This is a genomic window from Polaromonas sp. LjRoot131 (assembly GCF_964252805.1).
Taxonomy (GTDB): Bacteria; Pseudomonadota; Gammaproteobacteria; order Burkholderiales; family Burkholderiaceae_C; genus Polaromonas.
Genome location: NZ_CAXUPF020000003.1, coordinates 508,989 through 562,254, shown reverse-complemented (window position 1 = coordinate 562,254; position 53,266 = coordinate 508,989). Strand labels below are relative to the sequence as shown.

55 protein-coding genes and 13 tRNA genes (2 of these 68 only partly in view) are annotated in these 53,266 nt (G+C 64.5%); 40 read left to right on the top strand and 28 right to left on the bottom strand.

Annotated features, from left to right (window positions below):
* From ACSQ27_RS17380 to ACSQ27_RS17360, 5 genes are all read left to right on the top strand, one after another.
* A protein-coding gene (locus tag ACSQ27_RS17380; protein WP_436156729.1) for an SDR family oxidoreductase crosses the window boundary here: on the top strand, nt 1–429 show its end. The gene continues 441 nt to the left of window position 1, outside the view; the window shows 429 of its 870 coding nt (coding positions 442–870); its start codon lies off the left edge, out of view; its stop codon occupies nt 427–429.
* Between the two features lie 44 nt (nt 430–473).
* Nucleotides 474–968 (top strand): AtaL-like protein, encoded by a 495-nt coding sequence (locus ACSQ27_RS17375; protein WP_436156728.1) that lies wholly within the window; start codon nt 474–476, stop codon nt 966–968.
* Nucleotides 965–1,633: an NAD(P)-dependent oxidoreductase gene (locus tag ACSQ27_RS17370; protein ID WP_436156727.1), complete on the top strand. Its 669-nt coding sequence runs from the start codon at nt 965–967 to the stop codon at nt 1,631–1,633. The genes ACSQ27_RS17375 and ACSQ27_RS17370 overlap by 4 nt, the downstream gene beginning before the upstream one ends.
* 28 nt (nt 1,634–1,661) lie before the next feature.
* A complete protein-coding gene (locus ACSQ27_RS17365) occupies nt 1,662–2,138 on the top strand; it encodes an SRPBCC family protein (RefSeq protein ID WP_436156726.1) in 477 nt (158 codons plus the stop codon).
* 243 nt (nt 2,139–2,381) lie between these two features.
* Entirely contained in the window at nt 2,382–2,864 is a 483-nt protein-coding gene (locus tag ACSQ27_RS17360; protein ID WP_436156725.1) for a GreA/GreB family elongation factor, read from the top strand.
* A gap of 198 nt (nt 2,865–3,062) precedes the next feature.
* Here the strand turns inward: ACSQ27_RS17360 and ACSQ27_RS17355 are convergent, their stop codons facing one another.
* Nucleotides 3,063–4,055 carry a tripartite tricarboxylate transporter substrate-binding protein gene (locus ACSQ27_RS17355; RefSeq protein WP_436156724.1) on the bottom strand — a complete coding sequence of 331 codons (993 nt, stop codon included), beginning with the start codon at nt 4,053–4,055 and terminating at the stop codon, nt 3,063–3,065.
* Nucleotides 4,056–4,092: 37 nt separating this feature from the next.
* Nucleotides 4,093–5,256 carry a mandelate racemase/muconate lactonizing enzyme family protein gene (locus ACSQ27_RS17350; RefSeq protein WP_436156723.1) on the bottom strand — a complete coding sequence of 388 codons (1,164 nt, stop codon included), beginning with the start codon at nt 5,254–5,256 and terminating at the stop codon, nt 4,093–4,095.
* Nucleotides 5,257–5,361: 105 nt separating this feature from the next.
* Between ACSQ27_RS17350 and ACSQ27_RS17345 the strand changes: the two genes are divergently transcribed.
* Nucleotides 5,362–6,270, top strand: a complete 909-nt coding sequence (locus tag ACSQ27_RS17345; protein WP_436156722.1) for a LysR family transcriptional regulator — start codon at nt 5,362–5,364, stop codon at nt 6,268–6,270.
* 37 nt (nt 6,271–6,307) lie between these two features.
* Here ACSQ27_RS17345 and ACSQ27_RS17340 read toward each other — a convergent pair whose 3' ends face one another.
* The 3 genes from ACSQ27_RS17340 to ACSQ27_RS17330 all read right to left on the bottom strand — a co-directional run bounded on the left by ACSQ27_RS17340 (nt 6,308) and on the right by ACSQ27_RS17330 (nt 7,987).
* Nucleotides 6,308–6,655, bottom strand: coding sequence for a DUF6678 family protein (locus ACSQ27_RS17340; RefSeq protein ID WP_436156721.1), 348 nt, complete (start codon nt 6,653–6,655; stop codon nt 6,308–6,310).
* Between the two features lie 135 nt (nt 6,656–6,790).
* Nucleotides 6,791–7,087 (bottom strand): hypothetical protein, encoded by a 297-nt coding sequence (locus ACSQ27_RS17335; RefSeq protein WP_436156720.1) that lies wholly within the window; start codon nt 7,085–7,087, stop codon nt 6,791–6,793.
* Nucleotides 7,088–7,171: 84 nt separating this feature from the next.
* Nucleotides 7,172–7,987 carry an ATP-grasp domain-containing protein gene (locus ACSQ27_RS17330; protein ID WP_436156719.1) on the bottom strand — a complete coding sequence of 272 codons (816 nt, stop codon included), beginning with the start codon at nt 7,985–7,987 and terminating at the stop codon, nt 7,172–7,174.
* 91 nt (nt 7,988–8,078) lie between these two features.
* On the opposite strand from ACSQ27_RS17330, the gene ACSQ27_RS17325 reads away from it, so the two are divergent.
* The 3 genes from ACSQ27_RS17325 to ACSQ27_RS17315 all read left to right on the top strand — a co-directional run bounded on the left by ACSQ27_RS17325 (nt 8,079) and on the right by ACSQ27_RS17315 (nt 11,040).
* Complete coding sequence (locus tag ACSQ27_RS17325; protein ID WP_436156718.1) at nt 8,079–8,339, top strand: hypothetical protein; 261 nt, start codon at nt 8,079–8,081, stop codon at nt 8,337–8,339.
* Nucleotides 8,340–8,486: 147 nt separating this feature from the next.
* Complete coding sequence (locus tag ACSQ27_RS17320) at nt 8,487–9,824, top strand: sensor histidine kinase (protein WP_436156717.1); 1,338 nt, start codon at nt 8,487–8,489, stop codon at nt 9,822–9,824.
* Between the two features lie 616 nt (nt 9,825–10,440).
* The gene (locus ACSQ27_RS17315) at nt 10,441–11,040 is read left to right on the top strand and encodes a hypothetical protein (protein WP_436156716.1); all 600 of its coding nucleotides are present in this window, start codon (nt 10,441–10,443) and stop codon (nt 11,038–11,040) included.
* A gap of 443 nt (nt 11,041–11,483) precedes the next feature.
* Here the strand turns inward: ACSQ27_RS17315 and ACSQ27_RS17310 are convergent, their stop codons facing one another.
* Together ACSQ27_RS17310 and ACSQ27_RS17305 are read right to left on the bottom strand one after the other, a co-directional pair.
* The gene (locus tag ACSQ27_RS17310; protein ID WP_436156715.1) at nt 11,484–12,200 is read right to left on the bottom strand and encodes a glutathione binding-like protein; all 717 of its coding nucleotides are present in this window, start codon (nt 12,198–12,200) and stop codon (nt 11,484–11,486) included.
* Between the two features lie 217 nt (nt 12,201–12,417).
* A complete protein-coding gene (locus tag ACSQ27_RS17305) occupies nt 12,418–15,165 on the bottom strand; it encodes a hypothetical protein (RefSeq protein ID WP_436156714.1) in 2,748 nt (915 codons plus the stop codon).
* Between the two features lie 87 nt (nt 15,166–15,252).
* Between ACSQ27_RS17305 and ACSQ27_RS17300 the strand changes: the two genes are divergently transcribed.
* On the top strand, nt 15,253–15,501 hold the full coding sequence (locus ACSQ27_RS17300) for a SlyX family protein (protein ID WP_436156713.1): 249 nt from the start codon (nt 15,253–15,255) through the stop codon (nt 15,499–15,501).
* 160 nt (nt 15,502–15,661) lie between these two features.
* On the opposite strand, the gene ACSQ27_RS17295 is transcribed toward ACSQ27_RS17300, so the two are convergent.
* The 6 genes from ACSQ27_RS17295 to ACSQ27_RS17270 form a co-directional block, all read right to left on the bottom strand.
* Nucleotides 15,662–16,039, bottom strand: a complete 378-nt coding sequence (locus tag ACSQ27_RS17295; RefSeq protein WP_436156712.1) for a GFA family protein — start codon at nt 16,037–16,039, stop codon at nt 15,662–15,664.
* 40 nt (nt 16,040–16,079) lie between these two features.
* Nucleotides 16,080–16,547: a hemerythrin domain-containing protein gene (locus ACSQ27_RS17290; RefSeq protein ID WP_436156711.1), complete on the bottom strand. Its 468-nt coding sequence runs from the start codon at nt 16,545–16,547 to the stop codon at nt 16,080–16,082.
* A 136-nt stretch (nt 16,548–16,683) separates the two neighbouring features.
* The gene (locus ACSQ27_RS17285; RefSeq protein WP_436156710.1) at nt 16,684–17,247 is read right to left on the bottom strand and encodes a cysteine hydrolase family protein; all 564 of its coding nucleotides are present in this window, start codon (nt 17,245–17,247) and stop codon (nt 16,684–16,686) included.
* Nucleotides 17,234–17,731: a DUF421 domain-containing protein gene (locus ACSQ27_RS17280; protein WP_436156709.1), complete on the bottom strand. Its 498-nt coding sequence runs from the start codon at nt 17,729–17,731 to the stop codon at nt 17,234–17,236. Before ACSQ27_RS17280 ends, ACSQ27_RS17285 begins: the two co-directional genes overlap by 14 nt.
* A gap of 21 nt (nt 17,732–17,752) precedes the next feature.
* Nucleotides 17,753–17,929: a DUF3606 domain-containing protein gene (locus tag ACSQ27_RS17275; protein ID WP_436156708.1), complete on the bottom strand. Its 177-nt coding sequence runs from the start codon at nt 17,927–17,929 to the stop codon at nt 17,753–17,755.
* Between the two features lie 112 nt (nt 17,930–18,041).
* Complete coding sequence (locus ACSQ27_RS17270; RefSeq protein WP_436156707.1) at nt 18,042–19,487, bottom strand: DHA2 family efflux MFS transporter permease subunit; 1,446 nt, start codon at nt 19,485–19,487, stop codon at nt 18,042–18,044.
* 308 nt (nt 19,488–19,795) lie between these two features.
* On the opposite strand from ACSQ27_RS17270, the gene ACSQ27_RS17265 reads away from it, so the two are divergent.
* The gene (locus ACSQ27_RS17265) at nt 19,796–20,611 is read left to right on the top strand and encodes a hypothetical protein (protein ID WP_436156706.1); all 816 of its coding nucleotides are present in this window, start codon (nt 19,796–19,798) and stop codon (nt 20,609–20,611) included.
* A 34-nt stretch (nt 20,612–20,645) separates the two neighbouring features.
* On the opposite strand, the gene ACSQ27_RS17260 is transcribed toward ACSQ27_RS17265, so the two are convergent.
* Genes ACSQ27_RS17260 through ACSQ27_RS17240 form a run of 5 tightly spaced genes read right to left on the bottom strand, consistent with a single transcriptional unit; the run spans nt 20,646 to nt 24,210 of the window.
* Nucleotides 20,646–22,178: an MFS transporter gene (locus tag ACSQ27_RS17260; protein WP_436156705.1), complete on the bottom strand. Its 1,533-nt coding sequence runs from the start codon at nt 22,176–22,178 to the stop codon at nt 20,646–20,648.
* Nucleotides 22,175–22,945 carry a DUF899 domain-containing protein gene (locus ACSQ27_RS17255; RefSeq protein ID WP_436156704.1) on the bottom strand — a complete coding sequence of 257 codons (771 nt, stop codon included), beginning with the start codon at nt 22,943–22,945 and terminating at the stop codon, nt 22,175–22,177. Before ACSQ27_RS17255 ends, ACSQ27_RS17260 begins: the two co-directional genes overlap by 4 nt.
* Before the next feature lie 32 nt (nt 22,946–22,977).
* Entirely contained in the window at nt 22,978–23,355 is a 378-nt protein-coding gene (locus tag ACSQ27_RS17250; protein WP_436156703.1) for a VOC family protein, read from the bottom strand.
* Between the two features lie 40 nt (nt 23,356–23,395).
* Nucleotides 23,396–23,860 (bottom strand): SRPBCC family protein, encoded by a 465-nt coding sequence (locus ACSQ27_RS17245; RefSeq protein WP_436156702.1) that lies wholly within the window; start codon nt 23,858–23,860, stop codon nt 23,396–23,398.
* The gene (locus ACSQ27_RS17240) at nt 23,755–24,210 is read right to left on the bottom strand and encodes an ArsR/SmtB family transcription factor (protein WP_436156701.1); all 456 of its coding nucleotides are present in this window, start codon (nt 24,208–24,210) and stop codon (nt 23,755–23,757) included. Before ACSQ27_RS17240 ends, ACSQ27_RS17245 begins: the two co-directional genes overlap by 106 nt.
* 456 nt (nt 24,211–24,666) lie before the next feature.
* On the opposite strand from ACSQ27_RS17240, the gene ACSQ27_RS17235 reads away from it, so the two are divergent.
* The gene (locus ACSQ27_RS17235; RefSeq protein WP_436156700.1) at nt 24,667–24,996 is read left to right on the top strand and encodes a hypothetical protein; all 330 of its coding nucleotides are present in this window, start codon (nt 24,667–24,669) and stop codon (nt 24,994–24,996) included.
* Nucleotides 24,997–25,183: 187 nt separating this feature from the next.
* Here the strand turns inward: ACSQ27_RS17235 and ACSQ27_RS17230 are convergent, their stop codons facing one another.
* Nucleotides 25,184–26,737, bottom strand: coding sequence for an ABC transporter substrate-binding protein (locus ACSQ27_RS17230; protein WP_436156699.1), 1,554 nt, complete (start codon nt 26,735–26,737; stop codon nt 25,184–25,186).
* 233 nt (nt 26,738–26,970) lie between these two features.
* Here ACSQ27_RS17230 and ACSQ27_RS17225 point away from each other — a divergent pair, with 233 nt between their 5' ends.
* Together ACSQ27_RS17225 and ACSQ27_RS17220 are read left to right on the top strand one after the other, a co-directional pair.
* Nucleotides 26,971–27,849 carry a helix-turn-helix domain-containing protein gene (locus tag ACSQ27_RS17225; protein ID WP_436156698.1) on the top strand — a complete coding sequence of 293 codons (879 nt, stop codon included), beginning with the start codon at nt 26,971–26,973 and terminating at the stop codon, nt 27,847–27,849.
* Between the two features lie 31 nt (nt 27,850–27,880).
* Nucleotides 27,881–28,330, top strand: coding sequence for a VOC family protein (locus ACSQ27_RS17220; protein WP_436156697.1), 450 nt, complete (start codon nt 27,881–27,883; stop codon nt 28,328–28,330).
* Between the two features lie 23 nt (nt 28,331–28,353).
* Here the strand turns inward: ACSQ27_RS17220 and ACSQ27_RS17215 are convergent, their stop codons facing one another.
* Together ACSQ27_RS17215 and ACSQ27_RS17210 are read right to left on the bottom strand one after the other, a co-directional pair.
* Nucleotides 28,354–33,528, bottom strand: coding sequence for a PAS domain S-box protein (locus ACSQ27_RS17215; RefSeq protein WP_436156696.1), 5,175 nt, complete (start codon nt 33,526–33,528; stop codon nt 28,354–28,356).
* A 336-nt stretch (nt 33,529–33,864) separates the two neighbouring features.
* Complete coding sequence (locus ACSQ27_RS17210) at nt 33,865–34,803, bottom strand: DedA family protein/thiosulfate sulfurtransferase GlpE (protein WP_436156769.1); 939 nt, start codon at nt 34,801–34,803, stop codon at nt 33,865–33,867.
* 169 nt (nt 34,804–34,972) lie between these two features.
* Here ACSQ27_RS17210 and ACSQ27_RS17205 point away from each other — a divergent pair, with 169 nt between their 5' ends.
* The 9 genes from ACSQ27_RS17205 to ACSQ27_RS17165 all read left to right on the top strand — a co-directional run bounded on the left by ACSQ27_RS17205 (nt 34,973) and on the right by ACSQ27_RS17165 (nt 45,171).
* On the top strand, nt 34,973–37,309 hold the full coding sequence (locus ACSQ27_RS17205) for an ATP-dependent DNA helicase (RefSeq protein ID WP_436156695.1): 2,337 nt from the start codon (nt 34,973–34,975) through the stop codon (nt 37,307–37,309).
* Nucleotides 37,310–37,845: 536 nt separating this feature from the next.
* Nucleotides 37,846–38,670, top strand: coding sequence for a VOC family protein (locus ACSQ27_RS17200; protein ID WP_436156694.1), 825 nt, complete (start codon nt 37,846–37,848; stop codon nt 38,668–38,670).
* Nucleotides 38,671–38,699: 29 nt separating this feature from the next.
* The gene (locus tag ACSQ27_RS17195; protein ID WP_436156693.1) at nt 38,700–39,482 is read left to right on the top strand and encodes an IclR family transcriptional regulator; all 783 of its coding nucleotides are present in this window, start codon (nt 38,700–38,702) and stop codon (nt 39,480–39,482) included.
* Nucleotides 39,479–41,146 carry a bifunctional 3-(3-hydroxy-phenyl)propionate/3-hydroxycinnamic acid hydroxylase gene (locus tag ACSQ27_RS17190; protein WP_436156692.1) on the top strand — a complete coding sequence of 556 codons (1,668 nt, stop codon included), beginning with the start codon at nt 39,479–39,481 and terminating at the stop codon, nt 41,144–41,146. The genes ACSQ27_RS17195 and ACSQ27_RS17190 overlap by 4 nt, the downstream gene beginning before the upstream one ends.
* A 31-nt stretch (nt 41,147–41,177) precedes the next feature.
* On the top strand, nt 41,178–42,182 hold the full coding sequence (locus tag ACSQ27_RS17185) for a Bug family tripartite tricarboxylate transporter substrate binding protein (RefSeq protein ID WP_436156691.1): 1,005 nt from the start codon (nt 41,178–41,180) through the stop codon (nt 42,180–42,182).
* 35 nt (nt 42,183–42,217) lie between these two features.
* Entirely contained in the window at nt 42,218–43,066 is an 849-nt protein-coding gene (locus ACSQ27_RS17180) for a fumarylacetoacetate hydrolase family protein (protein WP_436156690.1), read from the top strand.
* Between the two features lie 2 nt (nt 43,067–43,068).
* Nucleotides 43,069–43,455 (top strand): nuclear transport factor 2 family protein, encoded by a 387-nt coding sequence (locus ACSQ27_RS17175; protein ID WP_436156689.1) that lies wholly within the window; start codon nt 43,069–43,071, stop codon nt 43,453–43,455.
* Nucleotides 43,452–44,162: a class II aldolase/adducin family protein gene (locus ACSQ27_RS17170; protein WP_436156688.1), complete on the top strand. Its 711-nt coding sequence runs from the start codon at nt 43,452–43,454 to the stop codon at nt 44,160–44,162. The genes ACSQ27_RS17175 and ACSQ27_RS17170 overlap by 4 nt, the downstream gene beginning before the upstream one ends.
* A 31-nt stretch (nt 44,163–44,193) precedes the next feature.
* Nucleotides 44,194–45,171, top strand: a complete 978-nt coding sequence (locus tag ACSQ27_RS17165; RefSeq protein WP_436156687.1) for a Bug family tripartite tricarboxylate transporter substrate binding protein — start codon at nt 44,194–44,196, stop codon at nt 45,169–45,171.
* Between the two features lie 4 nt (nt 45,172–45,175).
* On the opposite strand, the gene ACSQ27_RS17160 is transcribed toward ACSQ27_RS17165, so the two are convergent.
* Both ACSQ27_RS17160 and ACSQ27_RS17155 read right to left on the bottom strand, forming a co-directional pair.
* Nucleotides 45,176–45,886, bottom strand: coding sequence for a hypothetical protein (locus tag ACSQ27_RS17160; RefSeq protein WP_436156686.1), 711 nt, complete (start codon nt 45,884–45,886; stop codon nt 45,176–45,178).
* 352 nt (nt 45,887–46,238) lie between these two features.
* Complete coding sequence (locus tag ACSQ27_RS17155) at nt 46,239–46,670, bottom strand: hypothetical protein (protein WP_436156685.1); 432 nt, start codon at nt 46,668–46,670, stop codon at nt 46,239–46,241.
* Between the two features lie 479 nt (nt 46,671–47,149).
* On the opposite strand from ACSQ27_RS17155, the gene ACSQ27_RS17150 reads away from it, so the two are divergent.
* From ACSQ27_RS17150 to ACSQ27_RS17080, 15 genes are all read left to right on the top strand, one after another.
* Nucleotides 47,150–47,225 (top strand) — tRNA-Gly (locus tag ACSQ27_RS17150).
* Between the two features lie 185 nt (nt 47,226–47,410).
* Nucleotides 47,411–47,488, top strand: a tRNA-Glu gene (locus tag ACSQ27_RS17145).
* Nucleotides 47,489–47,621: 133 nt separating this feature from the next.
* Nucleotides 47,622–47,713 (top strand) — tRNA-Ser (locus ACSQ27_RS17140).
* Between the two features lie 59 nt (nt 47,714–47,772).
* A tRNA-Arg gene (locus ACSQ27_RS17135) sits at nt 47,773–47,852 on the top strand.
* Between the two features lie 14 nt (nt 47,853–47,866).
* Nucleotides 47,867–47,952 (top strand) — tRNA-Tyr (locus tag ACSQ27_RS17130).
* A gap of 8 nt (nt 47,953–47,960) precedes the next feature.
* Nucleotides 47,961–48,036: transfer RNA gene (locus ACSQ27_RS17125), tRNA-Pro, on the top strand.
* Between the two features lie 28 nt (nt 48,037–48,064).
* Nucleotides 48,065–48,140, top strand: a tRNA-Asp gene (locus ACSQ27_RS17120).
* 37 nt (nt 48,141–48,177) lie between these two features.
* Nucleotides 48,178–48,254: transfer RNA gene (locus tag ACSQ27_RS17115), tRNA-Trp, on the top strand.
* Between the two features lie 9 nt (nt 48,255–48,263).
* Nucleotides 48,264–48,349 (top strand) — tRNA-Cys (locus ACSQ27_RS17110).
* 22 nt (nt 48,350–48,371) lie between these two features.
* Nucleotides 48,372–48,450: transfer RNA gene (locus tag ACSQ27_RS17105), tRNA-Arg, on the top strand.
* A 35-nt stretch (nt 48,451–48,485) separates the two neighbouring features.
* A complete protein-coding gene (locus ACSQ27_RS17100) occupies nt 48,486–48,671 on the top strand; it encodes a short-chain dehydrogenase (protein WP_436156684.1) in 186 nt (61 codons plus the stop codon).
* 15 nt (nt 48,672–48,686) lie between these two features.
* Nucleotides 48,687–48,762 (top strand) — tRNA-Asn (locus tag ACSQ27_RS17095).
* A 17-nt stretch (nt 48,763–48,779) separates the two neighbouring features.
* Nucleotides 48,780–48,855, top strand: a tRNA-His gene (locus ACSQ27_RS17090).
* 9 nt (nt 48,856–48,864) lie between these two features.
* Nucleotides 48,865–48,939, top strand: a tRNA-Lys gene (locus ACSQ27_RS17085).
* Nucleotides 48,940–48,967: 28 nt separating this feature from the next.
* A complete protein-coding gene (locus ACSQ27_RS17080) occupies nt 48,968–49,528 on the top strand; it encodes an HNH endonuclease (protein ID WP_436156683.1) in 561 nt (186 codons plus the stop codon).
* 79 nt (nt 49,529–49,607) lie between these two features.
* Here ACSQ27_RS17080 and ACSQ27_RS17075 read toward each other — a convergent pair whose 3' ends face one another.
* The 5 genes from ACSQ27_RS17075 to ACSQ27_RS17055 all read right to left on the bottom strand — a co-directional run bounded on the left by ACSQ27_RS17075 (nt 49,608) and on the right by ACSQ27_RS17055 (nt 51,674).
* Entirely contained in the window at nt 49,608–50,411 is an 804-nt protein-coding gene (locus ACSQ27_RS17075) for a hypothetical protein (RefSeq protein ID WP_436156682.1), read from the bottom strand.
* Nucleotides 50,412–50,502: 91 nt separating this feature from the next.
* Nucleotides 50,503–50,721, bottom strand: a complete 219-nt coding sequence (locus ACSQ27_RS17070; protein WP_436156681.1) for a hypothetical protein — start codon at nt 50,719–50,721, stop codon at nt 50,503–50,505.
* 208 nt (nt 50,722–50,929) lie between these two features.
* Complete coding sequence (locus ACSQ27_RS17065; protein WP_436156680.1) at nt 50,930–51,103, bottom strand: hypothetical protein; 174 nt, start codon at nt 51,101–51,103, stop codon at nt 50,930–50,932.
* Complete coding sequence (locus ACSQ27_RS17060) at nt 51,100–51,462, bottom strand: hypothetical protein (protein WP_436156679.1); 363 nt, start codon at nt 51,460–51,462, stop codon at nt 51,100–51,102. Before ACSQ27_RS17060 ends, ACSQ27_RS17065 begins: the two co-directional genes overlap by 4 nt.
* Nucleotides 51,459–51,674: a hypothetical protein gene (locus ACSQ27_RS17055; protein ID WP_436156678.1), complete on the bottom strand. Its 216-nt coding sequence runs from the start codon at nt 51,672–51,674 to the stop codon at nt 51,459–51,461. Before ACSQ27_RS17055 ends, ACSQ27_RS17060 begins: the two co-directional genes overlap by 4 nt.
* 180 nt (nt 51,675–51,854) lie before the next feature.
* Here ACSQ27_RS17055 and ACSQ27_RS17050 point away from each other — a divergent pair, with 180 nt between their 5' ends.
* Together ACSQ27_RS17050 and ACSQ27_RS17045 are read left to right on the top strand one after the other, a co-directional pair.
* Nucleotides 51,855–52,472: a DUF502 domain-containing protein gene (locus ACSQ27_RS17050; RefSeq protein ID WP_436156677.1), complete on the top strand. Its 618-nt coding sequence runs from the start codon at nt 51,855–51,857 to the stop codon at nt 52,470–52,472.
* Between the two features lie 130 nt (nt 52,473–52,602).
* Nucleotides 52,603–53,266, top strand: the 5' end (the start) of a protein-coding gene (locus ACSQ27_RS17045) for a dicarboxylate/amino acid:cation symporter (protein WP_436156676.1). Its footprint extends 692 nt past the window's final position; only the first 664 of its 1,356 coding nucleotides appear in the window; the start codon lies at nt 52,603–52,605; its stop codon lies beyond the right edge, outside the window.

Here is a 53,266-nt window from a genome sequence, read left to right as displayed (position 1 = left end):
GTGACGGGCTACGGCGTGTACCCCATGCCTATCGGAAGCAAGGGCCTGGCCATGATCGATGCGCGCGACATTGGCGAGATCGCCGCCATCGAACTGCTGCGCCGCGAACGCGCGTCCGGGCCGCTGCCCCTGGAGCGGATCAACCTGGTCGGCCCGGATACGCTGACCGGAGATACCGTCGCCGCGATCTGGTCCGGCGTTTTGAATCGCCCCATCAGCTATGGCGGCGACGACACGGCCGGCTTCGAGAAGAACCTGCGCAACTTCATGCCCGCCTGGATGGCATATGACATGCGCCTGATGAGCGAGCGCTTCCTGACGGAGGGCATGGTTCCCGAAGCCGGCGACGTTGAGCGCCTGACCAAGCTGCTGGGCCGCCCGCTGCGCTCCTACCGCGACTTCGCCGCCGAAATTTCGGCACCGGCCTGAGCGTTGGCCTTCAAAACTTCAACACTTCAATCAAGGAAACCATCATGATCTATTCGACCGCCACTGTTCCGGTTAACCCACAAGGCGAAGTGCCGCTCACGCGTTCCCAGGTGTGGGCCGGCCTGGTCCTCAAGGCGCGCGACGCGCGGCTTTTCCTGCCGCCCGGCCTCTGCACTGACTGCGAAGTCGTGGAAGAGAGCAAAACCCACATCGTGCGCGAAGCCACCATCGCCGGCACGGACCTGCGTGAAATCATCGCCTTTGAACCCGAGAGCAAGGTGACCTTCTTCCAGGCCAGCGGCCCGCGCGAAGGTGCGATCGTCAACGAACTCTTTGAAGATGATGCGGGGCAACTTCAGCTTCGTTTCTATTGCTACATCGGCCTGCGCGGCAAAGAGCCCGGCGGCCCCGAAGAGCAAGCCGAGCAGGCCTGGATGGACGGCGACAAAGGCTACAAAACCGCCCTGGCGTCGACGCTGAAACGCACGCGCGAACTGCTGGCTGAAGGCAAGCTGTCACTGTCAGGAGGTGCGCAATGAACTCCGTCAATACGGTGCAATCCGATCTTGCACGCCAGAAAATCCTGGTGATCGGCGCCACAGGCGGCACGGGCCGGTTGATCGTGAAGCAAGCCCTCGCACGGGGGTTTGCGGTTCGGGTACTCGTGCGCTCGCCCGCAAAGGCAGTCGGCCTGGAGGGCGCCGAGGTCTTCATTGGTGACGCCCGCGATGAAGCGGCCTTGCGCAAGGCGCTGGAAGGCCGCGATGCCGTCGTGAGTGCGTTGGGCACGCCGGTCAGCCCGTTGAAAGAGGTGACGCTTTTGTCGTCGGCAACGAAGGCGCTTGTGAACGCCATGAAGGCCGCCGGGGTCTCGCGCCTCGTGTGCATCACCGGCATGGGCGCGGGCGACAGCGCCGGCCACGGAGGGTTTGTTTTTGACCGCTTGATTCTGCCGGCCCTGTTGCGCAAGGTGTATGCCGACAAGAATCGGCAAGAGGCGATCATCAGGGACAGCGGCCTGGACTGGGTGCTGGTGCGTCCTTCGGTGCTGAATGACAAACCCGCCAGGCGCGAGATGCGAGCCATCACGGATCTCTCTAATTTTCATGGCGGGACGATTGCCAGGGCCGACGTAGCCAGCTTCGTCCTGGACCAGGTGCACAGCAACACCTGGCTGGGCCGCTCACCGCTCATCAGCTGGTGAATCACTAACGCTAAACAAGGAAGCAAACATGACATCCGCCGCAGCCACCGTCATCACGACGGTCGAAGCATCCAGGGAAAAGACGTTTTTGCACATCGTCCCCATAGCCCTCCCATCGATCTTTACCGGGTATGGCCCGCTGCCCTCGGTAACGCAGACGCTGAACCAGACCGGCCCGTGGGATGCCGCGGGCCGGACCCGAACCGTGGTCTTCTCCGACGGGAGTTCCGCCCGGGAGACACTGACAAGCTATGAATACCCGGGCCGGTTCGCTTATCGCATCACGGAATTCACAGGGGTGCTGCGCTTGCTTGCCAGCGAAGCACGCGGTGAGTGGTGGTTCGAAGACGTGCCGGGCCGCGCCGCCACGTCGGTTCGCTGGCGCTACGAGTTCATCAGCCGATCGGCCATCCTGAAGCCTCTGGTCACCTTTTTTACGCGGAGCTTGTGGCGTGGGTATATGGCTAAAGCGCTGCGTCTGTCCAAGGCACAGGTGGAAGGCTAGCAAGGCGGACTGTGTGTGCATGCGCACGGGAATAGCAGGGGCAGCCGCCGGTAAGATGACCGTTTTCGGCCAGAAGCAGACATCAGAACCCGCAGGGCGCAGTTATAGTGCTTCGGCGCAGTACGGTAGGCGGCAAGAATGAACGCTGACGGCGCACTGCCGAAAGTGCAATCGGGTCGACGGCTGGAGGAGCCTTCATAATTAAGGCCTTCCCCCGCTTGTTTGAGATGCCTACCTTCCGTCATGAATAAATTCTCGCTGCAACAGCAGGTGCTGAAACGGCTCGCCGAAGACCTGCTGCAAGCCGAAGACGCAGTGCGGGTGGCACACGAAACGGCGACCCACGCAGAAAATATCGCCGAAAACAAATACGACACATTGGGACTCGAAGCCGCCTACCTGGCCACCGGCCAAGTTCGGCGTGCCGAAGCCATCCGCCAGGCGATGGCCAAGTGGCGCCAATTCCGCCCGAATCCCTACGACGCCAGCAAAGGGATACAGCTCGGCGCGCTGGTCTGCCTGGTCGATTCCGACGACAAGCAGCAACAGCTCTTTCTCGGCCCGGATGGGGGCAGCATGCAGTTGGGCAGCGGCACTCAGCTGGTTCAGGTCATCAGCATGGAAGCCCCTTTGGGCAGGGCCATGCTGGGCAAATGCGAGGGTGATGATGTGTCGATACAGGTCGCTGCAATCCGACAGCAGTTTGAGGTGCTGCGGGTTCATTGAGCCGTAAACGACTCCTCTGGGCCCAAAGCGGTCTTTGCACATCCTTCCATGCAAACCTTCATTTCAGGCGGCAGGCTGGAGAGCTCGGGCCTGCTGGAGCAATATCCGACGCTGTCGGCCTATATCGCGCGCGGCCGTGGCGCGGTCGGCTTATCGGCGGGCTTTTGAGGCGCAACATTGCGTGTGCGCCTTGGAAACTTACTCAGCCGTCTCCCCCGAATCCTTGATCACCTTTCCCCAGCGCGCCATTTCGGCCTGGACATAGGCCTTGTGGCCGGACGCGCTGAGCCTGGCGTCGGTCACCAGGCGCAAGCCCAGCGCTTCCTGGCGCTTGATCAGGTCGGGGTCCTTGAGGGCTTCGCGCAGCGCGGCATTCAGTTTGGCGAGAACCTCCGGCGGCGTGCCGCGCGGCGCGTACACGCCATGCCAGACGGTGACGTTGAAGTCCGCGAGGCCGGCCTCGGCCAATGTCGGCGTTTGCGCAAGTGAGGGCAGGTTCAGGCGCTCTTTGCTGCTGACGCCGTACACCTTCACTTTTTTGCCCTCGATTTGCGGCACGGCGTTGGTCGCCTGTTCGCACATCAGGTCTACCTGCCCACCGATCAAATCTGTCATGGCCGGGGCCGTTCCCTTGTAGGGGACCGCGACCATTTTGGACTTGAGCGCACCTTGCAGCATCAGGCCGCAAAGGTGCGAAGCCGACCCGACACCCGCGTTGGCGAGATTCACGCGGCCCTCGGAATCAGCGATCCACTTGCGCAGTTCGGCAAGGTTGTTGGCGGCGAGTGTCGTCCGGCCTATCAGCACGGAGGGCGCTTCGTTGATCAGGCCCAGGTACTCGAAGTCCTTGAGGGTGTCATAGGGCAATTTTTTATACAGGGCCGGCGCGGTTGCCAGGCCGATGTGATGCACCAGCAGCGTGTAGCCGTCGGCCTTGGCGCGCGCAACGCGCGCTGCGCCAATGGTCCCGCCGGCGCCGGCCGTGTTGTCGACGATGACGGTCTGGCCCAGCGGCTTGCGCAGCGCTTCGGCCAGGTCGCGGGCGATTTTGTCGCTGGGCCCGCCGGCGGCGAAGGGCACCACCAGCGTCACCGGCTTGTCGGGGTACTGCGCCCAGGCCGCCGGCAGTGCCGACAGGCTGAGCAACACCGAAACCAGAATCCCTTTGAACATCCGCTTATGGTTTTTCATGCTTTGTCTCCTTTGTCGTTGCCAACAGAATCCAGAATCAGGCAGAGAGGGCTTGCATCTGGGCGTAAAGGTCGGCCTTGCCTTCAAACCCAATGCCCGGCAGTTCAGGCAAGCTTACATGGCCGTCGATCACCTTCACGCCATCAGGGAAACCGCCGTAGGGCTGGAACAGGTCGGGATAACTTTCATTTCCACCCAGGCCGAGGCCGGCTGCGATGTTGAGGGACATCTGGTGCCCGCCGTGGGGAATGCAGCGCGAAGGCGACCATCCGAACTGCTTGAGCACCTCCAGCGTGCGCAGGTATTCCACCAGGCCATAGGACAACGCGCAGTCGAACTGCAGCCAGTCGCGGTCGGGGCGCATGCCGCCATAGCGCAGGAGGTTGCGGGCGTCCTGGTGCGAGAACAGGTTCTCGCCGGTGGCCATGGGGCCGGGATAGAACTCCGAAATCGCCGCCTGCAAGGCGTAGTCGAGCGGGTCGCCGATCTCTTCGTACCAGAACAGCGGAAATTCGCGCAGCATCTTGGCGTACGCGATGCCGGTTTCCAGGTCGAAACGGCCGTTCGCATCGACCGCAAGCTGGGCCTCCGAACCAATCTCTTTCAACACCGCCTCGATGCGCGTCCGGTCTTCATCGAGGGAAGCGCCGCCTATCTTCATCTTGACCACGTTGTAGCCGCGATCCAGGTAGCTGCGCATCTCGGCGCAGAGCGCCTCGTTGCCTTTGCCCGGGTAGTAATAACCACCGGCAGCGTAGACAAAGACGCGCGGATTGGCCTCGCGACCATGGCGTTCGGCCAGCATGCGGAACAGGGGTTTACCCTCGATCTTGGCGACCGCATCCCATACGGCCATGTCAATGGTGCCCACGGCAACAGAACGTTCGCCATGGCCACCGGGTTTTTCGTTGCCCATGGCCGCCGCCCAGACCTTGGCGGGGTCGATGTTCGTGCCCTTGGCGTCGATCAGGCTTTCAGGCGCAGCGTCCAGAATACGGTCGAGGAAGCGCTCGCGGATCAGCCCGCCCTGACCGTAACGGCCGTTGGAGTTGAACCCGTAGCCCACGACGGGCTTGCCGTCCCGGACCACGTCGGTGATGACGGCCACCAGGCTCAAGGTCATCTTGCTGAAGTCGATGTAGGCGTTGCGGATGGGTGAACTGATGGGGAGGGTCTTCTCCCTGATTTCAACGATTTTCATGCTTGTCTCTGTGACAGGTTGTGATGATGATCGTTATGATCGCCAAGGCTGCCGCATTTGACCAATGCTGTTTTTCTTCTCTTCAATGCTTTCAAAGCACTGGGCATGAATTTCTCCTGGCTCGAAGACTTTTCCGCGCTGGCGACAACGGGCAACTTCTCCCGCGCGGCCGAAGAGCGCCACATGACGCAGCCGGCCTTCGGGCGCCGGGTGCGCGCCCTGGAGGAATGGATAGGCACGGAGCTTTTTGACAGAAGCTCACAGCCGGTCCGGCTGACCGAAGCCGGCCAGTGGTTCCAGGGCATTGCCCATGATCTGCAGGCCCAAGTGGCCCGCATACCGGGCGAGGCCAGGATCATTGCCGAAGCAAGCTCGCATTCCCTGCGGTTTGCCGCCACACACGCGCTGTCGTTTACCTTCATGCCGGCTTGGCTACGGAGTTTTGAAGCGCACACCATGGCCGGAACCATGCACCTGGAGTCCGACGTGCTGGCGCGCTGCGAGGCGCTGATGGAGCAAAGCAAGGTGCAGTTTGTTGTCTGCCATGCCCACCCTGGCGCGCCGGGGCGTCTGGACTCCGACGGTTTTCTCTCGATTCAAATTGGCGCCGACAGCCTGGTGCCGGTGACGGCGCTTGACGCTTCAGGCCTGCCCCTGCACACACTGCAAGCGGGCAAGACGCCGGTATCCCTTCTCGGCTACAGCGCCGAATCCGGGCTGGGCCGCATCCTGCGCGAAACAAGGTTTGAGGCCATGGAGCTTGTCGCCACACAAACGGTGTTCACGGCACACCTGGCCTCGGTTCTGAGAACCATGGTCCTTGAAGGCCGCGGCGTGGCATGGCTGCCGCAAACCCTGATTCATGAAGACCTGGCAAGCGGCCGGGTGGTCGAAGCGGGTGTGCCTGCCTTGCGCGTTCCACTGGAGATCAGGCTCTTCCGGTCCCGTAATTCCATGGGGCGGGCTGCGGAGGCGCTTTGGGATGCCGTGACGAGGGCGGGCGGCGTTGCTTGATGGTTTTTTCGATTGACCAAGCTCCGCTTCTGACCCATTACTGCCATTCTGGTTGAGGCCCTGGCCGGGTGTAGCCCCATACCCTGATCACTCCACCCTCAAGCGAATACGGGATGCTGTGGCGATTGAGTGCCTCGCGAAGCCAATTATTCGATAAAGCCTGTAGCTCCATCCATTCCAGGTCAGCAACCGGGTGGATGTGATAGTAGAACTCGCCGTCCCAATCAGTGCAAAACCCGGGCGGCGCAAAGACACTGCGTGCTCTGAACTTGGGGCATTGGTCCGGCGGAGCTGAAAGCATTTCAGCTCGAAGTTCAGCCCATTTAGTGTGATTCAACACCGGATGCAGTTCGCCACGCTTGATCATTGCAGACAAACGCTTCATGTCCGCCTCCTCCGGCCGCGGCATCGTCTTAGATTCCCGTCCGAATTCTGTTTTACTGGTCACGGTTTCTCCAGGCCCAACGTCCGCTTCTGCCTATAGCAACCATCGCTTAGTAGAGACGATAAGCCACGAGTGTTACGAATAGATCAATGTAAGAGCCACGAAAAAAGTAATCAAAAGAATGAATGCACCACGCTTAAAACGTTTCTCCGCAAGTTCGGGATTAGCTTTGAGCCAATGCATCAATGACTCCACTTCCTGGCGCAGTCGATTTCCTGACGGTAGCATTTTGACGAGCATCGTCACAGAAACGACCGCCAGGATGGCCAGCGCCAGCAGGGCTAACATCAAGAACGGGCCAGGATAAGAAGATATGAATTGCATGCGCGCAGCAGATATAACTGGTTTGTTGAAAATCGGTAAAGCGGTCACGGCAGTAGCAGCCACTCAGGGAGCCGAAGCGGGCATCTGCTGTAACGCGATGTTTTCACCCGCAATGGATGCGCCCCGGGCCAACTAAGCATCCATCTTTTCGAGAACATTCCGCCACAGGGTATGAGGTGGGATGGCAACGTACCCGGATTCCTGGGCATCGTTGCACTCGATCACGATCCAGCGCCCATCAGCCGTCCTGGCAAAGTCGACGACGAGAAAGGGCACCGCCACTCGGCGTGCGGCCTCCTGCGCGACCTCCAGTCCACTTGCGGCATCCTCCGGGTCATAGATGGGAACCTGGTACCAGTATCGACCCCAGCCAACGCACTCGCCATGCCACCAGAACGAACGGTATTCCATGGAGGGAACGACCTTGCCCGGCACATGGCCTGGCACAGGGGCCAGCGGGACGAACTCCCGAACGACCGGTTTCTGCCAATGCAGAATCGGGTCGCCCTTGTATCGCTGCATGACCTGCTCATACTGGCCGCGGTCTCGAACGATCGACAGCTCAGGGTTGTGTTTGCTGGTCTGCCGGGATCCCTTGATGAAGACCGGCCAAGCGAAATTCGCCTCGATGGCGTGAACCTCCGGCAGCTCGTCGAACATCAAGGTTCGGGGCGTCAGGTCGTCTATCAGGGGATACCAATGCTCCAGCTCACTGGCCAGCTTGTGTTCGGCCGGCGAGTTGACGAGGCGAAGCCCCAAGGCGGCCTTGTCGTTGAATTCGGTCTCGTAGTCTGCAATAGCGCCGATTCGGAGCACACAAGGAGCCTCTCTTTCTATCTGATAAGGATGTGAGCAGGGAAAGTGCAGCTCGAAGTTGAAGTCATACACCGAAACGCCGACAGCTTCGCTGACAACGAATAGCTTGTGATCAACTAGCGCAATGTTCATGAATGTCCGCTTGTGGTCGAGACGACATCTTATCCAGGACGTCCAGGCCCCATACATCCAAAGTTCCAAACTACTCATTCCAGCGTATCGAATGAAAGAACTTCCCCGCATTTCCTGGATGGCCATGAATAAAAAGTATGCGTTTCAGCTCCGTCATCCCGAGCCACCAACAAGCCAAGACAGCTCGTTCAACCGGGCAAACAACACTTTTGCACCCCGGCTGCCGTTAAGCCAAAGGAACACCGCGCGGGCAAGGGCCGCGCGCCACAAGCCCGAAACCCCGCAAAAAATGTCTCCAGGAAGACTTTCCCGCGCGAAGGCCGGGGCGGATGTCCGTAAGCTGGATAAGTAGAACCCCCACCCCCGCCCTCTTCTGATCATCGGGCGCACAAGGGAAAATCGTTGACAGTGTTTGTTGTTGCCCACGGCCCTACCCTTCTCCGGAAAAAATTCTCTCCATGACGCCCATCCCGCCAGCCGCTTCCGGAAGCGCCCTTCGATGAGCCCACGCGAGACCTGGGTCAACGTGCAGCTGGCCCACACCTTCATGCGCCATGCGCGGCCCACGCTGCACGCGGCCGTTCTGGTGATCGTGGTGGTGGTGGCGACGCTGTACCGGCACGTGGAGCCCTGGGACCTCTGGGTGTGGACGCTGGCCGCGGGCTCGGTGACGATGCTGCGCTACATCATCCTGCATGCCTACCGCAAGCGGCTGGCGGAGGCCGACGGTGTGGCGCTGCGGGAGTTCATGTCGCTGCACGGATGGGCCTGGCCGCTGAGCGCGGTGGTCTGGGGATCGCTGATGTTTGTGGTCTACCGCCGCGCGCCTGTCGAGGAGCAGTTCGTCTGCATGTTGATCCTCTCGGCCATCGCGGCGACCGCAGTGTCTTCGTCGCCGCCGTGTTTGCGGACTTTTTCAGCGTATTGCAACGGCCTGGGCGCTTCGGTGCTGGCGGCCCTGCTCTGGCGCATGGACCTGCAGGGCGGCGTGCCTTCGGTGCTCGACACCGGCGCCGAGATGATGGTGGTGCTGGTGTTCCTGTGGGTGGCGCACGTGACGGGCCGGCGCATGTATCGGGCCCTGCGCGTCAGCCTGGAGCTGCAGTTCGACCGCCAGCAGTTGATCAAGGCGCTGGAGGACCGCAAACGCGCGGTGGCGGACGCGGAGGCGGTGAGGACGCGCTTTATCGCGAGCGCCGCGCATGAGCTGCGCCGGCCGGTGCATGCGCTGGGCCTGTATGCCGACTGGCTGACGCGGGAGCCGGAGTTCGCGGTGCAGATCGCCCGCAAGATCGGCGATTCGACGCGCACGATCGACGAGCTGTTTGAATCGTTGTTCAGCCTGGCGGGGCTGGATCCGGCTTCGCTCAACGTGCAGCTGCAGCCGGTGGACCTGGCCGCCCTGATCCACACGCTGGCCGAAGAGCACATGTCGCTGGCACGCGAAAAAAGCCTGCGCCTGCGCACGCGGGCTGGCGCCGGGCGGGCGCTGTCGGACCCGGTGCTGCTGGCGCGGCTGGTGGGCAGCCTGCTGTCGAATGCCTTGCGCAACACGCACGACGGCGGCGTGCTGCTGGCGGCACGGCAACGCCAGGGCCGCTGGCGCATAGAGCTGTGGGACACGGGCACGGGCATCGCGCATGAGCGGCAGCAAACCTTTGTGCAAGGCATTCCGCAACAGGGCACGGCCGAGGGCTTCGGCCTGGAGCTGGCGGGCATTTACCGGTTGAGCCAGGCGCTGGGGCACCCTGTGGGGATGGCTGCGCGCCAGGGCGGGGGGAGTGTTTTTTGGGTTGAGTTGGCGAGATATGAAGGGGATGGGTCAGGAGTGGCCTGACCGGCCGGGTCTTGTCCCGGCAGGCGCCGCTCCCTCTGTGCTCTCTTCCAAGTTCTGCTGGCCGGGGTTGCCCGGCAGCAAGTAACTTTCTTTTGCTTCGCCAAAAGAAAGTGACCAAAGAAAAGGCGACCCGCAGTCTGGGTCCCTACGCTTCGCTTAGGGCAACCTGCGGTGCTCGAGCCAAGCGGGGTCCGGCTAAACTCGCTTCGCTCAGACAACGCCGGCCCTGATCCGCTTGTCTCTGCGCTCCTCGGCCCATCCAGGACGGGGCAATCGGGAGCGGGGACAAAGACAGGAAACCAAGACCAATGCAAACAAGGACACGCCACGGCGTGTCCTTGTTTCTTCAAGTATTCGGTATTGGTATTCGGCTGTTTGGTATTCCTTCCCCACCCCTTGTGGATGCGCCGAGGAGCGCAGGTTCAGGCGGATCAGGGATCGCGTTGTTTGAGCGAAGCGAGTTTAGCGAGACCCCGTCTGGACCGAGCACCGCAGGTTGCCCGTAGCGAAGCGGAGGGACGCAGCAACAAGGGTCGCCTTTTCTTTTGCTTACTTTTCTTTTGGCGAAGCAAAAGAAAAGTGAGTAGCTGCAGGGCTACCCCCGGCCAGCAAGCCCATGCAAAGGGCACAGGCGCGCAAAGGCCGGAGCAAGACCCGGCACCCTCCCCCGTCGGTCTACGCCTACAGAAAGCACCGCCGCCAAGCTCTGGCGCCGGGCGCCAGCCCCAGGGAAGATTTCCCCATCATGCCCAGCACCACGGCGCCGGTCCCCGCCGATCCCTCATCCGACTCCACCGCCACCTCATCGCTGTGGCCGCGCGTGCGCCGCTGGGGGTTCCCGGCGCTGGGCATTGTGGTGCTGGGTTTGCTGGTGTCGCATGCGCACAAGGTCGACTGGGCCGGTGCCTGGCAGGCGCTGTGGCGCTATTCGCCGTGGCTGCTGCTGGGTGTGCTGGGCCTGGCGACGGCCAGCCATGCGCTGTATGGCTGCTTCGACCTGATCGGCCGGCGGCACACGCGCCACACACTGCCGCGCCTGCAAACCTGGGCCATCGCGGTGACCAGTTATGCGTTTAACCTGAACCTGGGCTCGCTGGTGGGCGTGGCATCGTGCTGTCGCCCGTTCGTGCTCGTGCTCGTTATCGTCCGTTCATGGCGTTCGTGTTGTGACCTACTTCTCGCTAAACTCGCTACGCTCAAACAACGCGATCCCTGATCCGCCTACGTCTGCGCTCCTCGGCCCAGCCAGGACGAGGCAATCGGGAGCGGGGACGGGAACGGGGACAGAAGACAAATACCAAAGAACAACCCAAGACAAACAAGGACTCGCCTTGGCGAGTCCTTGTTGTCTTAGGTATTCGGTATTTGGATTTCTTCTCCCCGCTCCCACCCCTTGTGGATGCGCCGAGGAGCGCAGGGCCGGACGGATCAGGGATCGCGTTGTTTGAGCCGAAGGCGAGTTTAGCGATACCCCGCCTGAACCGAGCACCGCAGGTTGCCCGCAGCGAAGCGAAGGGACGCAGCAACCAGGGTCGCCTTTTCTTTTGCTTACTTTTCTTTTGGCGAAGCAAAAGAAAAGTAAGTAGCTGCCGGGCTACCCCCGGCCAGCAGAATTCAGAAGAGAGCGCAAAGGCCGGAGCAAGACCGGCCTCAACAAACTCAGCCCCGCTTGGGAATAGCCAACCCCTTAACCACCGCCGGCCGCGCCACAAACACCTCCAACACCCTCTTGACATTCGGGAAATCAGCAAACCCCACCAACTCCCCAGCTTCATAAAAACCAACAAGATTCCGAACCCACGGAAAGATGGCGATATCAGCAATGGTGTACTCATCACCCATCACCCAAGACCGCCCCTCAAGCCGCTGCTCAAGCACCCCCAGCAGCCGCTTGGACTCCGCAACATAGCGGTCGCGAGGCCGCTTGTCTTCAAATTCCTTGCCGGCAAATTTATGGAAGAAGCCGAGCTGGCCGAACATGGGACCTATGCCGCCCATCTGGAACATCACCCACTGAATGGTTTCATAACGGCCTGCCGCATCCTGGGGAATGAACTTGCCGGTTTTCTCGGCCAGGTAGAGCAGGATGGCGCCGGACTCGAACAGGGGCAGCGGCCGGCCGCCGGGGCCCTGGGGGTCGATGATGGCGGGGATCTTGTTGTTGGGGTTGAGGGAGAGAAAGGCCGGCGACATCTGGTCGTTGGTCTCGAAGCTCACGAGGTGCGGCTCATAGGCCAGGCCGGTCTCCTCGAGCATGATGGAGACCTTGACGCCGTTGGGCGTGGGCAGCGAATACAGCTGGATCTGCTCAGGGTGCCGGGCGGGCCATTTCTGGGTGATGGGGAAGTCTTGGGGGAAGTTTTTGAGTTGGGTCATGGTGTGGCGGATTGTTAAACGAAAGTTTGGTGCACGGCGCAGCGCCCACTGTATTCCGGGTGGAGGAAACGGGTATTTGACTCTTATCCCCCTCTCCCTCTGGGAGAGGGTTGGGGTGAGGGCCGACGGCCTTCTATCAGCACGCACAGCAATCTTCCAACGCCGGCGGCCCCCATCCCTGCCTTCCCCCAGCGGGGGAAGGAGCAAGACTGTGGCCTCACTGGAATATGCGTGACCCGATCAACACCCCCAGCTTGCGGTAACTTTCCCACTGGGCTTCGTCGAAAAACTGGTCAAAGGTGGTCTGCTGCGGGAACGAGGGGTTTCTGGCCTGGTACTGGAACAGGTCCAGCGGGGCGCTCCGGATCAGGCGCGGCTTGAGCACCAGCAGAATGCTTTCGTCAGTGCTACCCGCATACTGCACGCGGTAGAGCAAGGCGCACTTGTCGTCGGCAACGGCCGAAAGCTTGCCTTCAGGGCCGGGCGGCGAGCACAGCTCGGCTTCATCATTCGCGAAATAAGGCGCCAGCCGCTCCGCATCAGGGGCGAAGCGGGGGACGTCGGCGGGCCTCACGCATTCAAATTCCGCGCCGAAATCGATGCGCGCCAGGCGCATAAGGTTGGCCAGGTCCGCGAAGCCGTAATTCGGGTCGGCGCCGCAATCGCAGCACACGATAAAGCCCACGCGCCGGCGCAGCAGCTCGAACACGCCGGTGTTCTCAAAATGCCCGCCGTCGCTGAGGTACCAGTGTGAGCCGTCGGTGCCGAGGAAACGCGCGCGCAGTTCGCGCTGCAGATAGGCCTGGTTGCGCCACAGCGGCGACAGTTTTTTGGCATCCCTTTTTCCGGAGTTCCACCACCAGCCCAGGCGTATGTTGATGAGGGTGAACAGCATGGCCTGTCCCAGCGAGGTGCCGCGGCCCAGCCCGGTCGAGAAGGCCGCGCCGGACACGCCCATCCACTGGCCTATGGACAGCTCGGGCGGCGGGCGCCTGGGGACCTTGGCGGGCGGCGGCATGCCCGCGACGTGGCCGCTGCGGCAGTCCCAGGGCAGGCCGTCCACCGTGATGCCCGCGGGCGTGACCGCCAGCGGCAGGCCCTGCCTGTCGCGCTGCGTGAGCTGGTCGCCGGTGCCGGTGGTGGCGTTGATGGTCACGTTGATGAGGTGGGCCGGCCCGAGATGGTTGTGGCGGTAGTAGGCCTCGCGCGTGAAGTCGTCGCTGGCGTCGGCCTCGGTGACGTCCATTTTGGGTTGCGCCGGGTCGAAGCGCCGCTTGTTCGACGCGCCCAGGTAGGCACGCGTGAGGCGCGCACCGTACATCACCTGCAGGCTGGACAAATTGATGAAGCCGAGGAAGTAGCCTGCCGCCACCGTGGCCAGCAGGCAGAAGGCCATCAATACCGCAGGGTACACATAGCGCAGCGGCCCGGTGAAACCCAGGCCGGCACCGGCCTGGGTGAACATGGCTTCGACGATGAGCCCCGGGCCCGGGGCCGGCGGCTGCAGGCCGAGCAGCAAGGCCGCCGCCACGCAGTTCCAGGCCACGGCCAGCAGCAGGGCCAGCGCCAGGCCGACGACGCCGAGGATGGCGTTGAGCGGAAGCCGGCTGAGCCAGCTGTCCTTGCCGGGCTGGGCCAGCAGGGGCGCGAACTGCCGTATCGCCGCCACCAGCGCGGTGACGATGCCGGCCAGGCTGAACACCGTGCCGGGGGTTGGCGCGCTCGCCGCCATCCAGAGGTAAAGGGTCTGGCCCGCGGTCTCCAGCAGCGCGAGCAGGCCGACGACCCATGACACGGTCAGCACGTTCGACAGCCACCGCGTGATGCGGTTGCGAAACAACCGGGGCGATTGCCAGGGGACATACTTCGCGGCAAGAAACACCAGCAAAGACACGAGCAGGGCAAGGTCCATCAGCGCCAGCAGGGTGAGCGGCACGGGAACATCGAGGAGCCCCGAAGCAATGCCCGGCGCTTTCGGCCAGAGCAGCCAGGCGGCGGCGATGCCCAGTCCCAGCAGGGCGGCGGCAGCAAGGACCGGCTTGGGGATGGGCTGGTCGGCCTGGGCCGTGGGTTGATCCTGGTCCAGCCAGTAGGCCACGCCGCAGGGCACGACCGCGAGCAGAAACCAGGCGCCCAGCACACCGAACCAGGGGCTGTACCAGACCCGGAAATCCTTCAGCGGCAGCGCCGGCTGCATGAAACGCTCCAGCCCGGCCCCCGCGTGGCTGAGCGCATCGAATGGAATTTGCAGGCTGGCAAAACGCAAGGCGAACATCAGCAGGAACACGGCCAGCAAGGTGACGCCCATCACATAGTGCACGGCGCACAGGTTGCGGATGGCGATGGCGACGTCGTAGAACAGGTCGCCGGTGTTGTTGGGCGCGAGGTAGCGGCCGTTCTCGCGCAGCCAGCGCAAGGGCCGGTCGGGTGTGGCGGGCGGTGTGCAGGTGAGCGACGTCCGGACTTTGCTCAACCTGCCGGGGGGATCTGTGGCGAGCGCCGCGTAGGCTTCGTTCGCGAGTTCCACAGGCGTGGGTGCCGGCGTCGGCGCGGATGCAGGCTGGGACGGCTGCTGCGGCTCCCTGGCACGGAACAGCGCGGAGAAGAATCCCCCCGTGTATCCGCCACCGCTGACGGTGGACAGGAAGTCAAAGCGGGCCAGTAGCGGCCATGCGCCGGCGGAGGGCGGCTGCGGCGCCTTGGGCTCCGGGCCATTTTTTTCCGCCGGTACGTTGAACGGGGCTTTCGCCAGCGCTTGCAACACGCCCAGGCAAAACGTCGCGCTGCGGATGCCACCGCCCGACAGGGCCAATCCCCAGCTTTCCTCGGGTCCCTTGCCGTCCGCGTAGACAAAGGCGCGGCGTGACGCGATGGCTTCAAGCTCCGCCGTCAGGCCGCCGCCTTCAGCTGCCTTTCCTTGTACTCCTCCTGGCGCTTCCGGTTTCTCGATGGTTTGTTCCACCATGTTGTCCCCCTTCTGCGAAAGATGGGACCCAGCTTAGACAAGGCCAGTGGAAAAGGCAATGGCCCGGGCTTCGTGTCCAATACGGGGATGGAACATCCCCAAAACGACCCGCAGGCTGCGCACGGCAGCGACACCGACCAGCGCCTGACCGAACTTGAAATCAAGGCGAGCTTTGCCGAAGACCTGCTGGACCAGCTCGACAAGATCATCGTGCGCCAGCAGCAGCAGATAGACGCCTTGCTGCGCGAAGTCGCCGACCTCAAGGCCGCGCCGGTGCGGGACGGCGACATCACCACCGCGCGCAGCCTGCGCGACGACCTGCCGCCGCATTTCTGAAGAAAATCTATATCCGCAGATTACGCAGATTTACACAGATGAAGACCCTCAGATGCAAAGTCGCGGAGAGTGAAATTTCAATTAAAACTTCTTGCTTTTAATCTGCGTCAATCTGCGAAATCTGCGGATGAATTTGCATCCCCAGATTACGCGGCACGGGCTACCAGAGGTTCTTGCCGTCTATCACGGTGACAGGCGCCGTGGCCGCATCGAAGTCATCGAACAGGCGTGCGTTGACGCCTATGCGGCGGGTGCTGCCGTCCCAGCTGCCGTCCATCTCGAAGGCCGGACTGTCGCTGTAGGTGGCGATGCCGCACTCGGGGCAGAAGTGATGGTCGACCAACTTGGTTTGCCAGCGATAGATCGCGTCGGCGGCCGCGGGTGTCGTCACATGGAACTGCTCGGGTGTGTAGTACGCGAGCAGCGCGCCGCGCTTGCTGCAAAAGGAGCAAGTGCAGCGCGTGAGCTGGGCCGGCATGTCGCCGTCTATGCGAAAGGCGTTTTTGCCGCAATGGCAGCTTGCGGTGATGATCGCCATGCGCCGTCTCCTGATTGAACTGCAGTGAAGCCAAGCCGCGTCAGGCGGCGGCCATGAGTTCCTGTTTACGCGCGTCTATCTGCGCGCCCAGCTCCACCATGTCCAGCCGGGTGGCACGGGCCTTGGGGAAAATCTCGTTCTGCTCTTCCTTGACGTGGTGCTTGACGTACTCGGACATGACCTTGATCTTGGCATCGAACATTTCGCCGTCGGGCTCCAGGCCCTCGACCTGGGCGATCAGGTCCTTGAGAGTGGCGTGCTCGACGCTGGCCTCGGGAATCAACTCGTGGTCCTTGAGGGCGGCCTTGACGGCGGGATAGAAAATTTCTTCCTCGACCTGCGCATGCACCGTGAGCTCCTTGCAGATCTGGGCGACCAGCTCCTTCTTCTTGGCGGTGGAGCGGCTTTTTTCGTACTGATCAAACAGCTCACTGACCAGCTTGTGGTCGGCCCTGAGCATGGCGGTGGCTTCCTTGTGCACGGGCGAGGCCTTGGTGGTGGTGGGCATGGTGGTTCCTTCAATGGGTTGATGAAAAGTCGTCGCAATCCGCGAGCGGGCTGTTCCGCGATTCTTGGGAGGCCGCGATCAGCGCGGGGTAGGCCAAGCCTGCCAGCGCATGTAGGACGCGCGCGGGGGGAGCCACTCACGGTCTCACAAAAGCCGAGGGCGAAACATCGCACTTCAGGATGCGTGCCATATAGGCCAGCGACTGCTTGTGGTATTCCGCCGATTCAGCGGCGCAGCAATCGGAGGGCACCTGCAGCTTGAAGCCGCGCAGAAAGCCGTCCATGGCGGTCAGCTGCACGCACATGTCGGTCGCTACGCCGGTGATGATGATGTCCTTGACGTCCATGCGGGCCAGCAGCAGGTCCAGCGGCGACCCAAGGAAGGCCGAGTGCCGCGGCTTGAGGACGGTGAGGTCGCCGCGCCCGGGCCGCAGCAGGCGCGCCATCTCGCCGGAAGCGCCGCGGCTGCCGGCGCAGCGCTCGACCAGGCTCTGGAAGTCGGACTGCCATCCGCCGTAGTTGTCGTTGGCATAGATGGCGGGCACGCCCTGTTCGCGCAGCACGGCTTTGAGGGCCGCTGTGGCGCGCGCGGCTTCGACGGCGCTTGCGGCCAGGTCTTCGGCACCCGGAAAATCCATGGGGTTGATGAAGTCGATCAGCAGCAGCACACGGCGGCTGCGCGGAAGCTCATCCGTGTTCACGGGACAGGGCCAGCGGCGGGCTGGTGGTTTCCTTGAGGATGCTGATCTTTCCGTCGGCCTCGAGGCAGGCGAACTTCATGTCGGACTGCTCGCAGTCGGCCTCGCGCAGGGCCTGCTCGATGTCGGCCATGGGAACCCGATGCTTCTTGAGGACCTCGTCGAATATTTTCCCGTCGCGCCCGACCAGCACGGGCCGGCCTTCCATCACGGTCTGCAGGCGGGCGCTGCGCGAGGTGGCAAAGGCGACGAGCACGTTCAGGGCCACCAGCGTGGCGGCGGCCAGCAAGCCGCCGGTCACCGATTCCTCACCCCCGTTCAGCCCGCTGGAGACGGCCTCGCTGAGCAGCATCACGACCAGCAGGTCAAAGGGCGTGAATTGCCCGACGGTACGCCGGCCCGAGACACGGACCATGGCCAGCAACGCGCCGTAGATGATCGCGGCGCGCAGAGGCAGTTCCCACCAGTCGGCATGGAGGTCGAACATGTTTGGTGCGCACAGGGCCGCTTATTTTTTCGCGAGGTGGGCGCGCACGGCCTCGGCCGAATGGCCCACCGCCTTGACGGCGTCGCGCAGTTGCTGCTCGGTGCAGCCCAATGATTTCATCCAGTCGCGCAGCTCATGGGCCTGCTCGAGGGAGATCAGCTTGCGGTCTGCGCCTGTCTTGCTTTTGTTGTCGGACATGGGTTTCTCCTGGAGGGAAAAGCCGCATCGTAGGCTTCGCCCTTTGGCCCGGCCTGTAGGACGGCAACGCCTCGCGCGGGCAGCGCTTTCCCATGGCCGGACGGCGTGAGGCCTAGTGCGTGGCCGCGGCCGGCTTGGCGCCGGCGGCCGCCGCGCCCGCGGGCCTGAGCAGCACGGCGCCCAGCACCGCGGCCACGGCCGCGAAGATGGCGCCGATCACAAAGGCCAGCTGGTAGCCGCCGTTGAGCGCGGCGACCGCCTCCACGCCGGCGCCGGACAGTGCCGTGGTGCGTGCGGCCGCGAGGCTGGCCAGCACGGCCAGGCCCAGGGCGCCGCCCATCATGAAGGAGGTGTTGACCACGCCGGAGGCGATGCCGGACTCTGCCGGGTCGACGTCGCTCATGGCGGCCAGCAGCACGGGGTTGAAGGCCATGCCGGCGCCCAGGCCCAGCAGCAGCATGCCGGGCAGCACGTCGAGCGCGAAGCTGCCGGCCACGGGTGCGCGCGCGAACAGCGCCAGGCCCAGGGCGGCCAGCAGCAGGCCGGCGGCCAGCGGCGCGCGTATGCCGAAGCGCATGACGATCTTGGCCGACAGGCCCAGCGAAAACGCGGCCATGATGAGGTTGGCCGGCAGAAATCCCAGGCCGACCTGCATCGCGCTGTAGCCCAGCACCAGCTGCATGTACAGCGCCGAGATGAAGAACCAGGCGAACATGGCGGCAGCCCAGAGCACGCCCACGACGTTGGCGGTGGCGACGTTGCGCAGGCGGAACAGGCCCAGCGGCATCAGCGGCGTCTGCACTTTGGACTCGATGGCCAGGAAGACGGCCATGAGCACCGCGGCCGCGCCCAGCAGGCCTAAAGTCTGGCCCGAGAGCCAGCCGGCCTCGTTGCCGTTGACGATGCCGTAAACGGCCAGCATCAGCGAACTGGTGACGGTGATGGCGCCCCCCACGTCGAGCTTCGCGCCGGTGGACTGGCCCTTGCCGCCGGGCAGCAGCATGAGGCACAGCGCGAAGACCGCGCCGCCTATGGGCAGGTTGACCAGGAAAATCCAGTGCCAGCTCAGCGAGTCGGTCAGCACGCCGCCCAGCAGCACGCCTATGCTGCCGCCGCCGGCACAGACAAAACCGTAGACGCCCATGGCCTTGGCGCGCTCGGCCGGCTCGGTGAACAGATTCATGATGAGCGACAGCGAGATCGCCGAGACCACCGCACCGCCCAGGCCCTGCACCGCGCGCGCGACGACCAGCAGCGCCTGCGAATTGGCGATGCCGCAGGCCAGCGAGGCGACGGTGAACAGGCTGAGCCCGGCCAGGAAGAGCCGGCGGTGGCCGTACAGGTCGCCGAGCCGGCCGCCCAGCAGCAGGAAGCCGCCGAAGGTCAGCATGTAGGCGTTGACCACCCAGACCAGCGAGGTCTCGGTGAAATGCAGGTCGGTGCGTATGGATGGCAGGGCCACGTTGACGATGGTGGTGTCGAGCACGATCATCAGCACCCCGAGGCACAGCACCATCAGGGCCCACCAGCGCTTGCGGCTGTCCATGTGTTGTCTCATTTGCGGTTTCTCCTCTGCTTCATTGATGAATGTTGAATGTCTTCCGTCAAATCAGGGCAGGTTCTGGTCGATCCGGCGCGCAAACCATGCCGTGGCCGCGCATGTTACGCCAATGTCCGGTAAAGCCGGCGGTCGGCATGCGTCGCGCCCTGTCCTACAAACGCCTCGGATTTTGGCGGATAGCCAGGCGGGATCACGCTGGCTAATTTAGAACCGATTCTTGAGGACAGGAAACGGGAGCCTTGCGGCATTTTTAAAACACTCGCAACACGCCGCGCACTTTTAGCCATGGGATGTATTTCATGCGGATGACACCATTGCCCCGCCTCGCAGGTCGGGTCCTGAAGACGGCCGGGCTGGGCGCCCTGGCGCTGCTGGGCGGCGCGGCCCTGGCCCAACCCTCGCCGGCGCTGGACCGCGCGAGCTTTTCGATAGGCGCTTTCCACGCCGACCCGACCTTCAACGCGGCGGTGAACACCAACTTCGGCCGGCTGGACTCGGGCGACTCCAAGAGCAGCAGCGTGACCATGCCGCGCATCAAGGCCGACGTGCTGCTGTTCGACAGCCAGGGCCTGTCCTTCGACTATTACCAATTCAAGCGCGGCTACGGCGACTCGCTGGCCAGCAACTTCAACACCGGCAGCGGCACCGTGACGACCACGGGCACGGCCAACCTCGACGTGAAGGTGGACTTCGCCAAGCTGGCCTACAAATGGTGGCTGGGTTCGGGCAATACCGTGTTGGGCCTGGGCCTGGGCGCGGCCTACTACCGCGTGGGGCTGGACCTGAACGCCACCGCGGCGGTCACCGGCGGCGGCACCGGCAGCATCCGGCAAAGCGACAGCGACGACGCGGTGGCGCCGCTGCTGGAGGTGGGCCTCAGGCATGCGATTTCGCCGGACCTGCGCCTGTTCGCCGACGCCTCGGGCGTGAAAAAAACCGGCAGCAGCGTGCGCGGCGAAATCTACAACGCCGCTGTGGGCGTGGAATGGTTCCCGATGAAGAACGTCGGCGTGGTGCTGGACTACGGGTTGACCGACATCGACCTGCACCGCGACAGCAACAATGCGCGCTTTCGCGTCAAGCTCAAGGGGCCTTCCGCTTTCGTCAAAGTACGTTTCTAACAGCCGCTTCATGCCGCGGGCCCTTGCAGTTGGCTCAAGGCGCGGACCCGGCCGGCGAACCCGCACGCGCCTGCCGCAGCATGACGGCCGCCAGCACGGCCGTGCCCAGAACCAATGCCGCGCTGATGCCGGCCGTGACCTGGAAGGCCTGGGCATAGGCTTCGCGCGAGGTGTCCAGCAATGCCGTGCCGCTGGGGCCCGGCAATTCGGCCGCCACCGCCACGGCGCCGCCCAGGGTGCTGCGCGCGGCCTCGGCCGCCGCGGTGGTCACGCCGCTGAGCACGCTGCCTTCCATCGCGTGGCGATACACCCCTGTCACGACGCTGCCCAGTACTGCGATGCCGAGGGCACCGCCAAATTCCGAACTGGTTTCTGAAATCGCCGCAGCGGCGCCTGCGCGCCCGGGCGGCGCGGAGCCCACGATGAGGTCGGTTCCCAGGGTGACCACGGGTGCCAGGCCCAACGAAAAAATCACACTGCCGGTCACCAAGGTGGCCAGGCCCGAGGCGCCGTCCACCTGCGTGAGCACCCCGAACCCCGCGAAGGCCAGCGCCAGGCCGCCGGTGACCGCCAGCCCGGGGCGGATGCGCCGCGCGATGACGGGCGCCAGCATGGAGCCCACCACAAAACCCAGGGCCGAGGGCACGGACCACAGGCCGGCCTCCAGCGGCGACAGGCCGATCACCAGTTGCAAATACTGTGCGATGAAAAGAAAGGCGCCGAACGCACCGAAAAAGCAGAAGGTGTTGATGGCCAGGGCCGCGCTGAACGCCGGTTCGCGAAACAGGGCCAGGTCAATCAGCGGGCTGGCCAGCCTGCGCTGCCTGCGCAGGAAGGCCGCGCCTATCCCCAGCCCGGCGAGGATGCAGCCGACGGCCAGCCAACCCGGGCCGCCTTCGGCGATGCGCTTGAGGCCGTAGATGACGGCGAGCACCGCCGCCAGCGACTGCATCGCGCTCAACAGGTCCAGCCGGCCAGCATCGGGGTCGCGGTATTCGGGCAGCAGCACGGGGCCCAGCACCAGCAGCAAGACCATCACCGGCACGCTGACCAGGAACACCGAACCCCACCAGAAGTGTTCGAGCAAGACACCGCCGACCAGCGGACCGATGGCGCCGCCCACCGAATAGCTGGTGATCCACACGCCGATGGCCACGGTGCGCTCGCCGGCATCGAGGAACATATTGCGGATCAGCGACAACGTGGAGGGCGCGAGTGTGGCCCCGGCCACGCCGAGCAGCGCGCGCGTGGCGATCAGCATTTCGGCGCTGGTGGAAAACGCGGCCAGCACCGACGCGGCCCCGAAAGCCGCCGCGCCCATCAGCAGCAGCCGGCGCCGGCCTATGCGGTCGCCCAGCGTGCCCATGGTGATCAGCGAGCCGGCGATCATGAAGCCGTAGATGTCGACCATCCACAAGAGCTGCGCGCCGGTGGGCTTGAGTTCGGCGCTCAGGTGCGGCACCGCCAGGTTCATGACCGTGAGGTCCATCGAATACAGCAGGCAGGGCAGCGCGATGACGGCCAGCCCTATCCAGTCGCGGCGCGTGGCTTTGGGGGACACCGTCATGCGGCGCCGGCCTCGGCGTGGCAACAGGCCTGGGCCATGGGACCCGCCGCGCCGTATTTGTCATGGTGGCGCACCCAGGCCATGGGAAATGGCAGGCCGTCTTCACCGCGGCCCCTGGGCGTGAGGTCCATGTAGTTGTAGGCGCCGACCAGCAGGTCCGCGCCGCGTGCGTAGCTCGAATAGGTGTGGAAGACGTGGCCCTGGCCGTCGCGCGCGAACACGCTGACGCCGTGCAGCTCTTCCATGCCCGCGGCATCTTCCATGCGGTAGTTGTAGTTGACCTTTCCGCCGGCGAGCTCTTCGGGTGTGAAGGAGACGTGGTGGTCGTGGTTGAAATCGCTGCCAAAGGACGACACCCACTTGAAGCGCCAGCCCATGCGCTGCTTGAAGGCGGCGAGTTGGGCCAGCGGCGCGCGCGAGACCACGGCCAGCGTGATGTCGCGCGCGGCCAGGTGCGCGAGGGCGCCGTCGATGTGGTCCGACAGGAAGGAGCAGCTGGGGCAGCCCTCTTTCCAGTCCGGGCCGAACATGAAGTGGTAGACGATGAGCTGGCTGCGCCCTTCAAACAGGTCGGCCAGGCTTTCGGGCCCTTTGGGGCCGTCGAACACATAGGCTTTGTCGACCGGCAGCCAGGGCAGGCGGCGCCGCTCGGCGTTGACCAGGTCGCGCTGCGCGGTGAGTTCTTTTTCGCGGGCCAGCAGCAGGCGGCGGGCGGCGAGCCATTCGTCTTTGGACACGAGGGCATGCACGGCGGGGTTGGCATTCACGGGGCGGGACTCCTTGGGGCGAAGCAGGTGGATCAGTGGTTATGGATGTGCAGGATGTTGCCGTCCGGGTCCTTGAACCAGGCGCCCTTGAAGTCGCCGGCGACATGGGCGTCGCCCTGCAGCGCCATGCCGGGCATGTCGTAGTGTTCGAAGACCACGCCCTTGGCCTTGAGCGCCTTCATGATGTTGTCGAACTCGTCGCCCACCGACCAGGTGCAGGACGTGGCCTGGTTGGTGCCGGCGAATTGCGAGACATAAACCAGGACGGTGGCGGTGCCGCTCTGGTAAGTGAGCACGTCCTCTTCCTCGGCTTCCAGCGGCGTGAGGCCGAGTTTTCCTTCGTAGAATTTTTTCGCGGCGGCGAGGTCCTTGACGGCGATGGTCGCCATGGCGTTTCGGTTGGCCAGCATGGTGGACTCCTTTCAAGATGATGTGTGTGGGTGAGGGTTCTCAGGTGCGGGACGATTCAAGGGCAAAGAGTTTGTCGAGCTTGGCGAAGGCGCCGGCCCAGCCCTGGTTGTGGCTGTCGCGCGCGGCCTGGTCGAAGAATTTCTCATGCACGAACACAAGCTCGGTGCCGCCACCCGAGGGCCTCAGGGTGACCGTGACGCGCGACACGCGTTCAGGCGTGCTTTGCCAGCCCCAGTCGAACACCAGCTTGTGGGGCGGCTCGACTTCAAGGTAGGTACCGCTCACGTTATGGGTTTCCTGGCCCGGCACGCCGAAGCGGATGTGGTAGCGGCCGCCCACGCGCACGTCCATCTCGGCAAGGGTGACGACGCCGGCCGGGTCGGGGCCGAACCACTGCGCTAGCGCTTGCGGGTCGGTCCACGCGCGCCAGACTTTTTCGCAGCTGGCGGGGTAATGCCGGGTGAAGTTGACGGACGGCTTGCCTTGCGTTGCGCTTCTTTCCATGGCGGGTTCAGCTCCTCTTGGTGGTACAGGTAGCGGCCCAGCGCGTCGAGGCGCGCGGACCAGAACTTCTCGTAACGGGACAGCCACATGGCGGCCTCCTGCAGGGGCTCGGGCGAGATGGCCAGGTTGACGACCCGCCCGTCCTTGGCGCGTGTCACCAGGCCCGCACCCTCGAGCACGCGCAGGTGCTTCATGAAGCCGGGCAAGGACATGCCATGCGGCTGGGCCAGCTCGCCGACGGACAGATTGCCGCGCTCCAGGTCTTGCAGCACCTTGCGGCGGGTCGGGTCCGCGAGCGCGGCGAACACGGCATTGAGGGCCTCGTCGGGATCATCTTTATACTTAACCATTAGGCTTAGTATTGAGCGGGCAGCCGCGACTTGTCAACCCGGATGCAGCGGGAAAATGTTTTTTTATGTTGTCGCGTGCAGCCTGTCCACATTGGCGCGCGGCACGCTCCTCCTCTTGCCCCTTCCCCCTTTGGGGAAAGGCAGGGATGGGGGCTCCCCCGGCTACATATTCAAAGCCGGCCATGTCATCGATCGCTGCCGGCCCCCATCCCAACCTTCCCCCAGAGGGGGAAGGAGCGAGAGCGGCATCAGGCGATTGCGCCGTTTTCATCAAATTCAAGCTTTGGCGCGGAGATATCCCGCAAAGAAATGTGTCCGGCGTCCGCCCTCAGGTAAACCGGCGCAACACCCTGCAAGAACACTGGTATTGGGGCCGGGGGTAGCATCCAATGGTGCTTAGACAACTCCCCCAGGAAGACCATGAGACAGCCCACGACAACGACGACCCCTTCCCGTTTGAACCGTCCCCGCATCCTGATGCTGGGATCCCTGCTGGCCCTGGCCGCCGCGGCCGCCCTGCTGGCCGCGCAGGCGAACGCCCAGACCCCGGAGCCGGCGGCAGCCGCCTCGGCACCCGCAGCCCCGGTCGTCGTCTACTACGACCCCAATGACCTGGAACGCGCTTTCAAGTTCATGGACAAAACCGGTGACGGCAAGGTCAGCCGCGACGAGGCGTCGAACTTTCGCGGCGTCTCGAAACACTTTGACGAGGCCGACGTGAACAAGGACGGTTTTCTGTCACGCGAGGAATTCGACAACGCCATGAACCGCAGCAAGGCGCCCTAGCCGTTCAAACAACCCTCCTGGCGTTGTTGCGCCGCCTTGCCGCGCTGTAGCACTGTCTGCGGCGTCGCGCCCGGCCAGGACCGCTTCGCTGGGTTTTGTGAACGGCTCTGAGCTCGGCGATACAACACAAAAAAAAGCCGTGCGGCTTATGGCCGCACGGCTTTTGCTTTTCTGAACCTGCCTGGTTTCAGTTCTTGAGCTTGACGTTCCAAAAGAAAGGCCACAGCGCAGGCTGGTAGTTTTCGAGTTTGGTGGACTTGGCCGACAGGCTGTTGAACTTGCCGATGTCGATGTAGGGCACTTCGTCATACACGAGCTGCTGCACCTTGCCCCACAGCGGCGCACGCTTGGCGGGTACCGGCGTGTGGTTGAACTCGAGCAGCGCAGCCTGCTTGCCGGGTGTGTTCCACCAGCCGGGCGCGCCGTCGCCGAGCTGCGGCGGCGAGAGCATGGGTTCGGGCAGCAGGCCCGAATGCGTCACGTAGATGTCCCAGGCGGCGGAGTCGTTGCGGCGCTGCACCAGCGTGGCCCAGTCGACCACCGTGAGCTCGGCCTTGATGCCGGCGCGCTTGAGCTGCTCTGCCATGACGACCGCCATGTTGTAGTGGAAGTCGTACTGGCGGCTCGTCAGGATGCGCACCGTCTCGCCCTTGTAGCCGGCGGCTTCGGCCAGGCCCTTGGCTTTCACCGGGTCGCGCTGGTTGTAGCTCTCGCCACCGGCGGCGGAGTAATAAGGCGAGCCCTGCGGGAAGTGATTGGCCTCGGCCGTGAAGAAACGCGTGTCGCCGAAGCCGGCGGCCATCATCTCGCCGGGGCCTATGGCGGTCTGGATGGCCTGGCGCATGCCCTTGTTGGCGTTGATGCCCTCACGCGTGTTGAACACCAGGTAAGGGAAACCGAAGGCCGGGGTGATCACGGCGGTGGCGCGGCCGCCGGCTTTTTCGAGGCGGGCCAGCGCGTCTATGGGCAGCAGGTCGGCGAAGTGGAACTGGCCGGACATGGCGCCTTCGACGCGCGTGTTGGGCGTGGGCACGGGGATGAAGCGCAGCTCTTCAATAAAGGCCTCGCGCTTGCCGCCGTAGCCGTTGGCCGGCTCCTTGCGCGAGGTGTAGCCGTCAAAGCGCGTCAGCACCACGTACTGGTCGGTGCGGCGTTCCTTGAACTTGTAGGGGCCGGTGCCTATGAAGTCGCGCAGCGGAATCTGCACCGCCTCCTTGGCCATGATGGCGGCCATGCCGCTGGGCAAAGCCAGCTGCGCGAGCAGCGGCGCGTAAGGGTTGCGCAGCGTCAGCTCCACCGTGAGCGGGCCGGCCGATTTGAGTTCGACGATTTCCTTGCCCACGGCCTTGCCGCGCGGCGCTTCCTTGATCCAGCGCTTGAGGCTGACGACCACGTCTTCGGCGTCGAGCGCGCGGCCCGAATGCAGCTTCACGCCCTTGCGCAGCGTGATGGTGACGACCTTGCCGTCGGCCGAGAAGCGCGGCATGCCCTCGGCCAGCATGGGCACCACGTTCCACTTGGCGTCAAAGGTGTAAAGCGGCTCGTACACGTGCTGCATGATGGTGCCGACCAGGTCGGTGGTGGCCTGCATCGGGTCCAGCGAGGGCGGCTCGCCCACCATGGCCAGGTTGGCCGCCGAGGCCGTGGTCTGGGCCAGCGCGGGAGCACCTCCCTGCAAGGCGGCCATCAAGCCAAAAACCAGTGCCGGCAGCAGCCGGCGTGTCTGTATGCGGTAAGCCATAAGCACTCCTACGTGAAAGTTAATTTCAGAATTCGTAGGATATTTGGCTAATTGTGAGATTATGTAAGTGATTACCCTGGGAGTCGTGCGCTTAGTTTGAAATTAAATTTCGTTTTACAGGGAAGTTGAATTTGCAGCCAGGAATCGCCGCAGGCTGCGCAGCCGCATGTCCGGCCGCATGACAGGGCTGCCGCCAGGGCCTAGACTGAAGGCAAGCCCAGGCTTTCAATCCCATGCAACGCTCACCCCATCCCTTGCTCGCGCCCTACGTCAAGACCGCGTGGGCCAGCCTGCCCGCGGCCGCTGAGGCCAAGGCGGTGCCGGCGCGCGAGCACGTGCTGCCGACCGGGCTGATGCATCTGGTGTTCCGCCTCTCGGGGCCGGCCGTGCGCATCTTCGACAGCGCCGCCGACGGCGAAGGCCGGCAGCTCGGCCATGCGCTGGTGGGCGGCCCGCGCGCGGGCTTTTACGCCAAGGACGTCACCGCCCCCTCCCCTTCGGTGGGCGTGCAGTTGCTGCCCGGCGCGGCGCAGGCCTTGCTGGGCCTGCCGGCCGATGAACTGGCGGGGCAGCACGTGAGCCTGGAAGACCTGTGGGGCAGCGGCGCCAGCCTGGCGCGCGAGCAGTTGCTGGCCGCCGCGACGCCGCGGGACGCGCTGCACCGTCTTGAAGGCTTGCTGCTACAGCGCCTGCGCGCCGGCCCGGCCCAGGCCGCGCACCCGGTGGTCATGCTGGCCTTGCGGCAGTTCGAGGCGGGCATGGGCGTGGAGGACGCGGTGGCCCGCAGCGGCTACAGCCACCGGCAGTTCATACGCCTGTTCTCGCAGGCGGTGGGCCTGGGCCCCAAGCTGTATTGCCGGGTGCGGCGCTTCCAGAAAGCCCTGCCGGGGGTACAGGGCCCGCTGGCCCTGGCCGCCGTGGCGGTGGAGGCGGGCTACAGCGACCAGCCGCATTTCAACCGCGAGTTCCGAGAATTCGCCGGCCTCACACCCGAGCAGTACCGGCTGGCGCGGCCGGCCTCGGCCAACCATGTGCCGGTGCCCGGGCTTGCCGCATCTCTTTCGCGGCCGCATGTCAATTTTGTTCAAGACCGGATGGGCGCTGGTCTATAGACTTCGCGCATTCCCTTTCAGAGGAGCCGGCATGGCCATCCACGAACTGTTTGCCTACATCCACGTCAAGGGCGCTGAAGAGGCCCTGGCGTTTTACATCTCGGTGTTCGGGGCGACCGAAAAATTCCGCCTGACGGAGCCCGGCGGCCGCATAGGCCACGCCGAGCTCGACTTCGGCGGCACCACGCTGATGCTGTCCGACGAGTTCCCGGAATGCGGCGTCGCGGCGCCGGCGCAGGGCGCGGCGGCCAGCGTCACCCTGCACCTGCACGTCGACGATTGCGACGCGCTGATCGCCCGCGCGCTGCAGGCCGGCGCCACGCTGGAGATGGCCGCGCAAGACCATTTCTACGGCGAGCGCTCGGGAAGCTTTCGCGACCCCTTCGGCCACCGCTGGAGCGTGGGCCACAGCATTGAAACGGTGACACCCGAGGAGATGCAGCGCCGCTATACGGCGATGATGGAATCGCCCGGCACCTAGGAGCTGTTGGGCTGCCGGCAGCCTTACTCGAGCTCTATTTCAGGCGGCCGGGCAAGGCCCAGCACCCGCCTCAGGGTCTCCAGCAGTTCCTGGTTGGAGGTCTTGGCCTTGACCAGCACGGCGGTAGCGCGCGCGGCCTGGGCCCGGGTCGCTTCGATCGCGGAAAACACCACCACCGGCGGCGGCGACTCGAGCGCCTCGATGTCGGTCAGCAGGTCCCAGCCCGAGCCTTCCTTGAGGTTGATGTCCAGCAGTACCAGATCGAAAGGCTGGCTGTGCAGCCGCGTGCGCGCTTCCTGCAGCGTGGCCGCGAAGACGAAGGTGGCGAAGTCCTGCGCGATGGTGGCGGCGATGCGCTGGATGTCGGGGTCATCCTCGACGTGCAGGATGACGGGCTTGTTTTCGGCGGCACCCGCGATGGCATGCCGCACGCCCAGCACCAGCAGGTTTTCGTCGATGGGTTTTTCCAGCCAGTCCGAGACGGTCAGCGCCTGGTCGTTGAACTGCACCTTTCCTTCGCCGGCCCAGGCCGAGACCACGACCACGGGAACGTCGCGCGTCAGCAGCCGGGAGCGCAGCGAACGGATCAGCGCGATGCCGTCCTGGCCTGGCAGCTTGAGGTCGACCGTGATGGCGGCATAGTGCTGCTGCTCCAGCATGGCCAGGGCCGCCTCGGCACTGTAGGCTGGGTCGGCGTCGAAACCACCCTTGTCCAGCATCATGCCGATCAGGCGGGAGATGTCGGGGTCGTCCTCGCAGACCAGCACGCGCGGGCGGTCGCCGGTGATTTCCACGGGGCGTGTGGGCGGCGGCTCCACCCATTCGGGCAGTTCGAAGTAGAAGGTGGTGCCCTCGCCGGTGTGGGTCTCAAAGCCTATGCTGCCGCCCAGGCGCTCGATGATGGCGCGTGAGATGTTCAGGCCCAGCCCGGTGCCGCCCTTCTGGCGCGTGTCGGAGGAGTCGGCCTGGGAAAACTTCTGGAAGATGCGCTTGCGGAATTCCTCGGGGATGCCGGGCCCGTGGTCGCGCACTTCGACGCGTATGCTGTTCACGGTGCGCATCACGTGGATCTCCACCACGCCGTCGTTCGGCGAAAACTTCATGGCGTTGGACAGCAGGTTGGTCACCACCTGCGTGAGCCGGTCGCCGTCGGCCCTGACCATCAATTCTTCGTCGTCGGGAAACTGCAGGCTCAGGCTCACGTTCTTCGCTGCGCCATACCCCTCGTTGGCGGCCAGCGCCTGCTCCAGCAGGGGTTTGAGCTCGATGATCTGCAAGTCCAGCGTCATCTTGCCGGACTCGATTTTTTCGATGTCCAGGATGTCGTTGATGAGCCGGATCAGGCGCTCGCAATTGCTCTTGGCGATGCCCACCAGGGTCTTGACGGCCTCTGGCAGTTGGCCGGCCACGCCGCCGGAGATCAGGCCCAGCGAGCCGCGTATCGAGGTCAGCGGCGTGCGCAACTCATGGCTGACGGTGGAGACGAACTCGCTCTTCATGCGATCTATGCGCTTGAGCTCGGTCACGTCGTTGGCCAGCGCGTAGAAGCCGATCACCTTGCCGTCGTCGGCGCCGTCGCCGTAGCGCGGGAAGTAATTGACCACGTAGTCGCGCGTGCCGCCGCGGGCGGTTTTTTGCGAGCGCTCGTAGACCACCGGGTAGCCCTGCAGCACCTCTTCCACCCGGGGCCTGATCAGCGCATACATCTCCTCGCCCACGATTTCCCGGATGGTCTTGGCTTCGAGCTGCTCGCTCGTCATGCCGAAGACTTCCTCGTAGGCCCGGTTGTGAAAACGCAGATTCTGGTCTGCATCGGCGTAGGTAATCCAGGCGGGTATGGTGTCGGTGATTTCGCGTAGTTGCGCTTCGCTGGTGCGCAGCGCCTCTGTGACGCGGCGCATTTCGGTCATGTCGCGGCCGGTTCCCCGGTAGCCGGTGAACTTGCCGTCGGCATCGAATTTCGGCACGCCGCTGATGCTGAAGTAGCGAGTCCGGCCCTTGGAGTCGCGCCGTGTGGTTTCCATGTCGCGGAAAACCTCGCGCCGCGCGACTATGGCCTTGTAGTCGGCCCAGCCGGCGTCGGTCATCTGGCTGTAGTCGAGCTCCCAGGGGGTCTTGCCATAAGCCGATTTCTGAAGGCCCGACGCCGTCGGGGCCTCGCCGGAAACTTCGACAAAGCGGAAGTTCTCGTCCTGCTCCCAGAACCAGTCGGAGGACAGCGCGGTGAGCGCGCGAAAGCGTTCCTCGCTCTCGCGCAGCACCTTCTCGGTCTCCTTGCGTTCGGTGATGTCCTGGATCTGCGCGATGAAGCGCAGCGGCTTGCGGTCCTCGTCGCGCACCAGGGAGCAGCTCATGTAACCCCAGACGGTGTGGCCGTCCTTGTGGATGTAGCGCTTTTCCGTGTGGAAGGACTCGATCTCGCCGGCCAGCGCGCGCTTGCGCTGCTCCAGGTCCCATTCGATGTCGTCGGGGTGGGTGAGGTCGTAAATGGTGCGCGCCAGCATCTCGGCCTCAGAGTAGCCGAGCATCTGGCAAAAAGCGTTGTTGACCTTGAGGCGGCGCGAATCTATGCCTATCAGCGTCATGCCGATGGCGGCATGTTCAAACGCGTTGCTGAACTGCTGGTCGTTGAGCATGAAGGCGTCGTTGTCGCTGCTGAAGGGGGCGCTGGTGGGCGCCTCCAGCGTCGAGAAGCCCGATTCGTGTTCCATCTCGGCGGCCTGCGCGGCCAGGGGCTCCTCACCGGCCCCGGCGCCCTGCCCGGCCGCGGCCTGGTCGCCGCCCAGCGAAAAATAGAAGGTGCTGCCTTCGCCGACGACCGATTGCCCCCAGATCTTGCCGCCGTGCCGGTCGATGATGCGCTTGGCCGTGGCCAGGCCTATGCCGCTGCCGGCGAACTCCTCGGGCGAATGCAGTCGCTCGAAATTGCCGAACAGCTTGTCGACATAGGCCATGTCAAAGCCCGCCCCCTTGTCCTTCACGAAGAACACGGGCAGCGAATCCTTGCCGCGGTGGCGGCCGACTTCGATTTCGACCTGCTCTTTCTTGGCGCTGAACTTCCAGGCGTTGGCGATCAGTTGCTCCAGCACCTGGGCCAGCATGCCCTGGTCGCCGCGCGCGACCATCCCGGGCTCAATCGCGATGCGCGCGGCGCGCCCGGCCTCGGCGTCCGTGAGCCGCTTGGCCACGCGCAGCGCTTCGGCGCTGATGTCCACCGTGTCCCAGACCATGCTGGTGCGCGACAGGCGCGTGAGGGACAGCAGCCCATCGGTGAGTTCGCCCATACGCCGCACGCTGCTGCGTATGCGCTCGAGGAAATGCAGGGCGCGCTCGCCGGCGGTGGGCGGCATGTGTTTTTCGAGCAGCGCGCAGAAGCCGTCTATGGTGCTCAGGGGCGTGCGCAGGTCGTGCGCCACCGAGTACGAGAAGGCTTCCATCTCTTTGCCGGCCGCTTCGAGCTGCGCCGTCCTGCGCAGCACGCGGTTTTCCAGGTCGACATTGAGCCGGACGATTTCCACCTCGGCCTGCTTGCGCTTGGTGATGTCGGAGATCGAAGTGACAAAGCCGGTGGGAACGTCGCTGTTGCCGTCAAACAGCGGCTGCACGTTAATGAGGCCCCAGAAGGTGCTGCCGTCGGGCCTGCGGTAACGCTGCACGACGTTGCTCTGCGCCTGGCCGCTGGTTTTGGCGCGCACGCTGGCCCATTCAACTTCGGGCATGTGGGTACCGTCCTCGCGCAACCGCTCCCAATCCAGCGCCGCCGAGGTCAGGCCCTTCATCTGCGCCAGGCTCTTGCCGAAAATGCGCTCCGCGCTGGCGTTGCAGTCGATGATTTTTCCCTCGGCGTCACGCAGCACTACGCCTTCGGCAAGCGCCCCGACCACCACCCGGAAACGCGCGCTGCTCGCACGCAGCGCGGTTTCGTTCAGCTTGCGCTCAGTGATGTCGCTTCCCACGCCGCGGTAGCCTTCGAAGGCTCCGTCGTCGCCGAACACCGGCTCTCCGCTGACGCTGCGGTAAATGGCATGTCCATCCGCCTTGACCAGCCGATACTCAAAATTACGGAACGGCAAATGCGCCTGCAAGGCGGCCTTGTGCTCCTCCCACGTGCCGACAAGCGGCTCAGAATTGGGCAGGTCCCATCGGCATAGCCCCTCCCCAATGACCTGGGTTCCCAGGGCAAAGCGCTGCGGATCGTTGGAGACAAAGATGTTGCGGAAGTTTTTGTCCTGTTCCCAGTACCAGTCGGACGAGAGCTGGGTGAGGCTTTGGAACCGCGCCTGGCTGCGGCGCAGGCGGTCCTCGGCGCCCAGGCGCTCGGTGATGTCCTCGGCCGTGAGCAGAACGTGCGTGACGGCACCGCCCCCGTCCTTGAGCGGGACCTTGCGCATGTGCACGCGGATATTTCCGCGGTCGCGCGTCATGATGACCCTGTCGGGGAAATCCTGCATGACGCCGCTGTTGGCCACCTCCACATCGGACACGTTGATCCGGTCCGCGTGCTCCTGCGGCCAGAGGTCGTGCACGGTGCGGCCCATGGCGTCCTCGCGCCGGATGCCGTACAGGTTCTCGGCGGCCTTGTTCCATGCCACCACGCGCAGGCCGTCCTGCACCGACTTCAGGTGCACGGCAACCGGCATGTTGTCGACGACGTCGTCGAGGAAGCGCGCGGCCTTGCGTTCTTTTTCCTCGATGCGCCTGGCCACCGTGATGTCCCGCGTGATGCCGCGGTAGCCGGTGAACTCCTGCTGCTTGTTGAACACCGGCACGCCGCTGGCGGAAAAATAATGGGCCACGCCGTCGAGCACCCGGATGTATTCGAAATCGCGAAACGCCCGGCGCGCCTCGAGCACCGCGCGGTGGTGGTCCCAGGACATGCTCAGGGGATAGGCGCCGGCCAGTTCCCAGCGCTGCTTGCCGATGGCGCTGGTGAGGTCCGGATCCGCGGCGGTGCCCGTGCCTCGCGTGCCTCGCTCGGTAGAGAAGTCGGTGAAACGGCAATCGGCGTCTTGTTCCCAGTACCAGTCGGATGAGATCGAGGCCAGGCTGCGCAGGCTGTCGACGTCGTCCTGGAGGGCTTCGGCGGCGCGGCGCTGCTCGGCGAGCTCCTGCGCCAGGGCCTGGTTGGCCTCAGCCAGCGCCTGCGCTTCGGCCTGCAAGCGCTCGTTGGCCTGGGCCAGGGTTTCGTCCCTTTTCACCGCGGCTCCCCGGCGCGCGAAGTCCGCGGCACGGCGGCGGACCATCCCGCCGGGCCATGCTGGCGGCGGGCTGCGGTCAATGCGCCTGGCGGACGGGGCTTCATGCGCGGCTGTTAACTTTCTTGTCAAAGGCAAGTCGCCTTGGTGCATTTTGCACGGCGTTGCGCAGCTCGAGTGTGCTGGGCCGCAAGAAAATCCGCCATAGGACAACACCCTGTCTTCTTTTGGGTGGGGCAACCGGCGGGTGCGCGCCGAATCTGAAAACTTAAGACCTCTTTTTTGCAGATTCCTGCCGGATGGCAGAGAGGCAGCAGCGAAAAGGTGTTTTTTACCCTTTCACACGGCGTGCGGGTACTCCAGCGACAGCCCGGCGGCCTGCCAGGCGTCTATGCCGCCATGCAGCGGGCGCACGTTTTTGAAACCCGCGGCCATCAGGCGTCTGGCCACCTGGGCGGCCGAGGCGTCGTTGGGGCAGGCGCAGTAGACCACCACGGCCACGTCGTGCGGCAGGTCCAGCGTGGCCATCTTGCGGTCCGGGTCCGACCACAGCAGGGCGCCCGGGATGATGCCGCCGCCGCCGCGGCTGAGCTCGGTGCGCACGTCGAGGATCACGGCCGGCCGCTCGCCTTGCGTGAGCTGCAGCAGCTCCTGCGGCGTGATGCGCGCCATGCGCAGCTGGCGGTAAAAGCGCTGGCGCTGCCACCATTTGTGCGCCAGGAAGAGCGCGAAGCCGGCCAGCAGCGCCATCAGGCCTATGCGCCCCATTTGCTCGAAGACGGCCAGCACATCGGCCACCGCGTCATGGAACAGCATGCCGATGCCCAGGCCGACACCGGCGTACAGCGCCGCGCCTATGGCGTCAAACAACAGGAAGCGGCCGAAGGGCACGCCGGTGCGGCCGGCCAGCGCGGTGGCCAGCGAGGCAAAACCCGGGATGAACTTGGCCAGCACCAGCGACTTCACGCCCCAGCGCGTGAAGATGGATTCGGTCTGCCGCACGCAAGAGTCTGGCGAGAGCGAAATCCGGCACAAGGTCTTGAGCACGCGGCTGCCGTAGCGGTGGCCGGCCCAGTACCAGATGCTGTCGGCGATCAGGCAGGCTCCCACCGCCGTCGCGAGCAGGCCGCCGGCCGAATACTGGCCGTTAAAACTCAGGGCGCCCGTCAGTATGAGCACCGGGTAGGCGGGGATCGGCAGGCCCAGCTGTTCCAGCACGATGTTGAGGAAAACGGCGGCCAGCCCGTACTGCTGCAGCCACAAGATGATCTGGTCCATGGCGTCAATGTAGACGGGCGCGGCGCATCGGTAAATGGCCGGCGCGTTAATGCTCTGTTTCACGGGGTCTTGCTCCTTCCCCCGCTGGGGGAAGGCCGGGATAGGGGCCGGCGGCGCCTGCGCTACCATGAACCCCTCCCCAATTCCCGCTACCCAGAGAGCGCTCCCCTTGAAATATGTCGTGGCCGTCAGGGCCCTGTGCGAGTTCACCGCCAAGCATGGCGACCTGGACCTGCGCTTCACCCCCTCGCCTTCCGCCCAGGAAGGCATGGCCGGCCATGCCCTGGTCGCGTCGCGCCGTGGCGAGTCCTACCAGTCCGAAGTCAGCCTGGAGGGCGACTACCAGGCGCTGACGGTGCGCGGCCGCGCCGACGGCTACGACCCCGAGCAGAACCAGCTGGAAGAAGTCAAAACCTACCGGGGCGACCTGCACGCCATGGCCGACAACCGCCGGCACCTGCACTGGGCGCAGCTCAAGATTTACGGCTGGCTGTTGTGCGCCGACAGGAATCTGCCCGACATCAACCTCACACTGGTCTACTTCGACGTGGCCAGCGCGCAGGAGACGCCGCTGACCGAACATTTCACGGCTGCCGCGCTGAAAGACTATTTTGAAGCCCAGTGCGAACGCTTCCTGGCCTGGGCCACGCAGGAGCTCGCGCACCGCCAGGCGCGCGACGCGGCGCTGACGGCGCTGGAATTTCCGCATCCTGCCTTCCGGCCCGGCCAGCGCGAACTGGCCGAGGCCGTCTACAAGACCGCGCAGGCCGGTACCTGCCTGATGGCGCAGGCGCCCACGGGCATAGGCAAGACCATAGGCACGGTGTTCCCCCTGCTCAAGGCGGTGCCCAAAAAGCAGCTCGACAAGCTGTTTTTCCTGGCGGCCAAAACACCGGGCCGCCGGCTGGCGCTGGACGCGCTGGACCGCATCAAGGGCAGCACCCAGGCACTGCCGCTGCGCGTGCTGGAACTGGTGGCGCGCGACAAGGCCTGCGAGCACCCGGGCAAGGCCTGCCACGGCGACGCCTGCCCGCTGGCCAAGGGCTTTTACGACCGCCTGCCGCAGGCGCGCAGCGCCGCCGTGAAGCACGCCGCCGCGCAGGGCCCGCTCGACAAGGCCGCGCTGCGCGAACTGGCGCTGGCCCACCATGTGTGCCCCTATTACCTGAGCCAGGAACTGGTGACCTGGTCGGACGTGGTGGTGGGCGACTACAACTATTACTTCGACACCAGCGCGCTGCTGCACGGCCAGGCCCAGGGCAACCAGTGGCGTGTCAGCGTGCTGGTGGACGAGGCGCACAACCTGGTGGAGCGCGCGCGGAAAATGTATTCGGCCACGCTGAGCCAGGCGCAGCTGCAGCAGGTGCACGCCGGCGCGCCGCGTGCCGTGCGCGGCGCGCTGGAACGGCTCAATCGCAGCCTGCAGGAACTGCACCAGGCGCAGGATGAGCCCTACCAGGTGCATCCCGAACTGCCCGCGCCTTTTCTCAAGACCCTGGGGCAGGCGCTGACCCAGGTCACCGACTTCCTGCTGGCCAACCCGACGCGCATGGACGGCGAGCTGCAGGACTTTTATTTCGAGGCCCTGCATTTCTCGCGCATGGCCGAGGCCTTCGGCGAGCATTCGCTGTTCGACGTGACGCTGCAAGCCGACACGGGGTCCAGCACTTTCGGCCAGGCACTGGGCCAGCCGCTCGCCGTGCTCAACATCCGCAACGTGGTGCCGGCGCCCTTCCTGGCGCCGCGCTTCGCAGCCGCGCAGTCGGCGGCGCTGTTTTCGGCCACGCTGAGCCCGCAGAACTATTACGCCGACACGCTGGGCCTGCCCGTCGGCACGGTGTGGACCGAGGTGGAGTCGCCCTTCCTGGCCGAGCAGCTGCGGGTCTCGGTGGTCAGCGACGTCTCCACGCGCTTCCAGCACCGGGGCGACTCGCTCTCGCCCATCGTCGACCTGATGGCGCGGCAGTATGAGGGCCAGCCCGGCAACTACCTGGCGTTCTTGAGCAGCTACGACTACCTGCAGCAACTGGTGGCCCTGTTCCGCCAGCGCTATCCGCAGATCCCGGTGTGGGAGCAGACGCGCGGCATGGAGGAAACCGCGCGCGATGCCTTCCTGGCGCGCTTCACGCCCGGCTCGCAAGGCATAGGCTTTGCCGTGCTGGGCGGCTCCTTCGCCGAAGGCATAGACCTGCCGGGCGATCGCCTGATAGGCGCCTTCATCGCCACGCTGGGCCTGCCGCAGATCAACCCGGTGAACGAGCAGATCCGCGAACGCATGGGCGCCAATTTCGGCGCCGCCCAGAGCTACGACTACACCTACCTCTACCCCGGCCTGCAGAAAGTGGTGCAGGCGGCCGGGCGGGTGATACGCACGACCTCCGACCGCGGCGTGGTCTACCTGATCGACGACCGCTTTACCCGGCCCGAAATCCAGAGCCTGCTGCCGGGCTGGTGGAAGGTCACGCGCTTGCGCGCCCGGCGCAAAGAACCGGCCGCCGCACTGTAAGCGCCCAGAAAAAAGCCCGCTGATGCGGGCTTTTTCTCGAACGGACTTGGACGCCGTTCGCCGTGCGGGGGCCGGAGAGCCGGTCACAGAGCCCAGCGAAGCGGTCCTGGCTAGGCGCGTCGCCGCAGACAGTGCTAAAGCACGGCAAGGCGGCGCAACAACGCCAGGAGGGTTTTGTGGACGGCTCTAAAACACGCCCAGCAACATGAGGATGAGGATGACGCTGAGCGGAACGCCGAGTAGCCAGGCAATGATGGGCATTTGTTTCTCCTAAATGTAGTGAAGGTTTAAAAGACAAATCCAATGTAGGCGGCGCGCCGCGCGGCCGGTGCCAGCCTGAAGGCCTGCTGCAAGTAAGGGATGGCTGACGCGCCTGTAGTTGTGCCGGTAGGCGCTTGCAGGCCTGCGCCGCACGGAAAGCGCCAAATCCATCGCTCGGGAATATTGGCAAAATCTCATATATTGAGATTTGCGTTTGACAGCGTTTGGGGCCGCAGCGACAGTGGAGGCACTGATCCACACCGAGAGCCGCCCCCATGGAACCGCAAGCCGCGCTGCAATGCCTTCACCTTTATTCGCCCGACCCGCTGCAGGCCGCGCGCTTTTACAGCAGCGCCTATGGCATGGCGATGGCACCCGCGGCGGGCGGCTACCTGTGCCGCGGCCCGGGGCGTGAACTGAGGCTCTCCACAGGCCCGGCCAACCAGCTTCATTACGCCCACTACGCCCTGGCGGACGCCGGCGCCTGGCAGGCTTTCGCGGCCCGCGTCGAGAGGCTGCCGCATGAGGCGGTGCCCGCCGATTTCGCCGTGGGTGAGGCCATCGCCTTGAAAGACCCCGACGGCAACCTCGTGGTGTTCACGCCGCCCGCGGCCCCGGACGGTGCGCAGGCGACGGCGCTGCCGCCCGCCACGCTGCAGCATTTCGCGCTGCGCACACCGAACCTGCCCGGTATGCTGGCCTTCTACACGGACCAGCTGGGCTTTGTGCTGTCGGACGCGGTCAAGGACGGCGAAGGCACGCTGCGCGCCTGCTTTCTGCGCACCGACGCGCTGCACCATGCGCTGGCCCTGTTCTTCGCGCCCGCCGCCTGCTTCGACCACCAGTCCTTTGAAACCCCCGACTGGGCCGGCATGAAAGTCTGGGGCGACCACATGGCGGCGCTGAAAGTGCCCATCGTCTGGGGCATAGGCCGCCACGGCCCGGGCAACGACGTGTTCTTCATGGTGCGCGACCCCGACGGCAACCTGGCCGAGATTTCCTCGGAGATCGAGCACTGCGCGCCCGGCCGCCCCGCCGGCACCTGGCCGCACGAGGAGCGCACGCTCAACCTCTGGGGCAAGGCCATCCTGCGCAGCTAGCCCGCGCACCGCCACTGAAAGACACCACCATGGCAAGCACCAACCGCATGCTGCGCATCCTCGGGCTGTTCAGCCTGGAGAGGCCGGTCATCACGCCCGAATGGCTGATGCAGGAGCTGGGCGTGTCGCGCGCCAGCGTCTACCGCGACCTGGGCCAGCTGGCCTCCGCCGGCATGCTGGAGCGCGTGGCCGACCGCGGTTATGTGCTGGGGCCCATGGTGGTGGAGCTGGACCGGCAGATACGCCTGGCCGACCCGCTGCTGCAAGCCGCTGACGAACTCCCCGGAAAACTCGCGGAGCAGACCGGCGGCACGGTGCTGCTGTGCCGCTTTCACGGCAGCAAGGTGATGTGCCTGCACCAGGTCAAAGGCCGCAACCCGGCGCTGTCGGTCAGTTATGAACGCGGCCGCGCCATGCCGCTGTACCGCGGCGCGACGTCCAAGATCATCCTGGCCTACCTGCCGGCCGCGCAGCTCAAGCAGCTCTGGGCCTCGGAACGCAAGACCTTGGTGGCCGCCGGCCTGCCCGACGACTACGCCCAGCTGGCCAAGGTGCTGCGCGGCATACGCGAGGTCGGCCACTGCATCACCGAAGGCGAGGTCGACCCCGACGCCGTGGGTTTTGCGGTGGCGCTGCGCGACGGCGAACACCTGCTGGGCAGCCTCAGCGTGGTGATGCCGGCGGCCTCGCTGAGCGCCGCCCTGCGCAGGACCACGCTGGCCCGGCTGCAAAGCGCCGCCGGCCGCATCGAAGGCCGGCTGCAGGACCAGCGCGACAAAGCCCGCGCCACCAAAAAAACGGAAGCCCCATGAACGCCCCCCTCCCCTTGTCGGCCGTGCCGGTCCTGCCGGGCCAGCAGCAGCATGTCCCCGTCGTGATCGTGGGTGCGGGGCCCACCGGCCTGATGCTGGCCAACCTGCTGGGCATGCAGGGCGTAGAAGTTCTGGTCATTGAACGCAACACCAGCACCGTGGGTGAGCCGCGCGCGGTCACTATCGACGATGAAAGCCTGCGCACGGTGCAGGCCACCGGCCTGATCACCGAAGTGCTGCCGCACGTGGTGCAGGGCTACGGCGTGCATTACTACTCGTGGCGCAACAAGGTGTTCGCGCGCATCGAACCGCAGGCCATGGAGCACGGCTTTCCCAAGCGCAACGCCTTTCGCCAGCAGGTGCTGGTGGGCCAGCTGCGCGACGGGCTCCAGCGCTTCGCCGGCTCGGCGATCTGGTTCGGCCATGAGCTCGTGAAATTCCACGACGATGGTGAGAACGGCAATGGCGTGCAGCTCGAACTGCGCCATGGCGGTGAGACCAAACACATTCGCTGCGACTGGCTGGTGGCCTGCGATGGCGGCCGCAGCGGCGTGCGCGAGCAACTCGGTATTCAATTGACGGGCAGCACCTATGACGAAAAATGGCTGATCGTCGACCTGCTGGAGCGCAACTCGGCCTTTCGCCATACGCGCACCTATTGCGACCCGGCGCGCCCGGCGATACGCCTGCCCGGGCCGGACGGCACGCTGCGTTATGAGTTCATGCTGCACGAAGGCGAAGACCCCGACGAGATGCTGGACGAGGCCCGCGTGCGCGCCTGGATTCATGCGCGCGAACCGGCCGATGCGCAGCTGCCCATCACGCGCAAGGTGGTCTATGCCTTCCATGCGCGCGTGGCCGGCCGCTGGAAAGCCGGCCGCGTGCTGCTGGCCGGCGATGCGGCCCACCTGACGCCGCCTTTCGCGGGCCAGGGCATGAACAGCGGCGTGCGCGATGCGGCCAACCTGGCCTGGAAGCTGGCCGCCGTGGTCAAGGGCCGGCTGCCGGCCTCGCTGCTGGACAGCTACGAGACCGAACGCAAGCCGCACGCCTGGTCGCTGATCCAGATGGCGGTGCGCATAGGCACCTTCATGCAGCCCAAATCGGTGCCGGCCGCCATGCTGACGCAGGGAGCGCTCAAGCTCTTCAGCGTCTTTCCGCCGGTGCGCGACTACGTGCTGCAGCTCAAATTCAAGCCCAAGCCGCGTTTCTTTGAAGGCTTCTTTGTGCCGGGCCATGCGGCCGCCGCGCGGGTACCCGCCGGGCAGTTGCTGCCGCAGCCCCAGGTGGAGCTGCCGGGCGGCGCGCAGGCCGCACTGGACGACCTGCTCGGCAGCGGCTTTGCCCTGCTGTCCCTGGCCGATGCCGAGGGCAGCACCGTGGCCGCCGCGCAGGCGGCACTGGCCGCTGCGGGCCTGGACTGCCGCCACATCCCGGTGGTGGCGCAAAGCGACGACTTCCTGCCGCACACCGGGCCGGACGCCTCGCTGCGCGACTGCGGCGGCACGCTGGAAGCCATCCTCCGCAGCGCCGGCGCACAAGCCGTGCTGCTGCGGCCGGACCGCTATGTGCTGGCCTACCTGTGCCGCGGCGACGGACAAAGCATCGCGCAGTTACGACAGTTGCTGCAGCCGCATTCGACTTCCATTCCCCAAGCGGCGTAGACCGCCTTTTATCCACCCTGGAGACAAAACCATGACGCACGCTTTCCCAACTTCTTTCACAACCTGGCGCAGGCCCGGCCTGGCTTTGGCCGCGGCATTGCTGGCCGCGATTACCGCCACCGCCCACGCGCAGGACTTCCCGAGCAAGCCGGTGCGCGTGGTCACGCCCTTCCCGGCCGGCAGCGGGCCCGAGGTCGCGCTGCGGCTGGTGGCCGACAAGCTGTCAAAGATCTGGGGCAAGCCCGTCGTCGTCGACAACCGGCCAGGCGCCAGCGGCTTTATCGCGATAGAGGCCATCAAGCGCGCCGCGCCCGACGGCCATGAACTGCTGCAGATGGACAACGCGCAGATGGCGGCCCAGCCCTTCCTGTTCAAGAAGCTGCCCTACGAGCTGCTGCGCGACTTCGAGCCCGTCACGCCGATCCTGCGCAACTACTTCTTCGTGACGGTGCCGGTGGGCAGCCGCTACAAGACCATGGCCGACCTGGGCGTCGCCGCGAAAGCCGGCCCGGGCCAGGTCAACTACGGCTCCTGGTTTGTCGGCAGCCCCGGCCACATAGGCGCGGCCATGCTGGAAACCGCCACCGGCACAAAGATGACACACGTGCCCTACAAGGAAATGTCGCAGCTCTACGTGGCCGTGGGCAACCAGGAAGTCGACTGGGCTTTCGGCAGCGCCGCCAGCGCGGGCGCCATGCAGCGCGCGGGCCGCACGCGCTACCTCGCGGTGGCCGCGCCCAAACGGGTGGCCGGTTTCCCGGACGTGCCCACCGTCGCCGAATCGGGCGGCCCGGCGGGTTTTGAGCTGAGCGCCTGGACGGCGTTGCTGGCGCCCAAGGGAACGCCCAAGGCCGTGGTCGAAAAAATCCAGAAGGACGTGGCGGCCGTGCTGGCTGAGCCGGACCTGAAAGACAAGTACGCCGCCATGTACTACGAGCCCTACTTCCTCAACACCGAGCAGTTTTTTCAGCAGCTGCGCAATGACTCCCAGCGTTATGGCGAGACGCTCAAGCGCCTGAACATCTCGCTGGACTGAGCCCGTTTTTTTAATCCCACCACCGAAAGCACACCGTGAAAATCACCAGTTACCAACACCAGGGACAGCCCGGCTGGGGCGTGGCCACCGAGGCCGGCGTCCTGCCCCTGCACTCGGCGCGATACCCGACGCTGCTCAGCGCGCTGCAGGCCGGCAAGCTGGACGAGATCGCCGCCACGCCGACCGCCGCGTCCGCCCTGCCGCTGGACGCCATCGCGTTCCTGCCGGTGATCCCGGCGCCGGGCAAGATTTTTTGCGTGGGCCACAACTACGAGGCGCACCGTATCGAGACCCAGCGCGACCCGACCCAGCACCCGCTGCTGTTCATGCGCGTGGCCGAGTCGCAAACGGCACACCGCCAACCCATCCTGATGCCGGCCGAGTCATCGCAGCTCGACTACGAGGGCGAGATCGCCGTCATCATCGGCAAGGCCGGGCGGCGCATCCGCGAGGCCGACGCCTGGGCGCACGTGGCGGGCTACAGCGCCTACAACGACGGGTCGGTGCGCGACTGGCAAAAACACACGCTGCAGTTCACCGCCGGCAAGAACTTCAGCGGCACCGGCAGCTTCGGCCCCTGGATGGTGACGCGCGGCGAGATCGCCGATGGCGAGGAGCTCACGCTGGAAACCCGGCTCAACGGCCAGGTCATGCAGCACACCACCACGGCCTCCATGATCTTCAGCATCCCGGTGCTGATCGAATACATCTCGGCCTTCACCTCGCTGCAGCCCGGCGACGTGATCGTGACCGGCACGCCGGGCGGCGTCGGCGTCAAGCGCACGCCGCCGGTGTGGATGAAGCCGGGCGACCAGGTCGAGGTGGAGGTCAGCAAGGTGGGCGTGCTCGTCAACACCATCGCGGCCGACGCCACGCGCTTTTGAGCATGGCGCCCCCACTCGAAGACAGCCTGCTGGCGGCCGAGGAGGCCAGGCGCCTGGCCATGCTGGCCGCAGACATGGCCGCACTGGATACGCTGCTGTCGGATGCGCTGGCCTACACACACTCGACCGGCGTCATCGACAGCAAGGCCAGCTACCTGCAATTGCTGGCCGGCGGCGCGCTGCGTTACGAGGCGCTGGAATTTGTGGCGCCGCAAGCGCGCCTGGTGGGCACGGCTGGCCTGGTCAGCGCGGTGATGCGGGCCACGGTGCGCAAGGGCGAGGTCCGGCGCGACATCGCGAGCAGCTACCTCGCGGTGTGGGAGCACACGGCTTCGGGCTGGGTGCTGCAGGCGGTGCAGGCGACGGCGCTGCCCGCCCAAACATCATGAACGCCATCACCCCCGATCCGGCCCTGGCCCGGCAACTGGTGCTGGCCAACCGCATCCTGCACGCACGCGGCGTGGTGGACGGCTTCGGCCACGTCAGCGTGCGCCAGCCCGGTGCTGAAGAAGTTTTTCTGCTGTCCTGCAGCCGTGCGCCCGCGCTGGTCGAAACGGCCGACGTGGGCTGCTACGGCCCGGACGGTGAGCCAGTGGGCACCGCCACGGGCAAGCCCTACCTTGAGCGTTTCATCCACAGCGAGATATACCGCGCCCGGCCCGACGTGATGGCCGTGGTGCACAGCCATTCGCCCCGCGTGATTCCCTTCGGCATCACCGGCCAGCGATTAAGGCCGGTGTTCCACATGTCGGGCTTTCTCGGCAGCGGCTCGGCACATTTCGAGATCCGCGATACGGTGGGCGACAGCGACCTGCTGATACGCAGCCCTGCCCTCGGCAAAGCCCTGGCCGCATCGCTGGGCGACTGCGCCTGCGTGCTGATGCGCGGCCACGGTAGCACGGTGGTGGGCGGCTCGCTCGAGCATGCCGTCTACCGCGCGGTCTACACCGAGGTCAACGCCGGCCTGCAGGCCTCGGCCATGGCGATGGGCGCCGTGACCTACCTGACGGAGACCGAAGCCGGCCTGGCCGCCGCCGCCAACGACGCGCAGATTCCGCGCGCCTGGGCGCTGTGGCGGCATGAGCTGGCACTTTGATTCCTTAACGACCTCATTCCTGGAGTACCGCATGAAAACATTGAATGCCATCTTGAAAACCTGTTGCATCGCGCTGGCCTGCCACGCGCTGGCGCCGGCCGCCCTGGCCCAGACCTGGCCCGCCAAATCGGTGCGCATCATCGTTCCCTACGGCACGGGCGGCGGCGCCGACATCCTGGCGCGCCAGCTGGGCGCCAGCCTGCAGCAGGCCTGGGGCCAGGGCGTGGCGGTGGAGAACCGCACCGGCGCCTCGGGCAACATCGGCTCGGAAGCGGTGGTGCACGCGCCGGCCGACGGCTACACCTTGCTGCTGCAAAACAGCACCATGGTGGCCAACATGGGCCTGGGCGTCAAAGTCAACTACGACCCCGAAAAAGACCTGACGCCCATCATGCTGCTGGGCACCACGCCGATCGCGCTGGTGGCCCATCCCAGCCTGAACGTGAAGAACCTCAAGGAACTGCAGGACTACGCGAAAGCCAACCCCGGCAAGCTCAGCTACGGCTCCTGCGGCGTGGGCACGCCCATGCATTTCGTGATGGAACTCGTCAAGCAGAAGACCTCGCTGGACGCGGTGCATGCGGGCTACAAGGGCTGCGCACCCGTGGTGCAGGACGTGGTGGGCGGCCAGATTCCCCTGGCCATCATGAGCGCCAACCTGGCCGCGCCCTATGCGAAGTCCGGCCGGCTGCAGGTGATCGGCGTGGCCAGCCAGAAGCGCTATTCGCTGCTGCCCGATGCCCTCACACTGGAGGAGCAAGGCCTCAAGCCGCTGGATTTTTCGACCTGGTTCGCGCTGATGGGACCGGCCAAGATGCCGCCGGCCGTGGTCGCCAAAATCGTCGCCGACGTGCAGAAGGTGCTGGCCGACCCTGCCGTGCAGTCGCGCCTGTCGAACGCAGGAGTGGAGTCCTATGCGGGCAATGGGGCGGCGCTGGTCAAGCTGATACGTTCCGACAAGCTGCGCTACGAACAATTAGCCAAGGCGGCCAATATCAAGCCGGAGTAAACGCTTAGCGCTGGCTCAGCTGCAGCGCACCCAGCATGCGCTGCAAGGGCTGGGTTTCGGGCAGCACGTAGACGATGCTGCGGCTTTTGCCGAGGACGGGGCCGACCACGCTTTCGTAGAAGCTGACCGGCACCACCACGCAACCCATGGAGATGCGGTTGTCGTCGGGCGTCTCGGAGGCCAGCCGCTCCGCGCGGCGCTCGGCCGCAGCCGCAGGGCGCAGGCGGTGGATGGCCAGCTTGGCCGCGTAATCGATCCAGACGATGGCTTCGCCCTGGAGGTTGTGGCCGGGCTCGGACACAAAGCGGCCTGCGGGCGTGGTGCGTTCGTCCTCGCGCAGGCTGGCCACGCTGCGCTGCGCCATGCCGGGTACGCCGTGGTCGCCGGGCGCCAGGCCCGTCAGCGCGGGCGATGCGCCGCGCAATTGGCCGCCGGCCTCAAACACAAAGATGCGCCCGCCTTTTTTGTCGACGATCACAAAAGGCAGGCCTTCGTTGTCGTGCGCCGCCACCACCCAGCGCAAGGCCTGGCGTGCGTCGGTGGAGGCGGACACCAGCGCCATACCGGTGTCGGGGCTTGCGACCGTCATGGAGGCACTGTCGGTGTAGGGCGCCAGGGGCAAGGCCGTGGACAGCAAAGGGACGGCGGCAAAGGCGACAAGGATCGCCGTGCGGGCGATGTGTACGTGCTTCTTGCTCTTGCCTGTGAACAACATCCGGGTCCTGTGCGTAGCGCCGAAAAAAGTGCGCGAACGCACATCAGAAAAAACCGGGTCACCGCCTGTTTGAGGCACCCCGGCACGGTTGCACCATGTTAACGATGCAAGCAATTGTGCTCAACGGAGAAACCCTGAATCGCCTCAGACGATTGCTATCGTTTAAATAGCAAAAAACGTCCTGAACATCATGCGATAGCGCGGTTTTTGCGGACTTCCCGAGCGCTCAGGCATTGATGTAACAGTCGCCGGAGACGGATTTTTTCCGCATCGCAGATGCGCGCGCGCAACATCCATGCGCACGGCGAGGCGGATGCCGTTACAAGTTACAAATTTCGACCGGGGAATCCTGTCACTTGCCGCCGGGCTTGGCCCTCTGCGTGGCATCAATTCCAGGCAGCCCGTCAAAGCCCCGCTTCGCAAGCTGCATCAACCGCCGCCGGCCCTTGGCGTCCGTGGTGCGCCATGCCGTGCGGGCCATTTCAATGAATGCGTTTTCGGCGGGATTGAAGGCGTCGCCGCCATGGTCCTCATCCATCCATCCTTTGGGTTTTCCTGAGCGACTCTCGATCTGCGCTGCGGCGGCATCGCCGATGTTTCTGCCCGAACCGCTCGCGTCTCCCTTGAACTGGCTCAGCCCGCCGGCGCTCAGGCCCAGCTCTTTTGCGAGCCTGCCCAGCATGCCGACCGGTGATTCACCGGCGGCCAGCTCTCTTTCGCTGTATTCGCGAATGATGATCAGCAGGTTATTGCGCCTGGTTCGGTTGATGTCCGGGGAGTCCATGTGACGTGATTGCAACAATCAAAATTATTTTCCATCGCCTCGTTGACGATGACGTAAAAAGATTTTACATTACCTTCCATCGCTACTTTTTGACATCAACTCTTTCCGCACAACCATCATGAAACCGATAGCCGCCATCGCAAGAAACAGCACCGCCGTCCTGGCCAGTGTTGCCGTGCGTCGCCTTGACGTTTATCCGGGCCAATGTGGTGGGCAGAGTTCATTTGAGCCGTCCGTGTTGCGGACCGCCATGCCCAAACAGAACCACGAGGATTGCACACCACCGGGAGGAGGAGACGCCTGAGCGTACCTTCTAAATCTCTGACACCCAGAGGCCCGGTATCCGCAAGGAACCGGGCCTTTTTGTTTTCCCCTGACGGTGATCGTGCCGTCTGTGCGCTTCAAGCGCGGGGCTCTTTAAAAATTCAGCAGCAGGACCGCGGCCACATACTGGAATGGCAGCGAGTCCCGCAGAAATTGCGGACATAGCTCAGTGGGTAGAGCGTGAGCCTTCCAAGCTCAATGTCGTCGGTTCGAAGCCGTCTGTCCGCTCCATTTCGGGTGTGCCTGTTTCACGTCACCTGCGCGAGATCGAGGAAACGATCTGGCGGCGCGTGCGCTGCAGACGGGGGGTTCATGGCCCTCGGGAAAGCAGTGCAGCGGGAGATCCCGGTCCGGCTCGATGCCGGCCGCCCGCATGCGGGTACAGCCGAAATGGATTTGTTTTTTCCAAAATATTCGTCACGTTCGTCTAGCTGGCTCAGGACACAAGATTTTCATTCTTGTAGACAGGGGTTCGAATCCCCTACGTGACGCCAATTCCAGGGCGAGAGGTCGAAATATTTCGACTTCCCGCCCATCAGTAAAGAAGCGCAGTGCCCGCAAGGGCGTAGTGCGGAAACCGGCCTCAAAGATAGGGTGGCACCGGAACTCGTAACCGGAGATTTTTTTGGAAGATTGGCCGAGTTGGTCTAAAGCACTCGCTTGCTAAGCGAGAGCCCGCGAAAGCGGGCTCAAGGGTTCGAATCCCTTATCTTCCTCCAGACCTTTCAAGGCCGTTCGCCAAGTCAAGAACCTGCTTACGGCCTGCTATTCATTTTTTCTCGCGTTAGCTCAGTCCGGAATCAGAGTATCTGCCTACGAAGCAGAGGGTCGGAAGTTCAAATCTTTCACGCGAGGCCATTCAATTTTTTAACGGAGCGCGAGCAGAACTGGCTACTGCACCGGACTGTAAATCCGGCGTCTTCGGGCATACGGGGTTCGAGTCCCTGGCACTCCACCATTTTTAATCCGTGTGTGGCGCAGCTGGTAGCGCGCGTGCTTTGGGAGCATGAGGTCGCAGGTTCGAGACCTGCTACACGGACCACCCTCTTTCCGATATCACTTCACTTTTTGGTCTGTTAGCTCAGCTGGTAGAGCACTTCCCTGTCCAGGATGTGGTCACGGGTTCGATTCCCGTACAGGCCGCCAGTAACAACGCCGCGATTCCCCCGGGGCGCATTCCTATTGGTGCGTAGCTCAAGCAGGCAGAGCAGCGGTCTCCAAAACCGAAGGTTGGAAGTTCGATTCTTCCCGTGCCAGCCAATGATCTCCGGCGGTGTACCCAAGTGGTCGAAGGGCGCGGATTGCAAATCCGCCTGCGTCAGCACACGTCAGTTCGAATCTGACCACCGCCTCCAGCTTCTCTTTAGCTTCCCTCTAGCGCCTGTAGCTCAGCCCGGATAGAGCGACGGTTTTCTACACCGGTTTGTCGGCCGTTCGAATCGGCCCAGGTGCGCCACTTCTTCCACATCAACCAACCTCAAGGAGATTGCCATGACAGCCAGAAACACAGCAGCCTCCAAGAGGCCAACCCAGCCCCGCAAGCGCATTGTTCGCGCACTCCTGAACGGCGTCATCGCCGCCGGCCGCGCTCGGCTCGCCCACACGCAGCCCAAACGCAGGCAGGCGCTCGATGAGCGCGAGCTGGACCAGCGCGTGCGTGAATGCGGTGAGTGGTGACCGATTCCTTCTTATTCCACGGTAGCTCAGCAGGTAGAGCGCGCGACTGTTAATCGCGTCGTCCCTGGTTCGATCCCAGGCCGTGGAGCCATTTTTTTCAGTTTTCCGGTGCATGTGGCGCAGTTGGCAGCGCAGCGGGATGTGACCCCGCGGGTCACCGGTTCGAGTCCGGTCGTGCACCCCATCTTCATACGCGGGCATAGCTCAGAGGCAGAGCAGCCGGCTTTTAACCGGCAGGCCGGGATTTCGAAATTCCCTGCCCGCACCATCATTCATTCAACTCAGGAGGCTTTTTGATGCACCATGTTCTTCAGCTCGACATCCAGGGGACGCCCCAGGCCTGGATCACGGCTGAAGAGGCGGCCCTGCACTACGCCACGAATACCGTCGCATGGGAGCAAGGCGAAAGCCCTCTGGTCACGCTGCGCGGCGGCTGGAACGTCGCGCGCGGCCGGCAATCCACGCTGGTGATCCACCCCATCATCGCGCTGCGCGGTGCGCCTCGCCGCAATCTCCACGATGTGGTACCGGCCGTCACCAAGCCCAAGCTGCTGCGCCGCGACCGTTGCACTTGCGCCTACTGCGCACAGGTGTTCCTGGAAAAGGATCTCGAAGCCGAGCACATCGTTCCGCAGAGCAAGGGCGGGGCCTATTCCTGGACCAATCTGGTCAGCGCCTGCCGCCATTGCAACGGCAGGAAGAAAGACCGCACGCCCGAGCAAGCCGGCATGCCCCTGGTCTACCTGCCCTATGTGCCGAGCCGGTATGAGGACTTCCTGCTGCGAGGCCGCAACGTCCGTGCCGACGTGCATGAATGGCTTTCGGCAAGGCTTCCGAAAGGATCAAGATTGAATTGAGCCCAGCAGCCAAAGCGGCGCATTGCGAAAGCGGTGCGCCGCTTTTTTTCGTCTTGCAGGCGGTGTGTTCAGCGACGGGCTAGACGGCGCCGCCCTGCTTGAGCGCAAGCGCATGCGCCGCCGGAAACACCTCGGCCAGCGGCTTGACTTCGGGCAGTACGTAGACCACGCCATAGCTGGCATTGAAAGCGGGCTTGAGCACGTTTTCAAAGAAGGCCACGGGCATGTTGATGCAGCCGTAAGAGATGCGGTTGTCCTCGGTGGTGGACGATGCCAGGCGCTCCAGCCGGCGCTCTTTGGGCTCGGTGGTGCGCACGCGGTGCATGGACACGGCCGCGTCGTAGTCGACCCAGACCACGTCCTCACCCGTGGCGTTGCGCCCGGGCTCGGCGACGAAACGGCCCGCGGGCGTGGTGCGTTCCTGGGGCTGCACCAGGGCGATGGGCCGGCCGCCTATGCCGTCCACCGAGTCGTCACCGCGCGCCGCGCCTATCAGCACCGGCGTGGCACTGCGCAGCTTGCCCGAGGGCTCGAAGACAAACACCTTGGTGTTGAGCTTGTCGAGAATCACAAAAAAGAGTTTTCTGTTGTCGCCGGATGTGACGACCCAGTTGGCGACTTCGCGCGCTTCGGCCGAGGCGGGTTCGCCGCCGAAGTCCGCGAAGCGCGGTGTTTGCCGGGAAACATCGGCCTGGACGGCGGCATGCACTGGTGTAGGCGCAACGGGATTGGGCCGGAAGAGCGGCAAGACCAGTACCGCGATGGCGGCGCCCCAAAGAACGCCTTGTTTGATGCCGTCAAAAATATCGGAACGCCGCGTGCCCGACGGCCCCGGCCCTGCAGCAGCGGGCTGCGGCTGAAGATCAGGCACGGGAGCAGGCATGGTGGACTGAATAAAGCAAGCCGCACAAAATACTCCGGGCCGCAAAAGCGACCCGGAGCGTTTTCATGCGGAAATGCATGACGGGCTCGCCTTAGTTGCGGTCAGCCTGTGCGGGACGCTCGGTCGGCGTGACGGCCGTGTCCGTGCTGGTCGAAGGCGTGCTGGGGCTTGTGCTGCCCTGGTTCTGCATGGTCTGGTCTGCCGGCGTGGCGGGCGTCGTGGTGCTGGTGTCCTGGGCATAAGCCAGGCCGATAGCGCCAACCACGGCGGCTGCAGCGACGACGGAAGCCAGGGGTTTCGATACTCTCATGGTGTACTCCTAAGGTCATGCCCATCACAGGCAATCGGTTGGTAAATGGCTGGCCTGATTGCCAGCTAAGTCCAATTTACGGCGAGGAGCGGGGGTGTTTTCGTCGGCCTGCTACAGCGCGAGGTGTAGGACAAGCGAGGTCACAAAATGCTACGAGGCTCACGGGCTGATGCATGCTACCGGCATGAGGGCACCGCCCTCGAGCCCCTCATTCAAGGGGATTGTTGCCCCGGATGCCATGCTCCGCCTTGATGGCAAGCTGGAGTCTTTCAAGCGCCTCTATGAGCTGGTCAATCTTCGCGAAATCCTTGACCGGCGCCGCCTGCAAGGCCTGCAGCTGCGCGCGCATGCGTGCGTAGTCGGCCTCCAGGTCGCGCTTCATGCCGGCACCGCGCCCGGCTTGAGGTGGCCGTTGGTGGCGGGTCGCTTGTCGGAGCCGCTGGCGGGGGATTTGGGTGCGGGCGCGGCGAAGAGTTCGGCCTGCAAGTCGTCCTCGCTGCGCGGTCCATACTGGAGGTCCGGGCCGACCAGGCGCTGCAACTCGCCGTAGCCGGTGGCCAAGGCCGTGTCATAGGCTTCGAAGGTGATGTCGGAGGAGGAGACCGACTCGAACACCCGGGGGTCCTCGCGGCTTTCAAGAATGCGCCAGCAGAATTCGCCGGGCGCGGGCTCCTCGACGGTGAGGGCCAGGGAACGCAAGGGAGCTTTGAGTTGTGCGTTGACCAGTGTGGAATGGCTCATGGAACGGGAATCCTCCAAAAATATCCGGGCAGGCCGGACGTGGCCTTGCAGCGCAGCTTGGAGCGCGGCAAAAAAATATCAAGGGATGCAAACGTAACTTTCAGCGCAAGGGCTGACGGCAGGAATGACGGCGATGGCGAGGGAAAAAACGAAACGGCAAAGGCTTGCGGGCCAGTGTCCGGTTTCATCTCTGCAGCCACGTCGGGTTCCATATCGGGTTATTTGCAATGCCGCCAGTTTAAGCATGGAAATATGACAGGCTGCGGTGATTAGTACCCGAAAAATGTAGGAGAAGGCCGACAGGCGCCGGACGGCGGAGGCGTCAACTGAAATGGTTATATTGCAGGCATGGCCAAGCCCGCATGTTGCGCGGCGGCACGAATAAAGAATCCATGAAAAGCCTTTACAAATATTTCTTTCGCGGCCTCATCACCATCCTGCCGGTGGCCTTGACGGTCTACCTGCTGTATATCTTCCTGGCCTGGATGGAAACTGCGGCGCTGTGGATTCTGCGGCCGCTGATCGGCAGCTTTTACATTCCGGGGCTGGGCCTGGTGTTCGGCGTGCTGAGCATCCTGGTGATCGGTTACCTGGTGTCCAAGCAGAGCGTACGCAAGCTGCTGTCTTTCGCGGAAATGCCCTTCACCAACCTGCCGGTCGTCAAAAGTATCTACTCCTCGCTCAAGAGCTTTGCCGATTACTTTTCGCCTTCCGGCAAACAGGGCGAGCAAAGCGTGGTAATCCTGCGCATGCCCGGCCATGCGATGGAAATCGTGGGTTTGATCACGCGCCGCAGCTTCGCCGACCTGCCCGCCGGTTTCCTGCCCGGCGAGCGCGTGGCGGTGTATTTGCCCATGGGCTACATGATCGGCGGCTATACGGTGTTCGTACCGGCCGACTGGGTACAGCCCATAGACATGTCGGTGGAGGAGGCCATGCGCTCCTCGCTGATCGCCTGGATGGCGCGCCCGCCGGCCACTGGCGCGGGCGGCGGCAGCAACGCCGGCTGAGGGTTTCATCCCGCGCCGGGCGGATTGCGTAAAGATTGTGATCTGTGGTTTCCCACATTGGACAAATCACATGGCAGGGCTATATTGAACAGCCTGATCACCACCGCGCACAGCCTGACGCGCCCCGGCCATGACAACAAACACAACGACGACAACAAGCCGCAAGCAGCCCCTTTACAAATCACTCTACTTCCAGGTGATCTGCGCCGTGATCGCCGGCGTGCTGCTGGGGCATTTTTACCCCGAGGCCGGCAAGCACATGAAGCCGCTGGGCGACGGTTTCATCAAGCTCATCAAGATGATGATCGCGCCCATCATCTTCTGCACCGTGGTGATCGGCATCGCCGGCATGGAGGACATGAAGAAGGTCGGCAAGACCGGCGGCCTGGCGCTGCTGTACTTTGAAGTCGTCAGCACTTTCGCGCTGATCATCGGGCTGGTGCTGGTCAACGTGTTCAAGCCGGGCCAGGGCATGAATGTCGACGTCTCCACGCTGGACACCAAGGCCATCGCGGCCTATACCGGCCCCGGGAAGATGGTCGGCACGACCGACTTCATCCTGAACATCATCCCGACTACCGTGGTAGACGCCTTCGCCAAGGGCGAAATCCTGCAGGTGCTGCTGATCGCGGTGATGTTCGGCTTCGCGCTGCATCGCTTCGGCGGGCGCGGCACGCTGGTGTTCGATTTCGTCGAGAAGGCTTCGCACGTGCTGTTCACCATCGTCGGCTTCATCATGAAGGTGGCACCCATAGGCGCTTTCGGCGCCATGGCCTTCACCATAGGCGCTTATG

Excerpts from the sequence above, each read along its gene's own strand:
- ACSQ27_RS17075 (WP_436156682.1), bottom strand. The coding sequence starts at position 50,411 with ATGCCTGCTCCCGTGCCTGATCTTCAGCCGCAGCCCGCTGCTGCAGGG.
- ACSQ27_RS17230 (WP_436156699.1), bottom strand. The coding sequence starts at position 26,737 with ATGGCTTACCGCATACAGACACGCCGGCTGCTGCCGGCACTGGTTTTT.
- ACSQ27_RS17340 (WP_436156721.1), bottom strand. The coding sequence starts at position 6,655 with ATGAAGCGTTTGTCTGCAATGATCAAGCGTGGCGAACTGCATCCGGTG.
- ACSQ27_RS17165 (WP_436156687.1), top strand. The coding sequence starts at position 44,194 with ATGAAAACATTGAATGCCATCTTGAAAACCTGTTGCATCGCGCTGGCC.
- ACSQ27_RS17225 (WP_436156698.1), top strand. The coding sequence starts at position 26,971 with ATGCAACGCTCACCCCATCCCTTGCTCGCGCCCTACGTCAAGACCGCG.
- ACSQ27_RS17190 (WP_436156692.1), top strand. The coding sequence starts at position 39,479 with ATGAACGCCCCCCTCCCCTTGTCGGCCGTGCCGGTCCTGCCGGGCCAG.
- ACSQ27_RS17280 (WP_436156709.1), bottom strand. The coding sequence starts at position 17,731 with ATGTTCGACCTCCATGCCGACTGGTGGGAACTGCCTCTGCGCGCCGCG.
- ACSQ27_RS17310 (WP_436156715.1), bottom strand. The coding sequence starts at position 12,200 with ATGACCCAACTCAAAAACTTCCCCCAAGACTTCCCCATCACCCAGAAA.
- ACSQ27_RS17300 (WP_436156713.1), top strand. The coding sequence starts at position 15,253 with ATGGAACATCCCCAAAACGACCCGCAGGCTGCGCACGGCAGCGACACC.
- ACSQ27_RS17250 (WP_436156703.1), bottom strand. The coding sequence starts at position 23,355 with ATGCTGGCCAACCGAAACGCCATGGCGACCATCGCCGTCAAGGACCTC.
- ACSQ27_RS17305 (WP_436156714.1), bottom strand. The coding sequence starts at position 15,165 with ATGGTGGAACAAACCATCGAGAAACCGGAAGCGCCAGGAGGAGTACAA.
- ACSQ27_RS17370 (WP_436156727.1), top strand. The coding sequence starts at position 965 with ATGAACTCCGTCAATACGGTGCAATCCGATCTTGCACGCCAGAAAATC.
- ACSQ27_RS17245 (WP_436156702.1), bottom strand. The coding sequence starts at position 23,860 with ATGGAAAGAAGCGCAACGCAAGGCAAGCCGTCCGTCAACTTCACCCGG.
- ACSQ27_RS17350 (WP_436156723.1), bottom strand. The coding sequence starts at position 5,256 with ATGAAAATCGTTGAAATCAGGGAGAAGACCCTCCCCATCAGTTCACCC.
- ACSQ27_RS17345 (WP_436156722.1), top strand. The coding sequence starts at position 5,362 with ATGAATTTCTCCTGGCTCGAAGACTTTTCCGCGCTGGCGACAACGGGC.
- ACSQ27_RS17320 (WP_436156717.1), top strand. The coding sequence starts at position 8,487 with ATGAGCCCACGCGAGACCTGGGTCAACGTGCAGCTGGCCCACACCTTC.
- ACSQ27_RS17330 (WP_436156719.1), bottom strand. The coding sequence starts at position 7,987 with ATGAACATTGCGCTAGTTGATCACAAGCTATTCGTTGTCAGCGAAGCT.
- ACSQ27_RS17210 (WP_436156769.1), bottom strand. The coding sequence starts at position 34,803 with ATGGACCAGATCATCTTGTGGCTGCAGCAGTACGGGCTGGCCGCCGTT.
- ACSQ27_RS17170 (WP_436156688.1), top strand. The coding sequence starts at position 43,452 with ATGAACGCCATCACCCCCGATCCGGCCCTGGCCCGGCAACTGGTGCTG.
- ACSQ27_RS17220 (WP_436156697.1), top strand. The coding sequence starts at position 27,881 with ATGGCCATCCACGAACTGTTTGCCTACATCCACGTCAAGGGCGCTGAA.
- ACSQ27_RS17065 (WP_436156680.1), bottom strand. The coding sequence starts at position 51,103 with ATGAAGCGCGACCTGGAGGCCGACTACGCACGCATGCGCGCGCAGCTG.
- ACSQ27_RS17290 (WP_436156711.1), bottom strand. The coding sequence starts at position 16,547 with ATGCCCACCACCACCAAGGCCTCGCCCGTGCACAAGGAAGCCACCGCC.
- ACSQ27_RS17160 (WP_436156686.1), bottom strand. The coding sequence starts at position 45,886 with ATGTTGTTCACAGGCAAGAGCAAGAAGCACGTACACATCGCCCGCACG.
- ACSQ27_RS17200 (WP_436156694.1), top strand. The coding sequence starts at position 37,846 with ATGGAACCGCAAGCCGCGCTGCAATGCCTTCACCTTTATTCGCCCGAC.
- ACSQ27_RS17175 (WP_436156689.1), top strand. The coding sequence starts at position 43,069 with ATGGCGCCCCCACTCGAAGACAGCCTGCTGGCGGCCGAGGAGGCCAGG.
- ACSQ27_RS17155 (WP_436156685.1), bottom strand. The coding sequence starts at position 46,670 with ATGGACTCCCCGGACATCAACCGAACCAGGCGCAATAACCTGCTGATC.
- ACSQ27_RS17080 (WP_436156683.1), top strand. The coding sequence starts at position 48,968 with ATGCACCATGTTCTTCAGCTCGACATCCAGGGGACGCCCCAGGCCTGG.
- ACSQ27_RS17375 (WP_436156728.1), top strand. The coding sequence starts at position 474 with ATGATCTATTCGACCGCCACTGTTCCGGTTAACCCACAAGGCGAAGTG.
- ACSQ27_RS17355 (WP_436156724.1), bottom strand. The coding sequence starts at position 4,055 with ATGAAAAACCATAAGCGGATGTTCAAAGGGATTCTGGTTTCGGTGTTG.
- ACSQ27_RS17315 (WP_436156716.1), top strand. The coding sequence starts at position 10,441 with ATGCAAAGGGCACAGGCGCGCAAAGGCCGGAGCAAGACCCGGCACCCT.
- ACSQ27_RS17275 (WP_436156708.1), bottom strand. The coding sequence starts at position 17,929 with ATGTCCGACAACAAAAGCAAGACAGGCGCAGACCGCAAGCTGATCTCC.
- ACSQ27_RS17360 (WP_436156725.1), top strand. The coding sequence starts at position 2,382 with ATGAATAAATTCTCGCTGCAACAGCAGGTGCTGAAACGGCTCGCCGAA.
- ACSQ27_RS17365 (WP_436156726.1), top strand. The coding sequence starts at position 1,662 with ATGACATCCGCCGCAGCCACCGTCATCACGACGGTCGAAGCATCCAGG.
- ACSQ27_RS17195 (WP_436156693.1), top strand. The coding sequence starts at position 38,700 with ATGGCAAGCACCAACCGCATGCTGCGCATCCTCGGGCTGTTCAGCCTG.
- ACSQ27_RS17185 (WP_436156691.1), top strand. The coding sequence starts at position 41,178 with ATGACGCACGCTTTCCCAACTTCTTTCACAACCTGGCGCAGGCCCGGC.
- ACSQ27_RS17070 (WP_436156681.1), bottom strand. The coding sequence starts at position 50,721 with ATGAGAGTATCGAAACCCCTGGCTTCCGTCGTCGCTGCAGCCGCCGTG.
- ACSQ27_RS17055 (WP_436156678.1), bottom strand. The coding sequence starts at position 51,674 with ATGGAACCCGACGTGGCTGCAGAGATGAAACCGGACACTGGCCCGCAA.
- ACSQ27_RS17295 (WP_436156712.1), bottom strand. The coding sequence starts at position 16,039 with ATGGCGATCATCACCGCAAGCTGCCATTGCGGCAAAAACGCCTTTCGC.
- ACSQ27_RS17060 (WP_436156679.1), bottom strand. The coding sequence starts at position 51,462 with ATGAGCCATTCCACACTGGTCAACGCACAACTCAAAGCTCCCTTGCGT.
- ACSQ27_RS17100 (WP_436156684.1), top strand. The coding sequence starts at position 48,486 with ATGACAGCCAGAAACACAGCAGCCTCCAAGAGGCCAACCCAGCCCCGC.
- ACSQ27_RS17260 (WP_436156705.1), bottom strand. The coding sequence starts at position 22,178 with ATGACGGTGTCCCCCAAAGCCACGCGCCGCGACTGGATAGGGCTGGCC.
- ACSQ27_RS17240 (WP_436156701.1), bottom strand. The coding sequence starts at position 24,210 with ATGGTTAAGTATAAAGATGATCCCGACGAGGCCCTCAATGCCGTGTTC.
- ACSQ27_RS17270 (WP_436156707.1), bottom strand. The coding sequence starts at position 19,487 with ATGAGACAACACATGGACAGCCGCAAGCGCTGGTGGGCCCTGATGGTG.
- ACSQ27_RS17050 (WP_436156677.1), top strand. The coding sequence starts at position 51,855 with ATGAAAAGCCTTTACAAATATTTCTTTCGCGGCCTCATCACCATCCTG.
- ACSQ27_RS17325 (WP_436156718.1), top strand. The coding sequence starts at position 8,079 with ATGAAAGAACTTCCCCGCATTTCCTGGATGGCCATGAATAAAAAGTAT.
- ACSQ27_RS17265 (WP_436156706.1), top strand. The coding sequence starts at position 19,796 with ATGACACCATTGCCCCGCCTCGCAGGTCGGGTCCTGAAGACGGCCGGG.